The sequence below is a fragment of the Ferrimonas sp. SCSIO 43195 genome (assembly GCF_023716685.1).
In the GTDB taxonomy this organism is placed as follows: Bacteria; Pseudomonadota; Gammaproteobacteria; order Enterobacterales; family Shewanellaceae; genus Ferrimonas; species Ferrimonas kyonanensis.
In genome coordinates, this window is sequence record NZ_CP072679.1 from 740,778 (window position 1) to 797,723 (window position 56,946).

The 56,946-nt window shown below is 57.5% G+C and carries 51 protein-coding genes and 6 tRNA genes (2 of these 57 running past the window's edge); 19 read left to right on the plus strand and 38 right to left on the minus strand.

Annotated features, from left to right (window positions below; genetic code table 11):
- The 9 genes in view from mltB to leuS are tightly spaced (at most 36 nt apart) and all read right to left on the minus strand, a layout consistent with a single transcriptional unit that may run on beyond the window.
- On the minus strand, window positions 1-281 hold the 5' portion of the coding sequence (mltB, locus tag J8Z22_RS03535; RefSeq protein WP_028114131.1) for a lytic murein transglycosylase B. It extends 673 nt beyond the left edge of the window; only the first 281 of its 954 coding nucleotides appear in the window; its start codon is at window positions 279-281; its stop codon lies beyond the left edge, outside the window.
- 14 nt (window positions 282-295) lie between these two features.
- Window positions 296-1,402, minus strand: coding sequence for a rod shape-determining protein RodA (rodA, locus tag J8Z22_RS03540; protein ID WP_028114130.1), 1,107 nt, complete (start codon window positions 1,400-1,402; stop codon window positions 296-298).
- Window positions 1,395-3,272 carry a penicillin-binding protein 2 gene (gene mrdA / locus J8Z22_RS03545; protein ID WP_035416080.1) on the minus strand — a complete coding sequence of 626 codons (1,878 nt, stop codon included), beginning with the start codon at window positions 3,270-3,272 and terminating at the stop codon, window positions 1,395-1,397. The genes rodA and mrdA overlap by 8 nt, the downstream gene beginning before the upstream one ends.
- Window positions 3,272-3,739, minus strand: coding sequence for a 23S rRNA (pseudouridine(1915)-N(3))-methyltransferase RlmH (rlmH, locus tag J8Z22_RS03550; protein WP_028114129.1), 468 nt, complete (start codon window positions 3,737-3,739; stop codon window positions 3,272-3,274). Before rlmH ends, mrdA begins: the two co-directional genes overlap by 1 nt.
- Window positions 3,740-3,742: 3 nt before the next feature.
- Entirely contained in the window at window positions 3,743-4,078 is a 336-nt protein-coding gene (gene rsfS / locus J8Z22_RS03555) for a ribosome silencing factor (protein WP_028114128.1), read from the minus strand.
- 36 nt (window positions 4,079-4,114) lie between these two features.
- A complete protein-coding gene (nadD, locus tag J8Z22_RS03560) occupies window positions 4,115-4,780 on the minus strand; it encodes a nicotinate-nucleotide adenylyltransferase (RefSeq protein WP_028114127.1) in 666 nt (221 codons plus the stop codon).
- Window positions 4,777-5,793: a DNA polymerase III subunit delta gene (gene holA, locus J8Z22_RS03565; protein WP_252008787.1), complete on the minus strand. Its 1,017-nt coding sequence runs from the start codon at window positions 5,791-5,793 to the stop codon at window positions 4,777-4,779. The genes nadD and holA overlap by 4 nt, the downstream gene beginning before the upstream one ends.
- On the minus strand, window positions 5,794-6,282 hold the full coding sequence (lptE, locus tag J8Z22_RS03570; RefSeq protein WP_035416078.1) for an LPS assembly lipoprotein LptE: 489 nt from the start codon (window positions 6,280-6,282) through the stop codon (window positions 5,794-5,796). It abuts the gene before it with no gap.
- A gap of 10 nt (window positions 6,283-6,292) precedes the next feature.
- Window positions 6,293-8,872: a leucine--tRNA ligase gene (gene leuS / locus J8Z22_RS03575; protein ID WP_252010445.1), complete on the minus strand. Its 2,580-nt coding sequence runs from the start codon at window positions 8,870-8,872 to the stop codon at window positions 6,293-6,295.
- 329 nt (window positions 8,873-9,201) lie between these two features.
- Here leuS and J8Z22_RS03580 point away from each other — a divergent pair, with 329 nt between their 5' ends.
- The gene (locus J8Z22_RS03580) at window positions 9,202-9,705 is read left to right on the plus strand and encodes a zinc ribbon-containing protein (protein ID WP_028114123.1); all 504 of its coding nucleotides are present in this window, start codon (window positions 9,202-9,204) and stop codon (window positions 9,703-9,705) included.
- Here J8Z22_RS03580 and lnt read toward each other — a convergent pair.
- From lnt to J8Z22_RS03610, 6 genes are all read right to left on the minus strand, one after another.
- The gene (gene lnt, locus J8Z22_RS03585; RefSeq protein ID WP_371878099.1) at window positions 9,659-11,203 is read right to left on the minus strand and encodes an apolipoprotein N-acyltransferase; all 1,545 of its coding nucleotides are present in this window, start codon (window positions 11,201-11,203) and stop codon (window positions 9,659-9,661) included. The two genes, J8Z22_RS03580 and lnt, sit on opposite strands and share 47 nt — an antisense overlap.
- Window positions 11,203-12,087: a CNNM family magnesium/cobalt transport protein CorC gene (corC, locus tag J8Z22_RS03590; protein ID WP_028114122.1), complete on the minus strand. Its 885-nt coding sequence runs from the start codon at window positions 12,085-12,087 to the stop codon at window positions 11,203-11,205. Before corC ends, lnt begins: the two co-directional genes overlap by 1 nt.
- Window positions 12,088-12,120: 33 nt before the next feature.
- The gene (ybeY, locus tag J8Z22_RS03595) at window positions 12,121-12,579 is read right to left on the minus strand and encodes an rRNA maturation RNase YbeY (RefSeq protein ID WP_252008790.1); all 459 of its coding nucleotides are present in this window, start codon (window positions 12,577-12,579) and stop codon (window positions 12,121-12,123) included.
- Window positions 12,557-13,612 (minus strand): PhoH family protein, encoded by a 1,056-nt coding sequence (locus J8Z22_RS03600; protein ID WP_028114120.1) that lies wholly within the window; start codon window positions 13,610-13,612, stop codon window positions 12,557-12,559. Before J8Z22_RS03600 ends, ybeY begins: the two co-directional genes overlap by 23 nt.
- A gap of 12 nt (window positions 13,613-13,624) precedes the next feature.
- Window positions 13,625-15,055 (minus strand): tRNA (N6-isopentenyl adenosine(37)-C2)-methylthiotransferase MiaB, encoded by a 1,431-nt coding sequence (gene miaB, locus J8Z22_RS03605; protein ID WP_252008792.1) that lies wholly within the window; start codon window positions 15,053-15,055, stop codon window positions 13,625-13,627.
- 95 nt (window positions 15,056-15,150) lie between these two features.
- Window positions 15,151-15,453 carry a hypothetical protein gene (locus J8Z22_RS03610; RefSeq protein ID WP_252008793.1) on the minus strand — a complete coding sequence of 101 codons (303 nt, stop codon included), beginning with the start codon at window positions 15,451-15,453 and terminating at the stop codon, window positions 15,151-15,153.
- Window positions 15,454-15,644: 191 nt separating this feature from the next.
- Between J8Z22_RS03610 and J8Z22_RS03615 the strand changes: the two genes are divergently transcribed.
- Window positions 15,645-16,811, plus strand: a complete 1,167-nt coding sequence (locus tag J8Z22_RS03615) for an FAD-dependent monooxygenase (protein WP_252008795.1) — start codon at window positions 15,645-15,647, stop codon at window positions 16,809-16,811.
- Between the two features lies 1 nt (window position 16,812).
- Entirely contained in the window at window positions 16,813-18,879 is a 2,067-nt protein-coding gene (locus J8Z22_RS03620; RefSeq protein WP_252008797.1) for an FUSC family protein, read from the plus strand.
- Between the two features lie 864 nt (window positions 18,880-19,743).
- On the opposite strand, the gene J8Z22_RS03625 is transcribed toward J8Z22_RS03620, so the two are convergent.
- The 13 genes from J8Z22_RS03625 to lolB form a co-directional block, all read right to left on the minus strand.
- Window positions 19,744-19,818: transfer RNA gene (locus tag J8Z22_RS03625), tRNA-Gln, on the minus strand.
- A gap of 56 nt (window positions 19,819-19,874) precedes the next feature.
- A tRNA-Gln gene (locus J8Z22_RS03630) sits at window positions 19,875-19,949 on the minus strand.
- 10 nt (window positions 19,950-19,959) lie between these two features.
- Window positions 19,960-20,044, minus strand: a tRNA-Leu gene (locus J8Z22_RS03635).
- Between the two features lie 71 nt (window positions 20,045-20,115).
- A tRNA-Met gene (locus J8Z22_RS03640) sits at window positions 20,116-20,192 on the minus strand.
- Window positions 20,193-20,259: 67 nt separating this feature from the next.
- Window positions 20,260-20,334 (minus strand) — tRNA-Gln (locus J8Z22_RS03645).
- Window positions 20,335-20,415: 81 nt separating this feature from the next.
- A tRNA-Met gene (locus J8Z22_RS03650) sits at window positions 20,416-20,492 on the minus strand.
- Window positions 20,493-20,749: 257 nt separating this feature from the next.
- Window positions 20,750-21,841 (minus strand): redox-regulated ATPase YchF, encoded by a 1,092-nt coding sequence (ychF, locus tag J8Z22_RS03655; protein WP_028114115.1) that lies wholly within the window; start codon window positions 21,839-21,841, stop codon window positions 20,750-20,752.
- A gap of 25 nt (window positions 21,842-21,866) precedes the next feature.
- Entirely contained in the window at window positions 21,867-22,463 is a 597-nt protein-coding gene (pth, locus tag J8Z22_RS03660) for an aminoacyl-tRNA hydrolase (protein WP_028114114.1), read from the minus strand.
- Window positions 22,456-23,082 carry a 50S ribosomal protein L25/general stress protein Ctc gene (locus J8Z22_RS03665; protein ID WP_028114113.1) on the minus strand — a complete coding sequence of 209 codons (627 nt, stop codon included), beginning with the start codon at window positions 23,080-23,082 and terminating at the stop codon, window positions 22,456-22,458. Before J8Z22_RS03665 ends, pth begins: the two co-directional genes overlap by 8 nt.
- Window positions 23,083-23,373: 291 nt before the next feature.
- Window positions 23,374-25,113, minus strand: coding sequence for a bifunctional UDP-sugar hydrolase/5'-nucleotidase UshA (gene ushA / locus J8Z22_RS03670; protein ID WP_281171323.1), 1,740 nt, complete (start codon window positions 25,111-25,113; stop codon window positions 23,374-23,376).
- 307 nt (window positions 25,114-25,420) lie between these two features.
- Window positions 25,421-26,368: a ribose-phosphate pyrophosphokinase gene (locus J8Z22_RS03675; RefSeq protein ID WP_028114112.1), complete on the minus strand. Its 948-nt coding sequence runs from the start codon at window positions 26,366-26,368 to the stop codon at window positions 25,421-25,423.
- Window positions 26,369-26,430: 62 nt separating this feature from the next.
- Window positions 26,431-27,279 carry a 4-(cytidine 5'-diphospho)-2-C-methyl-D-erythritol kinase gene (gene ispE, locus J8Z22_RS03680; RefSeq protein WP_252008799.1) on the minus strand — a complete coding sequence of 283 codons (849 nt, stop codon included), beginning with the start codon at window positions 27,277-27,279 and terminating at the stop codon, window positions 26,431-26,433.
- A complete protein-coding gene (gene lolB, locus J8Z22_RS03685; RefSeq protein ID WP_084144518.1) occupies window positions 27,279-27,878 on the minus strand; it encodes a lipoprotein insertase outer membrane protein LolB in 600 nt (199 codons plus the stop codon). The genes ispE and lolB overlap by 1 nt, the downstream gene beginning before the upstream one ends.
- Before the next feature lie 144 nt (window positions 27,879-28,022).
- On the opposite strand from lolB, the gene hemA reads away from it, so the two are divergent.
- The 6 genes from hemA (at window position 28,023) to kdsA (ending at window position 33,868) form a co-directional block, all read left to right on the plus strand.
- Window positions 28,023-29,273 (plus strand): glutamyl-tRNA reductase, encoded by a 1,251-nt coding sequence (gene hemA / locus J8Z22_RS03690; RefSeq protein WP_028114109.1) that lies wholly within the window; start codon window positions 28,023-28,025, stop codon window positions 29,271-29,273.
- A gap of 29 nt (window positions 29,274-29,302) precedes the next feature.
- Window positions 29,303-30,382: a peptide chain release factor 1 gene (gene prfA, locus J8Z22_RS03695; protein WP_028114108.1), complete on the plus strand. Its 1,080-nt coding sequence runs from the start codon at window positions 29,303-29,305 to the stop codon at window positions 30,380-30,382.
- 1 nt (window position 30,383) lies between these two features.
- Window positions 30,384-31,220: a peptide chain release factor N(5)-glutamine methyltransferase gene (gene prmC, locus J8Z22_RS03700; RefSeq protein ID WP_252008801.1), complete on the plus strand. Its 837-nt coding sequence runs from the start codon at window positions 30,384-30,386 to the stop codon at window positions 31,218-31,220.
- An 11-nt stretch (window positions 31,221-31,231) separates the two neighbouring features.
- Entirely contained in the window at window positions 31,232-31,615 is a 384-nt protein-coding gene (locus J8Z22_RS03705; RefSeq protein WP_035416074.1) for a SirB2 family protein, read from the plus strand.
- A 121-nt stretch (window positions 31,616-31,736) separates the two neighbouring features.
- Complete coding sequence (locus tag J8Z22_RS03710) at window positions 31,737-32,984, plus strand: DUF819 domain-containing protein (RefSeq protein ID WP_028114105.1); 1,248 nt, start codon at window positions 31,737-31,739, stop codon at window positions 32,982-32,984.
- A gap of 32 nt (window positions 32,985-33,016) precedes the next feature.
- Window positions 33,017-33,868, plus strand: a complete 852-nt coding sequence (gene kdsA / locus J8Z22_RS03715; protein WP_252008857.1) for a 3-deoxy-8-phosphooctulonate synthase — start codon at window positions 33,017-33,019, stop codon at window positions 33,866-33,868.
- Between the two features lie 56 nt (window positions 33,869-33,924).
- On the opposite strand, the gene J8Z22_RS03720 is transcribed toward kdsA, so the two are convergent.
- A complete protein-coding gene (locus J8Z22_RS03720) occupies window positions 33,925-34,152 on the minus strand; it encodes a hypothetical protein (protein ID WP_028114103.1) in 228 nt (75 codons plus the stop codon).
- 146 nt (window positions 34,153-34,298) lie between these two features.
- Between J8Z22_RS03720 and J8Z22_RS03725 the strand changes: the two genes are divergently transcribed.
- Genes J8Z22_RS03725 through rlmM form a run of 4 tightly spaced genes read left to right on the plus strand, consistent with a single transcriptional unit; the run spans window position 34,299 to window position 37,292 of the window.
- The gene (locus tag J8Z22_RS03725; RefSeq protein ID WP_028114102.1) at window positions 34,299-35,216 is read left to right on the plus strand and encodes a transcriptional regulator GcvA; all 918 of its coding nucleotides are present in this window, start codon (window positions 34,299-34,301) and stop codon (window positions 35,214-35,216) included.
- Between the two features lie 8 nt (window positions 35,217-35,224).
- Window positions 35,225-35,848 (plus strand): alpha/beta fold hydrolase, encoded by a 624-nt coding sequence (locus J8Z22_RS03730; protein WP_035416072.1) that lies wholly within the window; start codon window positions 35,225-35,227, stop codon window positions 35,846-35,848.
- Between the two features lie 2 nt (window positions 35,849-35,850).
- Window positions 35,851-36,231 (plus strand): DUF423 domain-containing protein, encoded by a 381-nt coding sequence (locus J8Z22_RS03735; protein WP_252008860.1) that lies wholly within the window; start codon window positions 35,851-35,853, stop codon window positions 36,229-36,231.
- On the plus strand, window positions 36,228-37,292 hold the full coding sequence (gene rlmM, locus J8Z22_RS03740; RefSeq protein WP_252008863.1) for a 23S rRNA (cytidine(2498)-2'-O)-methyltransferase RlmM: 1,065 nt from the start codon (window positions 36,228-36,230) through the stop codon (window positions 37,290-37,292). Before J8Z22_RS03735 ends, rlmM begins: the two co-directional genes overlap by 4 nt.
- A 55-nt stretch (window positions 37,293-37,347) precedes the next feature.
- Here the strand turns inward: rlmM and J8Z22_RS03745 are convergent, their stop codons facing one another.
- On the minus strand, window positions 37,348-38,355 hold the full coding sequence (locus J8Z22_RS03745) for an isocitrate dehydrogenase (protein WP_028114098.1): 1,008 nt from the start codon (window positions 38,353-38,355) through the stop codon (window positions 37,348-37,350).
- A 217-nt stretch (window positions 38,356-38,572) separates the two neighbouring features.
- Here J8Z22_RS03745 and J8Z22_RS03750 point away from each other — a divergent pair, with 217 nt between their 5' ends.
- On the plus strand, window positions 38,573-41,335 hold the full coding sequence (locus J8Z22_RS03750; protein WP_252008866.1) for a prolyl oligopeptidase family serine peptidase: 2,763 nt from the start codon (window positions 38,573-38,575) through the stop codon (window positions 41,333-41,335).
- 57 nt (window positions 41,336-41,392) lie between these two features.
- On the opposite strand, the gene J8Z22_RS03755 is transcribed toward J8Z22_RS03750, so the two are convergent.
- The 5 genes from J8Z22_RS03755 to J8Z22_RS03775 form a co-directional block, all read right to left on the minus strand.
- Window positions 41,393-41,821 (minus strand): DUF3192 domain-containing protein, encoded by a 429-nt coding sequence (locus J8Z22_RS03755; RefSeq protein WP_051252824.1) that lies wholly within the window; start codon window positions 41,819-41,821, stop codon window positions 41,393-41,395.
- Between the two features lie 201 nt (window positions 41,822-42,022).
- Window positions 42,023-42,715, minus strand: a complete 693-nt coding sequence (locus tag J8Z22_RS03760) for an SDR family oxidoreductase (RefSeq protein WP_252008869.1) — start codon at window positions 42,713-42,715, stop codon at window positions 42,023-42,025.
- Between the two features lie 11 nt (window positions 42,716-42,726).
- Window positions 42,727-43,494 carry a flap endonuclease Xni gene (gene xni / locus J8Z22_RS03765; protein WP_252008875.1) on the minus strand — a complete coding sequence of 256 codons (768 nt, stop codon included), beginning with the start codon at window positions 43,492-43,494 and terminating at the stop codon, window positions 42,727-42,729.
- Window positions 43,469-44,842, minus strand: coding sequence for a nucleotide 5'-monophosphate nucleosidase PpnN (gene ppnN, locus J8Z22_RS03770; protein WP_028114093.1), 1,374 nt, complete (start codon window positions 44,840-44,842; stop codon window positions 43,469-43,471). The genes xni and ppnN overlap by 26 nt, the downstream gene beginning before the upstream one ends.
- Window positions 44,843-44,941: 99 nt before the next feature.
- Window positions 44,942-46,498, minus strand: coding sequence for a GGDEF domain-containing protein (locus tag J8Z22_RS03775; protein WP_028114092.1), 1,557 nt, complete (start codon window positions 46,496-46,498; stop codon window positions 44,942-44,944).
- 525 nt (window positions 46,499-47,023) lie between these two features.
- Between J8Z22_RS03775 and J8Z22_RS03780 the strand changes: the two genes are divergently transcribed.
- Window positions 47,024-48,799: a M61 family metallopeptidase gene (locus J8Z22_RS03780; RefSeq protein ID WP_252008878.1), complete on the plus strand. Its 1,776-nt coding sequence runs from the start codon at window positions 47,024-47,026 to the stop codon at window positions 48,797-48,799.
- Between the two features lie 63 nt (window positions 48,800-48,862).
- On the opposite strand, the gene rdgC is transcribed toward J8Z22_RS03780, so the two are convergent.
- The gene (gene rdgC / locus J8Z22_RS03785) at window positions 48,863-49,777 is read right to left on the minus strand and encodes a recombination-associated protein RdgC (RefSeq protein ID WP_028114090.1); all 915 of its coding nucleotides are present in this window, start codon (window positions 49,775-49,777) and stop codon (window positions 48,863-48,865) included.
- Window positions 49,778-50,003: 226 nt separating this feature from the next.
- Between rdgC and J8Z22_RS03790 the strand changes: the two genes are divergently transcribed.
- From J8Z22_RS03790 to J8Z22_RS03805, 4 genes are all read left to right on the plus strand, one after another.
- Window positions 50,004-50,930 (plus strand): porin, encoded by a 927-nt coding sequence (locus J8Z22_RS03790; protein WP_252008880.1) that lies wholly within the window; start codon window positions 50,004-50,006, stop codon window positions 50,928-50,930.
- Between the two features lie 145 nt (window positions 50,931-51,075).
- Window positions 51,076-51,765 (plus strand): phosphate regulon transcriptional regulator PhoB, encoded by a 690-nt coding sequence (gene phoB, locus J8Z22_RS03795; RefSeq protein ID WP_028114088.1) that lies wholly within the window; start codon window positions 51,076-51,078, stop codon window positions 51,763-51,765.
- A 100-nt stretch (window positions 51,766-51,865) separates the two neighbouring features.
- The gene (gene phoR, locus J8Z22_RS03800) at window positions 51,866-53,167 is read left to right on the plus strand and encodes a phosphate regulon sensor histidine kinase PhoR (RefSeq protein WP_252008884.1); all 1,302 of its coding nucleotides are present in this window, start codon (window positions 51,866-51,868) and stop codon (window positions 53,165-53,167) included.
- A 104-nt stretch (window positions 53,168-53,271) separates the two neighbouring features.
- Window positions 53,272-54,243: a PstS family phosphate ABC transporter substrate-binding protein gene (locus J8Z22_RS03805; RefSeq protein WP_028114086.1), complete on the plus strand. Its 972-nt coding sequence runs from the start codon at window positions 53,272-53,274 to the stop codon at window positions 54,241-54,243.
- A 99-nt stretch (window positions 54,244-54,342) separates the two neighbouring features.
- On the opposite strand, the gene J8Z22_RS03810 is transcribed toward J8Z22_RS03805, so the two are convergent.
- Together J8Z22_RS03810 and ppk1 are read right to left on the minus strand one after the other, a co-directional pair.
- Complete coding sequence (locus J8Z22_RS03810) at window positions 54,343-55,827, minus strand: Ppx/GppA phosphatase family protein (RefSeq protein ID WP_252008888.1); 1,485 nt, start codon at window positions 55,825-55,827, stop codon at window positions 54,343-54,345.
- Window positions 55,812-56,946, minus strand: partial view of a polyphosphate kinase 1 gene (ppk1, locus tag J8Z22_RS03815; RefSeq protein ID WP_252008891.1) — the 3' portion only. 965 nt of this gene lie beyond the right edge of the window; 1,135 of the gene's 2,100 nt are visible here — the last part of the coding sequence; its start codon lies off the right edge, out of view — the gene reads right to left on this strand; its stop codon occupies window positions 55,812-55,814. The genes J8Z22_RS03810 and ppk1 overlap by 16 nt, the downstream gene beginning before the upstream one ends.

Sequence of the window (56,946 nt, forward strand, 5' to 3'; positions counted from 1 at the left end):
CGGGCCAGAGTGTCCTGGTGAGTTTTCCAGAAGGCTAGGCCATCATCGAGTCGCTCCTGGGTCAGGAACAGCTGCCGGTATTGGTACCAGGGTTTGGCTTCCCAAGGGGTGGAGATGGCGGTTAATACCTCAGGGTCTTTTTCAGCCTGGGCCAGGGCCTGATTCAGGTAGTCGGGGCTGAGACCTTTAGCGGTCCAGTCCTCAACGAATTGCTGTTGTGGTGTGGTTGCGTGTGCGGCACTGCAGAGCAGCAGTGCCGGAATCAGGAGCCTTTTTGCCATCCTGGTCATCCATTTTAGCGGCCGATAAAGCGCCGGTGGGTGTGAATTGCCATCAGCATGCCAAATCCTGCCATCAATGTCAGCATTGAGGTGCCGCCATAGGAGACCAAGGGCAAAGGTACGCCCACCACGGGCAGGATGCCGGAAACCATGCCGATGTTTACAAATACATACACAAAAAACGTCAGCACGATGCTGCCGCCAAGCAGGCGGGCAAACGGCGTTTGTGCCCGTGAGGCGATGACCAGGCCTCGACCGACGATAAACAGATACAGTGCCAGCAGGATTAGGGCGCCGATCAGGCCGAACTCCTCGCCCAGCACGGCGAAGATGAAGTCAGTATGGCGCTCCGGCAGGAACTGAAGCTGAGACTGGGTGCCACCCAGCCAGCCTTTGCCGCTGAGGCCACCGGAGCCGATGGCGATTTTTGACTGAATGATGTGATAGCCGGCCCCCAGCGGGTCCTTTTCCGGATCCAGCAGGGTCATAACCCGAGTGCGCTGGTAGTCTTTCATCAGGTAGAACCAGAGTACCGGTAAAAAGGCCAGTACGCTGACGATGCACATCCCCACGACCGCCCAACTCATGCCGGACAGGAACAGCACAAAGACACCAGAGGCGGCCACCAGGATCGAGGTTCCCAGGTCCGGTTGTGATGCGATCAGCAGGGTCGGTAGCAGCAAAATGGCGGCACCACCAGCCAGGTAGCGTTTTTTGGGGGGCAGAGGATAGCGGCTGATGTACCAGGCCATGGTGATGGGAAAGGCCAGCTTCATCAGCTCCGACGGCTGGAATTCCATAAAGCCCAGGTTGAGCCAGCGCTGGGCACCTTTGTTGACCTCACCAAACAGATCGACTGCGATCAACAGGATGATACCGACAATGAAGATCGGCAGCGCCCAGCGGCGGAATACCTCCGGGTTGATCTGGGCCAGGGCGAACATCACCAGCAATGACAAACCGATTCGAATCAGCTGCTTCTCCAGCATAAAGGCGCTTTGGCCGCTGGCGGCGTACAGCACCATCAGGCCAAAGCCCATCAGCGCTAGAATGCCAAGTAGCAACGGCAGGTCGATGTGCAGCTTTAGCCAGATGTTGGGCCCTTTGCGTACTTTATTCATGATTACTGGCGGTCTTTATGCGGTCGGAATCGGAGTCTGCCGGGTCCAGGTAATGGTCCAGCAGGGCGCGGGCGATGGGGCCGGCGTTGGCGCCACCCCAACCGGCGTTCTCCAGCACCACCGTCAGGGCGATGGTGGGATTCTCTGCCGGGGCATAGCCGACGATCAGGGCGTTATCTCGCAGGTGCTCGGCGATCTTGTCTTTCTCATACTTGGCGTCTTCCGCCAGGCCGAATACCTGGGCGGTACCGGTTTTGATCGCGGCGGTGTATGAGGCGTCGGCAAACCGTTTGTTGGCGGTTTTGATCATCGCCTTATGAACGATGTCCCAGGCCTTGTCGTTGCTCAGTACCAGCGGAGGGCGCTCGGACAGGGGAATGGCGTCCATGTTGCCGTCGTTGCCCATGGATTTCAGCAGGTGAGGCGTGATGTGTTTGCCACGGTTGATCATCACCGTGACCGCTTCGGTGAGCTGCAGCGGGGTGGTGGTCCAATAGCCCTGGCCAATGCCCACCGAGATGGTGTCGCCGATGTACCAGGGCTCCTTGTAGCGCAGCCGCTTCCAGTCCCGAGAGGGCATGATCCCGGCCGACTCCTCCTTCAGGTCGATGCCGGAGTACTGGCCGAAGCCAAACTGCAGCATGTACTGACTGATGGTATCGATGCCCATGTTGTAGGCCAGATCGTAAAAGAAGGTGTCGTTGGACTTGATCAGAGCATCATAGACGTCCACCCAGCCATGACCCCAGCGCTTCCAGTTACGGTATTTGCGCTCGACGCCGGGGATTTGCCACCAGCCGGGATCCCAGATGCGGCTCTTTTCGGTGATCTTTTTCTCCTCCAGGCCCGCCAGTGCCAGCATCGGCTTGACGGTGGAGGCGGGGGCGTACTGTCCCTGAGTGGCGCGGTTGATCAGGGGGCGGGAGGTGTCGTTGAGCAGACCGCTGTAGGCTTTGCCGCTGATGCCATGGACAAACAGGTTGGGGTCATAGCTGGGGTTCGACACCATGGCCAGCACGCCGCCATCGCGGGGATCGATGGCCACCAAGGCGCCGCGATGGCCCGACATCAGTTGCTCTGCCTTTTGTTGCAGCGATAAGTCCAGGGTCAACTGCAGGTCTTTACCGGCCGACGGCGCGGTGGTGTTCAGAGTACGGACAATGCGGCCACGGCTGTTGACCTCCACTTCCTGCAAGCCCGGCTGGCCGTGCAGTTGTTCCTCATAGAAGCGCTCGATCCCCAGTTTGCCAATGTCTTTGGTGGCGGCATACATGGCCGATTTTCCCTCTTGATCCAAGCGGGTAACGTCGTTGTGGTTGATGCGAGCGACGTAACCCAGGGTATGGGTCAGGGTTTGCTTGTAAGGGTAGTAGCGCTTCAGGCCGGCGCTGATCTGAAAGCCGGGATAGCGGTGCTGATTGACGCTGAACTCCGCCACTTGTTCCTCGCTGAGTTGGCTGAGCAAGGTGGTGGGCTTAAAGCGTTTCTGGGCCTTAACTCGTTTCAGAAACTCCTGTTGTTCGGCTTCAGGGATCTGATACAGGTGGGCCAATGACTGCAGACTTTGGTTCAGGTTAGGAGCCTGTTCGGCAATCACTTCCAGGGAATAGACCGGCTGATTCTCCGCCAGCAGGGTGCCATGCCGATCAAAGATAAGGCCCCGGTTCGGGGCGATGGGAATAACCCGAATGCGGTTGTCGTTGGAGCGGGTCTGGTATTCGCTGTGGTCGACGACCTGAATGACATACAGGTTACTGAGCAGTACGCCGATGAGGGCGATTACCCCGACAAAGCACGCCACCGCCCGGCGTTTAAACAGGGCGGTTTCGGCGGCATTGTCGCGAATCTTGGTACGTTGATAAAAACGCATTACTCTCTGTGGTACGGGTGGTTGTTGTTGATGCTCCAGCCCCGATACAGGCTTTCCGCCATAATGACCCGAACCAGAGGGTGGGGCAAGGTCAGATTGGACAACGACCAGCTCTGTTCCGCCGCCTGTTTGCAGGCCGGGGCCAGCCCTTCCGGTCCGCCAATCAGAATCGCCACATCGCGACCATCCATCTGCCAGCGCTCCAGTTGTTGTGCCAGCATCGGGGTATCCCAGGGTTTGCCGGGAATGTCCAGGGTGACGATTCTGCACCCCTGACAGGCTGCCAGCATCGCGTCTCCCTCTTTTTCGAGGATACGGGCGATGTCGGCGTTCTTTCCGCGCTTGCCGGCAGGAATCTCGATCAGCTCCAGTGGCATGTCACGGGGAAAGCGGCGCTGATACTCGCTAAACCCGGTCTGCACCCAGGCTGGCATCTTGGTGCCAACGGCGATCAGCTTAATCTTCATGGATTACTTCTGATCCGGGTGTGCGGACCACAGCTTCTCCAGTTGGTAGAAGTCCCGGGTTTGCTCCTGCATGGCATGCAGAATCACGTCACCCAGATCCACCAGTACCCATTCGCCGGACTCTTTGCCTTCCACGCCCAGAGGGGCCAGGTCGATGCGCTTGGCTTCCAGGGCGACGTTTTCGGCAATGGCGCGTACGTGGGTCTTCGAGGTACCACTGCACACCACCATAAAATCGGCGATGGTGGATTTGTCACTGATGTCCAAAACCACCAGGTCCCGACACTTCAGCTCTTCCGCTTTCTCTACTACAAAGTCTTTCAGTTCAACAGGGGTCACTGCTGGCTCCAATTCGGTTTGACACAAAGCCAGACATTATACCCTGCTGCTTCCACCGACTCCATGGAAATAGAGGCGCTGGGCCCGAATAAAATCGATCACGGCAGCGGGCAATAGGCTGTCGACGGCCAGTCCTTGTTGCAGTTTGTGGCGAATCTCCGTGGATGAGACTGCGGGCGGTTGCAGAGTCGTTAGCACAACCTGACCCTGTAACTGGTCCCTAACCGACTGATTATTTTCGGTGATTCGCCCGGTTAACAGTGCTTTAGCGGCGGGGCTCAGATCCAGAGCGACGTCATGACGACGACAGACCACCAGGTGGGCCAGCTCCAGGATACGCTGGGGCCGGTGCCAGTGGGCAAAGTTGTTCAGGGAGTCCATGCCGATAATGAAACACAGCGCGGCGTCGGGGTGATCCTGTCGTAATGACTCCAGGGTGTCGACGGTGTAGGAGGGCTGGCGCCGGTGCAGTTCACGATCGTCTACGCTCAGTTGCGGGTGGGGGGCGCAAGCGAGTTTGACCATCTGCAGCCGCTGTTCGCTGCTGGCGCCGGTGGCGGCCTTATGGGGAGGCTGATGGTTGGGCAGTAGCCGTACTTCGTCCAGCTGCAGTTGCGTCAGGGCGTCGGTGGCCATGGTCAGGTGACCGTTGTGAATGGGGTCAAAGGTGCCGCCCAGCAGGCCGATCGCGGTCAGGCTCATCGCGCAGGAAACAGCGGGTAACGGGGGTTGAAGCCCAGACACAACTCGGCAAGGCCGCTCCAGGGGGCATCGCCGTCGCCTTTGATCTGTTGCTCCAGCTGGCCACAGATGGCCAGCAGTTGCCCCAGTCTTGGAAGCGGCAGCCGCTGCAGGCAGTTGCGGTACAGGGGCTGGCGCTTGGCCCAGATGCGTTGCTGTTTGAACAGTTCGTTGAGGTTGCTGCCCCGTTGCTGTCCTTGCTGCAGTTGACACAGCAACTGCAACTCGCGCACCAGTGCCCAGTTGATTAAGACCGGTGCGATCTCTTCCTGGCGTAACTGATTAAGCACCGTCAGCGCTTTATCGCTTTGACCCGCCAACAGGGCGTCGGTGAGTTGAAATACCGTATAGCGAGATTGATTGTGCAGCAGTCTGCCCAGGGCGTCAGCGCCGACGCTGCGATTTCCGGCCAACAGGGCCAACTGTGCCATGGCCTGATCGGCGGCCAGTAGGTTGCCCTCAAACAGGTCGGCAAATTGATGCAAGGCGTCGTGTTGCAGATTGACCCCATGATGGCGCAGGCGTTGTTGCAGCCATCTCAGGTAGTGCTGGCCTTCGGGCGTCAGTGCCTGAACGTACAGCCCGTGACTGTCCAGGGTTTTGAACCACTTACTGTTGGTTTGCTCCTTGGCCAGCTTGGGGCCGTGGAGCAGCAAAATGGTGTCCTGCAACTGACCGGCAAGCTCGGACAATACCGCACTGCCATCGGCGCCGGGCTTGCTGTTGGGCAACTCCAGTTCAATCAGGCGACGGCTGGAAAACAGCGACATCGACTGACACTCCTGGGCCAGATCGTTCCAGTTGAAGGGGGATTCCTGCACCAAAGACAGGCGTTCGTCGAAGCCGGCCTGGCGGGCGGCCTGGCGGATCTCATCGCGGGCTTCTTCCCGCAACAGAATGTCATCGCCAAAGACCATGAAAACGGCAGGCAGCTGAGCCAGGTGCTGGCTCAGCTGGCTGACAAAAATTCGCATCTACTGCACCTTAATGGTGGAGAGCGTACGGATAACCTGATCGGCGGCCTGGGCACGCATCTCCTGCAGCAGCAGGTCGAGCTCGCGGTTTTTGGCCAGCGCGGTGCGGGGGTCATCCAGGTAGTCACGACGAATTTCAACATCAAAACTCTGTGGAGGCTGATCCTCGAGGGTGACGCTGAATCGCACTGAGTAGATCAGTTCGTATTCGGCCACTTGTCCCGAGGGAAACAGCGACAGGGTCGAGCGCTCGAGGTTGTCGTTGCCGAGCCACAGGCGGGGTGCGGTCTGCTCCTGAACGATGCCGATATTGGACAGACGTAACCGCTCTTTGACCAGGCGATGCAATTCACCATAATCGTCGGAGCTTTCCAGACGCAGGCTTCGCAGCTCCGTCGGGATCAGGTAGTCACTTTTCAGATGGAAGCCACAACCGGCACTGACCAGAATGGTCAGTGCCAGCAGAGCGGTCAGAAAGGATCTGAGCACCCCGTTCTCCTTAGTTTGCTACGATATTGAGCAGCTTACCCGGTACGTAAATCACTTTACGAAGGGTCTTGCCGTCGGTGAACTTGCTGACATTGTCGTCGCCCAGGGCCAGTTGCTGAACCTGTTCCTGCTCGGCGTCGGCGGCAACCGTAATACGGGCGCGGACCTTACCGTTCACCTGCACCACGATCAGCTTCTCCTCTTCGACCATGGCACTGGCGTCGGCTTGTGGCCAAGGCTGGGTATCGATGTCCCCATCCTGGCCCAGGGCGTTCCACAGGTGGAAGCCGATATGCGGGGTGATGGGCGACAGCATTTTCACCACGGCCAGCAGGGCTTCTTGCATCAGGGCGCGATCCTGGTCGTCCTGTTTCGGTGCCTTATACAGCTTGTTCATCAACTCCATCACCGCGGCAATGGCGGTGTTGAAGGTTTGGCGGCGACCAATGTCATCGCCGACCTTGGCGATGGTCTTGTGAACGTCACGGCGCAGTGCTTTCTGATCCGGGGTCAGTGCTGCGGTATCCAGTTGCGGTGCTGCGCCCTGGCTGGTGTGCTCGAAGGCCAGTTTCCACAGTCGCTTCAGGAAGCGGTTGGCGCCTTCAACGCCGGACTCCTGCCATTCCAGAGTCATTTCCGGTGGGGCGGCAAACATCATGAACAGGCGCACGGTGTCGGCACCGTACTTGTCCACCATCTCCTGTGGGTCGATGCCGTTGTTTTTGGACTTGGACATCTTGGTCATGCCGGAGTGGACCAGTTCGCGGCCCTCTTTATCGGTGGCTTTGATGACCCGGCCTTTGTCATCCTTTTCCAGGATGGCATCGGCGGGAGATACCCAGACCCGCTGGCCGTTGCTGCCGGTGTAGTAGAAGGCATCAGCCAGTACCATTCCCTGACACAGCAAGCGCTTGGCTGGCTCATCGCTGTCGACCAGGCCGGCGTCACGCAGCAACTTGTGGAAGAAGCGGAAGTACAGCAGGTGCATGGTCGCATGTTCGATGCCACCAATGTACTGATCCACCGGCAGCCAGTAGTTGGCTTTGGCCGGATTCAGCATGGCGTCGTCGGTGCCGACGCTGGTGTAACGGGCGTAGTACCAGGAGGACTCCATAAAGGTGTCAAAGGTATCGGTTTCGCGGGTGGCGGCCTGACCACCAACGGTGGTTTGCTGCCAGGCTTTGTCCGCTTTTATCGGGCTGGTCACGCCGTCCATGACCACGTCTTCCGGCAGAATCACCGGCAGGTCCGCGGCGTCTACCGGCACGGACTCGCCGTTCTCCAGTGTGGCCATCGGGATAGGCGCACCCCAGTAACGCTGACGGGAAACGCCCCAGTCGCGCAGACGGAAGTTGACGGTCTTTTCGCCGCGACCCAGGCTTTCCAGCTTGGCGGCGATGGCGTTCAGGGCGGCGTCGAACTCCAGGCCGTCAAACTCACCGGAGTTGAACAGAATGCCTTTGTCGGTGTAGGCCTGCTCGCTGATGTCCAGGTCGGCATCGGCGGGCTTAATTACCCCTTTGATCTCCAGGCCGTATTTGGTGGCGAACTCATAGTCACGCTGGTCATGGGCGGGTACGGCCATGACGGCACCGGTGCCGTAGTCCATCAGCACGAAGTTGGCGACATACACCGGCACCTTGTTGCCGTTGAGGGGATGAATGGCGTACAGGCCGGTGGCCATGCCTTTCTTCTCCATGGTGGCCAGCTCGGCTTCGGCAACCTTGGTGTTCTTGCACTCGTCGATGAAGGCGGCCAGTTCCGGGTTGTTGGCGGCCGCGATCGCTGCCAGAGGGTGGCCGGCGGCAATACCGACGTAGGTGACGCCCATGACGGTGTCCGGACGGGTGGTGTAGATGGTGAACTGCTGGTCCATGCCATCGACATCGAACGTCATCTCGACGCCTTCGGAGCGGCCAATCCAGTTGCGCTGCATGGTTTTCACCATCTCAGGCCAGCCGTCGAGGCCTTCCAGGTCGGACAGCAGTTGGTCGGCGTAATCGGTGGTCTTAATAAACCACTGTGGAATCTCTTTCTGAATTACCGGCGTATCACAACGCCAGCAGCAACCGTCGATCACCTGCTCGTTGGCCAGTACGGTCTGGTCGTTGTCACACCAGTTGACCGAGCTGGTCTTCTTGTACACCAGGCCTTTTTTGTACAGCTCGGTGAAGAACCACTGCTCCCAGCGGTAGTAATCCGGCTTACAGGTGGCCAGTTCACGGCTCCAGTCGAAGCCAAAGCCGAGAATGTTCAGCTGCTGCTTCATGTAGTCGATGTTTTCGTAGGTCCAAGGAGCCGGGGCCGCCTTGTTCTTTACCGCGGCATTTTCAGCTGGCAGGCCAAAGGCATCCCACCCGAAAGGCTGCATGACGTTTTTGCCCTGCATCCGCTGGTAGCGGGAGATCACGTCACCGATGGTGTAGTTGCGCACGTGGCCCATGTGCAGGCGACCACTTGGGTAGGGGAACATCGACAGGCAATAGAATTTTTCTTTGCCCGGTTGTTCGACGGCGGTGAAGGTTTGGTTTTCGGCCCAGTGACGTTGCACATTGGGTTCGATATCGCTTGGGTTGTATTGCTCTTGCATCGACACGACAGGATCCACGAATGATTTTTTGATTTCGAGCCAAGTATGGCTCATAAAGATCTGCATAGAATAACGCAGGAGCGGCCTAATACCAATCGTCGCAGTGGCCGAATTCTAACTGGTGGCTGTCCATGCACAACCGCACGGAGTAAGCCGAGCTGATGCACCGGCTCGAAGGGCGATACGCTGGCCATGGTCGCCCGGGTTGCGGCCGGGGTTATCCGTAATTGGAAAAATGTGATATACCAAAGATATCAAAGGTCTGTGTACGAGCTGTAAGACCCGAACCTGAATTTCTCTATCGGATGTGGACTGCTGCGGAGGTGGCTATGCGTCAAGAACAAGGGCAATTGATTGAGCGGTATGAGTCTCTACTTAAGGAGATGGAGCGTCGGTATCAGCAAGATCCGGATCTGACCCTGGGGCAACTCAGCCAGGTGCTGGCGGACAGCAGTGCCTACCTGCAGTTGAAGCAGAGATTGTCGGAGCCGGAACTGGCGATGGTGGAGCAGTTTTTACGTCGCGATCTGGGCGAGTTTGCCCTTCATGCCGCCGATGAGGTGGAACAACCGGACAGTCTGTTTACTCTGGGGCTGGAAAACAGCTTGTGGCAATGGTTGGTGGAGATTACCGACAAGAGCCAGTTGGAGTGGCATGAACTGGGCCAGGACCTCAAGCACCACGGCACCTACGAGAGTGGTGAAGTGGTGGGGTTGGGAATCCTGGTGTGCGACAAGTGTGGCCATGAGATGACCTTTAACCACCCGGACCTGCTACCGGCCTGTCCTAAGTGCGATCATCAGCTGTTCTCCCGTAAGATGCTCGCGCCCTGAGTCGCCAGGCGGCGGCCATCAGCAGCAGAGTCAGTGCCAGCAGGTAAGCCAACTGCTGGCCAAAGCGGCTGAACAGCGTCGTGCCCGTCGTCAGGGCGACCGTCCCCTGCAATACACCCTCTTTAAACTGAGGCAACTGAGCCTGCATCTTGCCGGTTTCATCGACGATGGCGGTGACGCCATTGTTGGTGACTCTGAGCAATGGCTTGCCCAGCTCCATGGAGCGCATGCGGGCGATCTCCATGTGCTGCAGAGGCCCGACCGAGTGCCCGAACCAGGCGTCGTTTGACACGGTTAACAGCAGGTCGGTGTTGTCGGTGATGTTGGCCCGCAGTAGCTCGGGGAAGGCGATTTCATAGCAGATGGCCGGAGCCAGATTGACGCCGCCGGCATTGAGGTTGGTTTGCACCGCATCACCGCGGTTAAACGAAGACATGGGCAGATTGAACAGTGGTGCGATGGGGCGAAGCAGGTCTTCCATGGGCACAAATTCGCCGATGGGCAGCAGGTGGCTCTTGTGGTAACGGTTGCTGTCGGTGGGCTGATAGCGATGCGGACTCAGATCGTCCCCCAATACCAGCAGCGAGTTGTAAAACTGTCGAGTGGCGGTATTGGCACTGATGATGCCGGTGATGACGTGGGTCTGGCGAAAGGCGGCGGCGTGATCAAAGCTGTTAAGAAAATCGTCCACCATGACTTCCGGGGCCGGCACCGCCGCCTCGGGCCAGACCACCAGGTCGGCATCCATGTAGGGACGGCTGAGATCTTGATATTTCAGCAGTGTCGGCCACAATTGGTCCGGCTCCCATTTCAGACTCTGAGGGATGTTTCCCTGCACCAGGGCGACGCTGATCTCATCGCCGGAACGACTGGTGGTGTTCAGGCCGGGTAGAGTGGCTAGCGCCACAGCCGTCAGGATTGGCGGCAGTAGCGCCCACCACTGACGGCGCAGCAACGCCAGTAAGCTGGCGGCCACTAAGGCGATTACCAGTCCCAAGCCCAGGGCGCCGAAGGAGCTGGCCAGCGGTGCCAGCGGGCCGTCGACCTGGCTGTACCCCAGCCACAGCCAGGGGAAGCCGGTCAGTACTTTGCCGCGCAGCCATTCCCCCACCAGCCACAGCGCCGGAAATGCCAGAACCCGGCCGCCGTCGGCGTTCGGCCACCAACGGTTGAGCAGACCCAGAGTCAGGGCGGGATAGAGGGCCAGATAGGCCGCTAGCAGGGCCATCAGCAACAATGACACCGGCAGTGGCAGGCCGCCAAAACTGTCGATGCTGACGTGGACCCAGGCGATGCCGTGGGCAAACTGACCGAAACCGAAGCACCAGCCGAGCAGGGTAGCCTGGCGGGGAGAGCGCTGTTCCGTTAGCCACAGTAACCCCATTAACGCCGGCAGTAATACCAGGCTGTATTCATAGGGAGCAAAGGCAAAAGGGGTGAGGGCGCCACACAGCAGCGCCAGCATCATTTGAATCGGAACAGACAAACGGGTCTCCATCAGGCCGCGGATTCGCCCTGAACTACCTGGTTGTCGACGGTTCGAACCTGCAACTGCAGCAGCCGTCGGGTGTCGGCATTCACCACTTTGAATTCAAAGCCATCGAGAATGACTTTTTCACCGCGAACCGGCAGGTGGTTGAACGCGTGGCTAACGATGCCGCCGATGGTATCGAATTCGTCATCGGAAAACTCGCAGCCAAAGTGGTCATTGAACTCTTCCACCGGCGTCAGTGCGGCCACCGACCACACCTGCTTACCCACTTTTCGAATATTGAGCGGATTGGCTTCGTCGATATCAAACTCATCGCCGATGTCGCCGACGATCTCTTCGAGAATGTCTTCGATGGTGACCAGCCCGGAGACGCCGCCGTACTCGTCGACGACGATGGCCATGTGATAGCGCTTCTGGCGGAACTCTTTTAGCAGGACATCGACCCGCTTGCTTTCAGGCACCACCACCGCAGCGCGAATCACTTGTTCCAGTTGTACTGGCTCATTCTGGTCGGTGAAGCCGAAGGTCAGCAGATCCTTGGCCAGCAAGATCCCTTCGATGTGGTCTTTGTCCTTGTCGACTACCGGGAACCGGGAGTGACCGGATTCGATGATGGTGGACAGGAAGCCGTCGACGGGTTGGTTTTTCTCGATGGCAATGATCTGCGAGCGAGGGATCATGACGTCCCTGACCCGTAAATCGGACACCTCCAACACGCCTTTAATCATGTCTTTGGTGTCTTCGTCGATGAGGTCGCGTTCTTCAGCGTCCTGAATCACATCAACCAAGTCTTTGCGGTTTTGTGGCTCACCACCAAACAGCTGTGAAATGCGATCCAGCCAGCTCTTTTTAGGAGAGCCTTGACTCGACGGAGGGTTATCTTCGCTCATAGTGTCCTAGTTTGTGTATAAAAATTGAGGGGACTACAGTTCACGGTATGGATCGGCAATACCCAGACCCGCCAGTATTTGACGCTCCAGTGCCTCCATTTGTTCCGCTTCTTCGTCCTCAATATGATCATAACCTATCAGATGCAGGCATCCGTGTACAACCATGTGCGCCCAATGGTCGGAGCTGGTCTTTTGTTGCTCTTTTGCTTCTTTTTCAACAACTTCAGCACAAATAACCAAGTCGCCGATCAGGTCGGTTGGGATCATCGGTGGTGCTTCAAACGGGAAAGACAGCACATTGGTGGGTTTGTCTTTACCGCGATAATCGCGATTCAATTCCTGGCTTTCGTCGCTACTGACCAGGCGAATGCTCAGTTCGGCAATTTCCCGCTGTTGCAGAGCCGCCTCAGCCCACAGTTGAAACTGTGCTTCTGTCGGCAGTTCAAAGCCATCTACCGCAGGCTGCAGATCAAGAATCAGTTCCATCGGCATTGGCCTCCTCACGTTTGCGGGCTTTTTCCTGTTCGATCTTTTGTCGCTGCTGAATCTGATCGTGTTTTTCGTAGGCGTCAACGATGCGTGCCACCACCGGGTGGCGGACCACGTCGCCACTCTGGAAGAAGTTGAAGTTGATGGACTCGACGTCCCGCAGCACTTCGATGGCATGGCGCAGGCCGGATTTGACGTTGCGCGGCAGATCCACCTGAGTGATGTCGCCGGTGATCACCGCCCGGCTGTTAAAGCCGATTCGGGTCAGAAACATCTTCATCTGTTCGGTAGTGGTGTTCTGGCTTTCATCGAGGATCACGAACGCATCGTTGAGGGTACGACCGCGCATGTAGGCCAGCGGTGCCACTTCGATGACATTGCGCTCGATCAGGCGTTCGACCCGTTCGAAGCCCAGCATTTCAAACAAGGCGTCGTACAGTGGCCGCAGGTAGGGGTCCACCTTCTGGGCCAGATCGCCAGGCAAAAAGCCCAGCTTTTCGCCGGCTTCGACCGCCGGACGGGTCAGCAGGATGCGCCGAACCTCCTGGCGCTCCAGGGCGTCCACCGCCGCCGCCACCGCCAGGTAGGTTTTACCGGTACCGGCGGGACCCACACCGAAGGTGATGTCATTGGTGATGATGTTGCGAATGTATTGGGCCTGGTTTGGATTACGGGGCTTAAGGATGCCCCGCTTGGTCTTAAAGAAGACCTCCTTACCCATGGCGCTGTCGTCCTGCTCGGCTTCCAGGGAGACGAACTCCTGAATGGCCAGATGGACCTGATCCGGTTCAAGATCCGGCATTGTCCCTTTAACCGGGGCCGTTTCCACGTACAGATCTTTAAGCAGGCCGATGGTGCCAAGCACAAACTGCAGTTGGCCAACAACCTGGAACTGATTGTTCCGATAGCTGATTTCAACACCAAGACGGCGTTCAATCTGCTTCAGGTTGTCGTCAAAGGGGCCACAGAGGGCAGCCAGTCGACCGCTGTCGGCTGGCTCCAGGTATACATCATGGGTGACTAATTTGTTGCTCAAGCCGGTCTCCGATTACGGCTGGAAAGTGGCAACGCCCAACTCATCCGGTTCGCCGGCGGGGCGCTTGGCAAGAATCTCAGCGGGACGCAGCGCACGGCGCAGATCCATCTGATCTTCTGTTCTGACCACTATACCACGTAATGAGTTTGGCATGACTTCGGTGATCTCGACATCCACAAAGCTGCCAATCATCTCCGGGGCGCCTTCGAAGTTCACGGTTCGGCTGTTTTCGGTTTTTCCCCGAAGCTCCATCACGTTCTTCTTGGAGGTGCCTTCCACCAGGATGCGTTGTACCGACCCCAGCATGCGACGGCTGTATTGCATTGCCTGCTGATTGATGCGCTCCTGCAGAATGTACAGACGTTGCTTCTTGGTGTCGTCACTGACGTCATCGGGCAGATCCGCCGCCGGGGTTCCCGGGCGCGGGCTGTAGATGAAGGAGAAGCTCTGGTCGAAGTTGATCTCCTGGATCAGGTTCATGGTCTGCTGGAAGTCGTCATCGGATTCGTTGGGGAAGCCGACGATGAAATCGGAGCTGACATGAATCTCCGGACGCACCTTACGCAGGCGGCGGATGATCGATTTGAACTCCAGCGCCGTGTGGTTGCGCTTCATATGGGTCAGGATGCGGTCGGAGCCACTTTGCACCGGCAGGTGCAGGAAGTCGACCAGCTCCGGCACGTCGGCGTAGGCATCGATGATGTCCTGGGTAAACTCAACCGGGTGGCTGGTGGTGTAGCGCAGGCGGTCGATGCCGTCGATGGACGCCACGTAGCGCAACAGGTCGGCAAAACTGCAGATCTCGCCGTCGTGTTGTTCGCCGCGATAGGCGTTGACGTTCTGACCCAGCAGGTTGATCTCCCGTACCCCTTGCTCAGCCAGCTGGGCAATTTCGTACAGGATGTCGCCCAGGGGCCGGCTGACCTCTTCGCCTCGAGTGTAGGGCACCACACAGAAGCTGCAGTACTTGTTGCAGCCTTCCATGATGGACACAAAGGCGGTGGCGCCTTCGGCCCGGGGCTCCGGCAGGCGGTCGAACTTCTCAATCTCGGGGAAGGAGATGTCCACCACGCCGTGTTCACCCTGTTGAATGCGACCGATCATCTCCGGCAGGCGATGCAGAGTCTGCGGGCCAAAGACGATGTCGACAAAGGGGGCGCGCTCGCGAATGGCGTCGCCTTCCTGGGAAGCAACACAACCACCGACGCCGATTACCAGCTCAGGGTTTGCCTCTTTCAGAGGTCTCCAGCGCCCGAGTTGGTGAAACACCTTCTCCTGTGCCTTTTCGCGGATGGAACAGGTGTTCAGCAGGAGGACATCGGCCTCGGCTGCGTCTTCGGTCAGGGAGTAGTTGCCAAAGGATTCCAGCAGACCCGCCATCTTGTCGGAGTCGTACTCGTTCATCTGACAGCCCCAGGTTTTAATGTGCAGTTTTTTGCTCATCAAAGAGTGCCGCTCGTGTTGCCTAAAGAAAAAATAGCGGGCTATTCTAAACCCGAAACGCGGCTGTGGCTAGTTGATGTACAGGCAAACTCCCATCATAACGCGGTATTACGGCTTTTCTGGCGGTCACTCTGGCTGCTGGCCCGTGAGATAACCGTTTCATCAGATTGAGCAAACTGGCGTTGTTGCTGCTCAACTTGTTGCTCCAGAGCTTCGTTGGACTGACGCAAAATGTCCTGACGCAAGTCGGCGGCAATCTCCAACTGTGTATGAGTCACCATGGGCAGCTTGGGGGCGTAGACGTTGAGGGCGTAGTCCACTCGAGTGACGGACTCGGTGGCTGCGAAGGCGGCGGTCGGGGCCAGCAGGGTAATCAACAGGGCAGCGGCAACGTTCATGGTACACCTCTTTTGTTTTTGGTGATGACTTAACCAGTGGATGAGCTAAGTCTAGGTGGCTTTGAGCGTTCGCCAGCGGGGCTGTGTAAGCGAGTGTGTGAAAAGCGGCTCAAACACATATTCGGTTACAGCCGGTAAGATTTGGTCATGATATTATTGGCCTAATTCAGTTTCTGATTCGGGGAAGAAAGATGCGGCAAGTGGATATTCTGATCGCCGGTGGGGGCATGGTCGGTGCGGCCAGTGCCCTGGCGCTGGCGAACCTGGGATTGACGGTATTGGTGTTTGAAGCCCAGGCCCCTGAGGAGTTTGATGAAGCCCAGCCCCTGGATCTGCGGGTCAGTGCCATCAGCCAAGCGTCCGAACGCTTGCTGAGAGAGCTCGATGGCTGGCAGGGGGTGGAGTCGATGCGCAGCGCGCCTTACCGCACCCTCGAGACCTGGGAATGGCAAGGGGCCAATATCGTGTTTGACGCTGCTGAACTGCAGTTGTCACACCTGGGGCACATCGTTGAGAACCGAATCTTACAGCTGTCGCTGTGGCAGACGCTGCGGCGCCATCCGCGCATCGAACTGATGACCGGCGCCCGGCCCCAACGCTACTGGCAGGATCAGCAGGGCGCGTACGCCGAGCTCGATGGTCAGTTTTATCAGGGACGACTGCTGCTGGGGTGCGATGGCGCTCAGTCTCAGGTGCGTCAGCAGGCAGGCATTGGGGTCAGCGGCTGGCAATATCGGCAGCACTGTCTGGCCATCAATATTCGTACCGAGGCGCCACAGCAAAGCGGCACTTGGCAGGAGTTTACTCCTAGCGGCCCCAGGGCATTGTTGCCCTTGTCCGGCCGGCATGCCTCCCTGGTCTGGTATGACTCACCACAGCGTATTGCGTCGTTGAAGCGGTTGCCATTGCCGGAGCTGAAGCGGGCGATAGTCGCAGCCTTTCCCGAGCGGTTGGGGGAGTTTGAGATTGAGCGTTTTGCCAGTTTCCCTCTGACCCGCCAACACGCCAAACAGTATTACAAAGATCGGGTGGTGCTGCTTGGGGATGCGGCTCACACCATTAATCCCCTGGCGGGGCAGGGCGTCAACCTGGGCTTTAAGGATGTGGCCATGCTGGCGGAAGTGCTGGCGGATGCCCTGCAACGGGGCGAGTCACTGCACAGCAGCAAGGTACTGGGCCGGTATCAGCGGTTCCGACGTCCGGATAACCTGGCGATGCAATCTGCCATGGATGCCTTTTACTTGATGTTCAGCAATGATCACATGCCACTGAAGGTGCTGCGCAACCTGGGGCTGACCTTGGCTCAGAATTCGGGCCCCATCAAAAATCAGGTTATGAAATACGCGATGGGTCTCTAGCGTGAGCAGTGCCATTCGTCGTTGGTGGTTCAATGGCCACGTCAACCTGGCGTTGCGGGTCAGCCTGGCTATGGCCGCCTGGTTGGCGATGGCCTGGTGTCTGGATTGGTTTCAACTTGGTTTATTGTCATTGCTGGCGATTCCGGCGGTGTTTATCTCCGGCATCGACCAACCCAGTGCTCACTGGGTGCATCGGCTGAGCTGGTCGATTCCGTTGCTTGGGGGCTCGGCGCTGGTGTTTGGCTGCATCGGCTTGTATTGGCCCGTGGGCCTGATTCCAGCGCTGTTTGTGGGGGGCGTGCTGTTTGGCTCCCTGGCGGCCTGGGATGAATTGTCCGGAAGATTGGGGTTGGCGGCGCTGGTGCTGGCGGCCATGGCCCAGGTGCCGGTGGGTATTGAGCCGCCGTGGCTGTTTGCCCTGGCGGTAATGATTAACTGCGTGTGGGTGGTGCTGTTCTCCGACCTGTGGTTCCGGCTGCAGGGCGATTATCCACTGCGCCAGGCGCTGGCCCTGAGTTACCGGCGGCTGGCGGTGATTCTGGCCAGTCGGGTGAAGTGGATTGAAGACCCTATGCTGGGGGAGCGATTTGATCTGCCGTTGGCGGAGCAGTTGGCACTGGTGCGCCGATATGTGGGGGTGTCCAAATCCAGAAATCGACTCAATCCCGAGCTGCATCAGGCGTTTATGGCGGCAGTCGATCTGCAGGAAAGGCTGCAGGCGATTCCCAACCCAGAGCTTAGCCGGCAGCTGTTTAACGTCGAAGATGTGCTGCCCAGCTACCGGTTGTGGGTGGCGGTAACCAGCAAGCGTCTGCGACACATCGCCGATGGCCTGATGACGCTGCAGCCGCTGCAGGCCGACGAGCGTCTGGAGGCGGCCGAAGCGGCGTTGGTGGCAGCCTTGAAGCCGCTGCAGCAACACCAGTTCAGCCAGCTAGCGCCCTACTTCATTTCCAATGTTCAGCGCATCAGTCGACTGGCGCAGCGGGTAGCGCCGCTGTACCAACGGAAAATGTTTGCTCCGGATGATCGGCCGGATTATTGGCGCCAGTGGCGGCTTCATTTTCGTTGGCGGTCGCCGGTGTTTCGCGGCGCGGTGCGCCAGGGAATCTTGTTGGCCGTAACCATGGCTATCGTGCAGTGGTGGCAATGGGATAAGGGCTATTGGGCCCTGCTCAGCGTGCTGCTGGTAGTGCGAGGTGGCATTGTGGATACCCGTCGCCGGGCCTGGCAACGGATTTGGGGCACACTGGTGGGGCTGGCGGTGGCGGCGCTGCTGATTGTGGCCGGCATCTCCGGTAATGCGGCGTTGTTGCTGGGGTTACTGCTGGTGCCGCCGACCCTGTCGTTGATTCCGGTGCATCACGGCTACTCCTGCACGCTGGGGACCGTCATCCTGATCATGGTGTTTGAGTACATCGGTGCCCAGGGGATGGCGGTGATGCCTCTGAGGTTATTGGAAACCGTGATGGGCTGTTCGCTGGTGTTGCTGGGGTATCGCTATCTGTGGCCGCAGTGGCAGGGTGGTCGTCAGGCCCAACTGCGGCAGCAAGCCGTGGGGCAACTCAATGGGTATTTGAAACTGGTGCTGGATGCCTTCAGTGGCCGAGACGTGACCCCGGTGTCCCTGGCCCGGGCTCGGCGCTTTACCTATGAACTGGGGGTGGCTCTGACCAGCAGCTTTGAGCAGATGCAGCAGGAGCCCAATTACAGTCGTCACCGTGACAGTGCCGAGTTGATTCGAATCTACAAGCAGACTCAATCGCACCTGAATGCACTGGCGCCTGCTGCGCGTCGAGGCCGGCACCTGCCTGCCGAACACTCTGCCTTGGTCAGACAAACACTCCTGGATGCCTCTGAGGCGGTATTAGGCGCGTTTTCCGGTAAGGGCGGAGACTGGTCTTCGGAGCTGGAAGCGAACCGGCAGGCGATGTACCGGCTGACTCAGGACAGTGAGGCCGATCGAGGCTCGTTCATTTTGTATCAACTGAATCTCATCGGTGAGCGTTACCAGCAGTTGTATGCCATTGCCGGTGCGCCGGCTCCGGATAAACCGTCGCGGCGGTGACACAGCCAGGGTCAGCGATGCTGGCCCTTTCTTATTCCGGCCTCGTTGATACGGCTATCAGCATTAAAGGCCAGCCAGCTCTCAAGTATGAATCCAGGCAGAACGTGTCGTGAAACAAAAACCAGTACAAGGCGGATGGTTTGAAAGATGGCTGGGCAGTAGATGGTGTTGGCCTTGGCGCCAACGCTCTCTTCATCGGGATGATATTGGATAGGGGAGGGGCGTTGACGCCCTTCGATTTGGACGTAGAACCACTATGCCTGCAACCGATCTCCTTGATTGGTAGCCGTCATCCTCGGCCAACCTGCCACCACCAAAGGTCAATACGCCCTTGGATTCGCGAACCTGGGGTAGATGCCGTGAATCAAAAAACCAGCACAAGGCTGGTTCTTTGAAAGATGGCTGGGCTACCGGGTTTGGACCTGGGAGCGGACGCCGGGATCAAAAAAAACCAGCACAAGGCTGGTTCTTTGAAAGATGGCTGGGCAGTAGGCCGTGTTGGCCTTTGGTGATGTCCTTTGCGCCAACGCTTTCTTAATCGGGGTGACATTGGATAATTGGGGGGGGGGGCGTTGACGCCCTTCGGGGCCGGACTGACGGCTACCACTCTGCGTCCTTCGATTTGGACGTAGAACCACTATGCCTGCAACCGAACTCCTTGATTGGTAGCCGTCACCCTCGGCCAAATTTCCTCCCCCAAAGGTCAACACGCCCTTGGATTCGAACCTGGGAGCGGACGCCGGGATCAAAAAAACCAGCACAAGGCTGGTTCTTTGAAAGATGGCTGGGCTACCAGGATTCGCGAACCTGGGAGCAGACGCCGGGATCAAAAAAGCCTGCTCGAAAGCAGGCTTTTTCTTTATATGGCTGGGCTACCAGGATTCGAACCTGGGAATGGCGGGATCAAAACCCGCTGCCTTACCGCTTGGCGATAGCCCAACAAATTGTCGTTGCCGTTGGCAACAGCCTCGTTTTACCACGAAGCCTCTTTAAAATGGCTGGGCTACCAGGATTCGAACCTGGGAATGGCGGGATCAAAACCCGCTGCCTTACCGCTTGGCGATAGCCCAACAAATTAAATGGTGCGGGAGGAGAGACTTGAACTCTCACACCTTGCGATACTAGAACCTAAATCTAGCGCGTCTACCAATTCCGCCACTCCCGCACAGGAGTTGTTTGCCGATGAAGACCTGATGGTAGAACCCAAAGGTCGATGTGTCTTCATCATTGCAATAATGGTAGCTACGGCGGGACTTGAACCTGCGACCCCAGCATTATGAGTGCTGTGCTCTAACCAGCTGAGCTACGTAGCCACTAAAAGTGGTTTGAAACCGAAGTTTCTGTGAATGTCGCACTTTTTGAGTGCAGCATTCAAAAATATGGCTGGGCTACCAGGATTCGAACCTGGGAATGGCGGGATCAAAACCCGCTGCCTTACCGCTTGGCGATAGCCCAACAGAGCAACAAAACGTCTTTCTTTAACAAACGTGGTTTCTATGGCGCATTGCTGCGCTGAATACCACCTTAAAAAAAGGATGGTAGCTACGGCGGGACTTGAACCTGCGACCCCAGCATTATGAGTGCTGTGCTCTAACCAGCTGAGCTACGTAGCCATCGTTTTGTTTTCTCTCCCCGTCTTGGGAAGCGGGGCGTATTATGCGTAGAACCGAAGATTGGGTCAACCGCTTTTTTTCAGGGAATTCTTGTTTGGTGAGTCGTTCGGCTGCAAATTGAACGATTCGATTCCCCTGTGGCCAGCCGGTGACGGTTGCCTGACCAATGGCGGCGGTAAAGACGCTGAAAATTGTAGACGAGTTTCGTTCGAGCGGGCAAAAAATACCCCGGCATTAAGCCGGGGTGAGAGAGTCGATTAGACGTTGAAGCGGAAGTGAATCACGTCGCCGTCTTTGACGACGTAATCTTTGCCTTCCAGTCGCCATTTGCCGGCATCTTTGGCGCCGGACTCACCTTGATTGGCAATGTAGTCGTCGTAACCGATCACCTCGGCACGAATAAAGCCTTTTTCGAAATCGGTGTGAATCTTACCGGCAGATTGCGGTGCGGTGGCGCCCACGGGGATGGTCCAGGCACGAACCTCTTTGACACCGGCGGTGAAGTAAGTTTGCAGTGTCAGCAGGCTGTAGCCGCCACGAATCACTCGGTTCAGGCCGGGCTCTTCGATGCCCAGGTCGGCCATGAACTCGTCTCGCTCGTCGTCGTCCAGCTCGGCAATCTCGGCTTCGATTTCGGCGCAAACCGGCACGACGATGGCGTTTTCGCTGGCAGCAATCTCCCGAACCTTGTCCAGGTAAGGGTTGTTTTCAAAGCCATCGTCATTGACGTTGGCGATGTACATGGTGGGCTTCAGAGTCAGCAGGCCCATGTAGTCGATGGCCTTGGCTTCGTTCTCGTCCAGCTCCACCGAGCGAGCCATGCCGCCCTCTTCCAGTACCGGCTGCAGTTTTTCCAGCACGGTAATTTCAAATTTGGCGTCTTTGTCGCCGCCTTTGGCGCGCTTGCCCAAGCGCAGCAGGGCACGTTCTACCGCTTCCAGGTCCGCCAGGGCCAGTTCGGTGTTGATCACTTCGATGTCGTCGGCGGGATTCACGCCGCCGGCAACGTGAACGATGTTGTCGTTTTCAAAGCAGCGCACCACATGGCCGATGGCATCGGTCTCACGGATGTTGGCCAGGAACTTGTTGCCCAATCCTTCACCGGAGGCGGCGCCTTTTACCAGTCCGGCAATGTCCACAAACTCCATGGTAGTTGGCAGGATCCGCTCTGGATTAACGATGGCAGCCAGGGCGTCCAGGCGCTCATCTGGCACCGGAACCACACCGGTGTTTGGCTCGATGGTGCAGAACGGAAAGTTGGCTGCTTCGATGCCCGCTTTGGTCAGTGCATTGAAAAGGGTGGACTTGCCTACGTTAGGCAGGCCGACGATACCGCATTTAAAACCCATGGTAAGAAAACCTTTCTGTTAACGCTCAGGCCGGCTCGGCCTTGAAAGTGTGGAGACGATTCATTGCTTTGGTGATGCCGTCTTTCAGCAGAACATCGATGCAGCGTGAGGCTTCATCGATGGCGTCATCCATGGCGCGTTGCTCATTTTCCTGAGCCTTGCCCAGGACGTAACCGCTCACCCGGTTTCTGTCCCCCGGATGGCCGATGCCGATCCGAAGGCGATAGAATTCTTTGTTGTTGCCCAATTTGCTGATGGTGTCCTTGAGGCCGTTATGGCCGCCATGGCCGCCGCCTTTCTTAAAGCGGGCCACCCCGGGAGGCAAGTCCAATTCGTCGTGGACCACCAGAATCTGCTCCGGCTCCAGGCCGTAGAAATTGGCCATGGCAGCAATGGCTTTGCCGGACAGATTCATAAAGGTGGTGGGCACCAGCAGGCGCAGATCACTGCCGCCCTGCTGAATTCGGCCGGTGAGGCCGAAAAACTTACTTTCGCTTTTGAGGGACACATTGTGCATGCGTGCCAGCTCTTCCACCAGCCAGGCACCCGCATTGTGGCGGGTACGGCTGTACTCGGGGCCGGGATTCGCCAGGCCCACAATCAGTCGGATGGTGTTACTCACTGTCTTCTTGACTCTCGCCTTGTTCGTCGCTGTCCTCTTCACCACCCCGTGGTGGTTGAATGGTGACAACGGATACGTTGTGGTCTTCACCTTTCGCCAGGGTGACCGACTCGACACCGGCAGGCAGTGTTATGTCGCTCAGGTGAAGGGTGTCACCGGTGCCCAGGTGCTGCGTGTCGATCTCGATGTACTCGGGCAGATCGGCAGGCAGGCTGCGCAGTTCTAGTTCGGTCAGATGGTGACTGACGCTTCCGCCGGCTTTAACACCAGCGGCGATCTCTTCATTTATGAAGTGGATCGGTACCATGGCGGTGATCGGCTCGTTGCGGTTAATACGCATCAAGTCGATGTGCATCACCTTCGGTTTGTAGGGGTGACGCTGCAGTGCCTTAACGATCACCGGTACGCTTTTGCCATCCAGCTTCAGGTTGATGACCTGGCTGTAAAACGATTCCTGCTCTTGCGCTTTCATCAGCTGGTTATGGGGCAGCGTAATGGAAACGTTCTCTTCTTTACCGCCGTAGACAATGCCCGGGACTTCGCCCTGATGGCGTAAGCGACGGCTGGCTCCGGTGCCATGATGAGCGCGCAGTTGTGCATCTAACGTTAATTCAGACATGGTTCTCTCCTTGAGGATCTGCCGCTTCGCGGCAAGATGAATGACTATATCCTTTAGTCAAAGGCAGCGCAGTTTACCACTTTGCGGGCAAACTTCTCAATTCGGGGTTTGCCGGGATGGCTTGGAGCAGCTGCAGCCTGCTTTCAGGTTCGGGGAAAGTCGGTAGGCATGGAATAAAAAAAACCGAGCTCTGAAGTGCAGAGCTCGGATTGGATTGTGACCAATTCCCCGGCGGATTAGGCTAGGCCGGAAGGGCGTCCTAGCCTGGTGGTCGCCGGGCAGGCCGAATGGTTATTCCGCAGGGGCTGCGCCACAACCGCCGGTGTAACCGCCGTCGTTGTTGATGTACTCAACTTCGCCTTGAGGCTCGTAGTCGACCCAGCTCAGCGGGGAGTTGGTTTGGATATAGCTTTTCAGAATATCGGCGTCCACCAGACCGGTGTTGATCACGTCGATCTTAGGATAACCGTCACCGCCAGCAGCACTGAAGTTTGGAATGGAGAAGGTGTACTCTTTGCTGGCATCGAAGTCTTCACCGTTGATCTTGTCGATCTCTACCGTCTTCTCACCGCAGTTTACCGTCATCTCGATGTTGCTGAAGTGAGCGTAGCCGCCGTTCTTACCGGCACCTTCGATGGTGGCCAGTGATGCTAGGTAGGAGGTCAGTTCGCTGCCCTTCATGGCGCCCCGAGCGACCACGTTGCCAAACGGCTGAACGGTCAGCACGTGACGGTAACTGATGTCACCGGCTGCGATGTCGGCGCGGATACCGCCGCCATTCATGATGCCAAAATCAGCAGTGATTTGTGGGTGGGTGCGCTGGGCGGAGATCAGCAGTTGACCGATGGCTGCCTGGCGGGCGCGAACCACGTTACGGTCGCCGCCAACAAAGGTTTGATCGGTAGAGCCGATAACGACGTCCAGTTTCGCTTGCCCCTCTTCCTGGTAAGGTCTCAGAGTTTCTTTCACGAAGGCGTCAGGCTTGATCTCTTCTTCGACACGAATGATGTTGCCTTGGTCGTCTTTGGCCGGGCTGTAACCGTCATATACTGCCAGGTTTACTGGAACCAGTTTGTAGCTGGCCAGGTGCAGTTTGTCACCGTAGTACTCAAAGTCAGCACGGCCGACGTACTTGCCCCACTCGTGGGCTTGCATGATCCAGGTGCCGTTCTGTTGATCTGGCTTACAGTCGCTGCCAGGGGCAAAGTCGGCGTCGTAGCTGTTGCCGTCGGCGCTCATGCATACTGGGTTCTGAGAGTGACCGCCGATCACGGCTGCCAATTGACCCTCTTGCATGGCGCGGGCCAGGGCAACATCACCCGGAGCGTTAGACGCGTGGTCGCCGTTGGCGTAGTGGCCCATGTGGGTGGTGGCGAACACCAGATCGGCGCTCTTGTTCGCTTCAATCTCGGCAATGACTTTCTTCAGCTCGTCTTGAGGCTTAGTGAAGGTCAGTTCGGAGATGAACTCTGGGTTACCAATCTTAACGGTATCTTCGGTGGTCAGACCGACAACGGCGATACGCAGCTCACCCAGAGTAAAGATTTTGTACGGTTGGAAGTAGCGGGTGCCGTCGGCCTTGTAGATGTTGGCTGCCAGCATCGGGAAGTCAGCCCAATCGCGCTGATTTTCAAGAACGTCCAGAGGGTTATCAAATTCGTGGTTGCCCACGGCCATGGCATCGTAACCGATCATGTTCATGCCGATGAAATCGGGCTTGGCGTCCTGCAGGTCGGACTCAGGCACACCGGTGTTGATGTCGCCGCCGGACAGCAGCAGGGAGTAACCGCCATCTCTTTCCACTTCGTCACGGATCTGGTCAACCAGGGTCTTACGGGCTGCCATGCCGTATTCGCCGTAGCCATTTTCCCAGAAGCGACCGTGGTTATCGTTGGTATGCAGAATTGTAAATTTGGTGCAGTTGTCGGCACCGCAGACTTCCGGTGCTGGTGTGTTGTTGTCGTCGTCGGAACAGGCAGTCAGTGCAGCGAGCAGCGAGACCGCAATTAAGGATTTTTGAAGTTTCATCATACTGGATACTCGTTGATTTATTTTATAGATTTTGAGCCGACCTTGGCTGGTGGGAAGGTATCACTAAAGGGGGGGCGGTTCAGGTGATCCAGATCACACTGGCGAGAATTCAGAAACGCTAAAGTAACATTAATAAAATGTGAAAAAACTTCATTGCGGTAAGTGAGGTGAATTCATTTTCGACTGGGTTGAATAACTACCCGCGACAAGCGGTAATTGAATCATATTTTCGTGCTTTTAATAAAAAAGGCGTTCTTTTCAGAACGCCTTTTTGTTCAGCCTACCTTCGCCTTTCAGAGGCGATGGATTAGTGCTCGAACATCGCAGAGATGGACTCTTCGTTGCTGACCCGGCGAATCGCTTCGGCCATGACCGAAGACATGGTCAGTTGGCTGACCTTGCCGGTGGCTTTCATGGCATCGCTTAGAGGCACGGTGTCGGTTACGATCACTTCGTCAATTACGGACTCGGCGATGTTTTTCGGCGCGTTGCCGGAGAACACCGGATGAGTCGCGTAGGCGAAGACGCGGCGGGCGCCCCGCTCTTTCAGCGCTTCGGCGGCTTTACACAGAGTGCCACCGGTATCGATCATGTCATCGACGATGATGCAGTCGCGATCCTGAACGTCACCAATGATGTGCATCACCTGAGACACGTTGGCACGGGGGCGACGCTTGTCGATGATGGCCAGATCGCTGTCGTCCAGCAGTTTGGCAACGGCGCGGGCACGAACAACACCACCGATATCCGGGGATACCACTACCGGGTTGTCCAGGGCTTTGGCGCGCATGTCTTCCAGCAGAACCGGGCTGCCGAACACGTTGTCTACCGGTACATCGAAGAACCCTTGAATCTGCTCAGCGTGCAGATCACAGGTCAGAACTCGGTCTACACCAACACTGGACAGGAAGTCGGCAACCACTTTGGCGGTGATTGGCACACGGGCGGAGCGCACACGGCGATCCTGACGGGCGTAGCCGAAGTAGGGGATTACGGCAGTAATACGACCAGCAGAGGCACGGCGCAGGGCGTCTACCATAACCACCAGTTCCATCAGGTTGTCGTTGGTTGGGGCACAGGTAGATTGAATGATAAAGACATCGGCTCCACGAACGTTCTCGTTGATCTGAACGCTGATTTCGCCATCGGAGAAGCGACCTACGTCGGCATCACCCAGGGAGCAATACAGACGGTTGGCGATACGGCTGGCCAGTTCCGGTGTGGCGTTGCCGGCAAAAAGCTTGATGTCGGGCACAGTATTAACCTCAGGCTAGGCTTATTTTAATTTGTTTGGGAGGCGCGCAGCGCTACTCCAGTTTAGGGCTGCAAAGCTCGATCGAGCAGGGGTGAACGATTGCAGCCTCGAGCAACGAATCCTCGCCACTCATCGGGCAGATCGGCGAGCGCAACCAAGGCTTCTTCCTGAGAGGAAAAAGTACCAAAAATGCAACTACCGGTGCCGGTCATTTGAGACGGCGCGTATTGTATCAACCAGCCCAAGGCGTTTGCAACTTGGCCGTAACGTTGAATGACGGCGCCAACGCAATCGTTGTGCCATTGACTGGGTCTGAGTTCCGGCTGAGCCAGCTTGGGGCTATTACGAGTCAGCTCCGGAGCCTGGAAGATCTCGGCGGTGGACACGGCCACATTGGGCGCCACTACCAGATACCAGGGCTGAGCGATCTCCACCGGCCGCAGAATCTCCCCTACGCCATCGGCGACGGCGGCCAGACCCCGGACAAACACCGGCACATCGGCGCCCAGGCTCAGTCCCAGTTCGGCCAGTTGATCTTCACCGAGGTTCAACTGCCATAATCGGTTCAGGGCCACCAGGGTCGTTGCCGCGTTGGAGGAGCCGCCACCCAGGCCTCCGCCCATGGGCAGCACCTTCTCCAGTTCGATGTCGACGCCCAGGGAGCAGTCGCAGTGACTCTGCAGCAGGCGCGCGGCCCGGACGATGAGGTTGTCGTCGTTGGCGACACCGTCGATGGCCGGGCTCAGGGTAATGTCGGCGTCCTGTCGAACGGTGAAGTGCAGCTGATCGCAGTGGTCGACGAATTGAAACAACGACTGCAACTCGTGATAACCGTCCTGACGGCGGCCGTTGATATGCAAAAACAGGTTCAGTTTGGCGGGGGCGGGCCAGTTACGGCTGGATGTTGGCATTACCTAGGGGACTCCGGTTGCCAGTCAGAAAGGGCCAATTTTAACCGTTTGTTACCTTGGCGCAAGCTGACCATTCTGGGGATTCGGTAGCCGTCGATCTGCTGCCAGCCCTGGTAGCTCATCTGCCACTGGGCTTCGCCGGGGGCCAGCGACAGGGTTACGGTGGCCGGCCAGCCCTGTTCATCCATGGTGACCAGGGCCCCTTCCGGGGTGTGCTGGCCGAGAATCCAGCCGGACAATTCGGTCAGAGGGACCGACCAGCCGGTGAGGCGGGCGATCAATTCGCTGGCGCTGCTGCCGGTGTAGGTCTGGTCATCGAAGGTGACGGTGGCGCCTTGGGCATCGGCATTCAGTAACAACAGGGTTGAGCCAAACAGGTTGGTCAGTCTAAGATCGTCCTGTTTATTGTGGTGCTGCCAGTGCAAGTTCACAGACAGACGCTCATCAGGCTGTATAATGGCGAGCTTACCTTTGAGTTGCCAACTGGTTAATTCTGAAGGGGAAGCTGAGTCTTTCGAGGCGTGAGGCGCCACTGCGCAGCCTGACAACCACAGTAAAATGAATAGAATAGAATAAAGTTGAGTTTGGCCTTTAAGCATAAATTACCTGTTTTGTGCACTGCACCACAATCAGCAACATAACCATTGTTTAGAGTCTTCAACCTGTTTTCAGGTTGCGTGTTTGCGCATAGAATTGCCCAAGTCTCGACCCAAGTTCAATTTTCGGGGTGAAGCTGGAGAGCCATGACGTTAGTAGCAATTGGGATCAATCACAAGACCGCCAGTGTTTCTTTGCGGGAGAAACTGGCTTTTGGACCGGATATCCTTGCCGATGCGCTGAACAGCGTCGCCAAGGTAACCCCTACCGGTGAGGCCGTGATCCTGTCCACCTGTAACCGTACTGAACTCTATGTGAACCGTGCTGAAAGTGAAGCTCTGGTTCAGTGGCTGGTTGAGTACCACAATCTGCCGGAGCAGGAGGTTCGTGAAAGTCTGTACCTGCATGAGAATCAGGCGGCGGTCAAACACCTGTTGCGGGTGTCTGCCGGGCTGGACTCTCTGGTGCTGGGTGAACCCCAGATCCTGGGACAGATTAAGCAGGCCTTTGGCAATGCCCAGCAGCATGGCACCGTATCCCATACCCTGGATCGCATGTTCCAACACACCTTTAAGGTGGCGAAAAAGATTCGTACCGAAACGGAGATTGGCTCGTCGGCGGTCTCGGTGGCCTTTGCGGCCGTTAACCTGGCCAAGCACATTTTTGACAACCTGGGTGATTCCAATGTGTTGCTGGTGGGGGCAGGGGAAACCATCGAGTTGGTGGCCCGTCACCTGAGAGAAGCCGGTGTGACCAAGATGACCGTGGCTAACCGTACCGTCAGCCGTGCCGAAGGCATGGCCGAGGAGTTTGGGGCCAAGGTGGTGACTCTGCCGCAGATCCCAGAGTGCCTGCCTGATGCGGACATTGTGATCTCCTCCACCGCCTCGCCGCTGCCGATCCTCGGTAAAGGGATGGTGGAAAATGCCCTCAAGGCCCGTCGTCAGCAACCGATGTTGCTGGTGGACATCGCGGTGCCACGGGACATTGAAGCCGAAGTGGGTGAGTTGGAAAACGCCTACCTGTATACCGTCGATGATCTTCAGGGCATCGTGCAGAAGAACATGGAGTCTCGTCTGGAGGCCGCCGAACAGGCTGAGCAGATTGCCTCGGAGCAATCCGCCGAGTTCATGGACTGGCTGCGCAGTCTCGACACCATCGATACCCTGAAGCAGTACCGTGACCAGAGTCTGGCGACCAAGCAGGAGATGCTTGAAAAGGCGATGGCTAAGCTGCAATCCGGTGCCAATGCCGAGTCGGTATTGAACGAATTGGCCAACAAACTGACCAACCGTCTTATCCACGCTCCGACCCAGGCGCTGTCTCAGGCGGCCCGTGCCGGTGATCTGAATTCAATAGACCTCTTGCGTAAGGCCCTCGCCATCAACGACAATTAGCCCCAGCGTTTTTTGTCTAAGATGAAATCATGAAGCCTTCCGTATATGCAAAACTAGAGGGCTTGCTCGAACGTTATGAAGAAGTTCAGGCGTTAATGAGCGAGCCCGATGTGATCTCCGATCAAGATCGATTCCGATCCCTGTCAAAAGAATACTCCCAGCTGGAAGAGGTCGTAAAAGCGTTTCGCCGCTATCAGCAAGCCGGAGAAGATATCGACACCGCCCGCGAGATGCTCAGCGATCCCGACATGAAGGAGATGGCCGAGGAGGAGCTGAAAGAGGCTCAGACCGTGGTGGCGGAACTCGAGGATGAGCTGCAGATTCTGCTGTTGCCCCGGGACCCCAAAGACGATCACAACGCCTTTATCGAGATTCGAGCCGGTGCCGGCGGCGATGAAGCGGCGATTTTTGCCGGTGATCTGTTCCGTATGTACAGTCGTTTTGCCGAAACCAAAGGCTGGCGCATCGAACTGATGTCAGCCACCGACGGGGAGCATGGCGGCTTCTCCAAGGTGATTGCCAAGTTGTCCGGCGACGGTGCCTACGGGGTGATGAAGTTTGAAAGTGGCGGTCACCGGGTTCAGCGGGTGCCGGCCACCGAATCTCAGGGGCGGATTCACACCTCCGCCTGTACCGTGATCGTGATGCCTGAACTGCCGGAAGCGGAGATCATCGAGATTAATCCGGCGGATCTGAAAGTGGATACTTTCCGCGCTTCTGGTGCTGGTGGTCAGCACGTCAACAAAACCGATTCTGCCATCCGCATTACTCACCTGCCCACCGGGGTGGTGGTGGAGTGCCAGGATGAGCGCTCGCAACACAAAAACCGGGCCCGGGCGATGGCGATTCTGTCGGCCCGCCTGCAGGCGGCCGAAGATGAAAAGCGTCGCGCCGAGGAGCAAAGTTCCCGTCGCAACCTGATGGCTTCCGGGGATCGTTCCGAGCGAATTCGTACCTACAACTATCCTCAGGGGCGAGTGTCTGATCATCGCATCAACCTGACCCTGTATCGCCTGGCGGAGGTGATGGAAGGGGACTTGGATGCGTTGTCGCAACCGATTCTTCACGAATACCAGGCCGACATGCTGGCCGCCCTGGCGGAAGACTAAGATGCGTATCGATGCGGGGCTGGCGGCTGCTTATGACCGCCTGGAGGGCGTCAGTGACACGCCGCAGTTGGATGCTCAACTGCTGTTGTGTCACCTGCTGCAAAAACCGCGCAGTTTTCTGTATACCTGGCCGGACAAAACGCTGACCGACGCGCAGTGGCGTCAGTTTGAGGCACTGCTCCAGCGGCGTTCCACCGGAGAGCCGGTGGCGCACCTGATCGGTGTGCGTGAGTTCTGGTCCCTGCCCTTGGCCGTCAATCCCAGCACCCTGATCCCCAGACCGGATACCGAATCGCTGGTGGAGTATGTGTTGTCGTTGCCACTGGCCGACGAGGCCAAAGTGGTGGATTTGGGCACCGGAACCGGCGCCATTGCGTTGGCGCTGGCATCGGAACGGCCTAAGTGGCAGTTGCATGCGGTGGACCGCATGGCGGACGCGGTGGCCTTGGCCCGCCATAACCGAGATGCCCTCGGTTTAACGGTGGAGATCGCGCAAAGCAATTGGTACGACGCCCTGCAGGGACAGCAGTTCGATGTGATTGTGTCTAACCCCCCTTATATTGAGCCGGATGACCCTCATCTGAGCCAAGGGGATGTGCGTTTTGAACCCCTGTCGGCCTTGGTGGCGGCAGAGGATGGATTGGCCGACATTATTCACATTGTTGAAAATGGTCGTCTTTTCCTCAATGATGGCGGCACGGTGATCCTGGAACACGGGTATCGCCAAGGTCAGGCAGTACGAGAGATTTTCACCCGTTTTGGGTACCAAGAGGTTGGCACCGGCCAGGATTTGGCCGGTCGCGATCGTTACAGTTTTGGCCGTTGGAACGCGGCCTGAAAGGAGAATTAATGGACATTCTTTACCCGGGAGTCAAACACTTCCACATGCTGACCATTCTGCTCAGCGTCAGCCTGCTGACGGTGCGCTTTTTCTGGAGCATGACCGGTTCAGGCATGCTGCAGCGCAAGTGGGTGAAGATCACTCCCCACGCGGTGGATACGCTGCTATTGCTGTCCGGGGCCAGCCTCTGTTTCCTGATTCAGCAGTTTCCCGGTAGCAGCCCGTGGCTGACCGAAAAGCTGCTGAGCCTGGTGGCGTACATCCTGCTGGGTGTTTTTGCCATGAAGAGCCAGGGTAAGTTGCTTAAAGTTCTCGCTTTTCTCGGCGCGTTGGGCTGGCTGGGGATGATCGCCAAGGTGGCGATGAGCAAGACCCCGATCCTGATGAGTTAACTGGAGACACAACCTGAAAGGCACAAACGCCCTTTGGGGCCAGGGACACACGATGGCGCCGATGGCGCCATCGCAATAAAAGAAGCCGGCTGAGACTGGCGATAATAACAAAGAGGAAGTTATGCAACAGGTTATGTTTACCAACCCGGCCACGGTGCTGGGTATTTTGATGTTGGTGCTGGGGGCGGTGTTCTACACCCACCAGAGCCACCACCCGTTTTGGCGCAAGTTCTATTCCGTGGTTCCGGCGCTGTTGCTGTGTTATTTCATCCCGTCGCTGCTCAACAGCTTCGAGGTGATCGACGGCTCGGACAACACCTTGTACTACGTGGCGTCGCGCTACCTGCTGCCAGCCAGTTTGGTGCTGCTGACCCTGAAGCTGGACTTGCGTGCCATTGCCCGATTGGGTCCCAAGGCGATCATCATGTTCTTCACCGGCACCCTGGGCATCGTTATCGGTGCGCCCATCGCTCTGCTGGTGACCTCGGCGATGTTCCCGGATCTGCTGGGCGGCCATGGCCCGGATGCCGTTTGGCGTGGCATGACCACGGTGGCCGGAAGTTGGATTGGCGGTGGCGCCAACCAGACCGCCATGAAAGAGATCTACGGCGTCGGTGACACCATCTTCTCGGCGATGATCGCCGTCGACGTGATTGTCGCCAACCTGTGGATGGCGGTGCTGTTGTTTATGGCCGGGCGGGCCAAGCGCATCGATGCCGCCAACGGTGCCGATGCCACTGCCATCGAGGCTCTGAAACAGAAGATGTCTCATTGGGAGGCGAATCACGCCCGCATTCCCCACCTGAATGACCTGATGTTTTTCTGTGCCATCGCCTTCGGGGTCACCGGGCTGGCGCATTTTGGTGCCGATGTGCTGGCGCCCTATTTTGCCGATAATTATCCGGAGCTGCAGCGTTACAGCCTGCACTCCAAGTTTTTCTGGTTGATCGTGATCGCCACCACCGTCGGCATTGCTCTGTCCATGACCCGGGCGGCCAAGCTGGAGGAGGCGGGGGCGTCGAAAATCGGGTCGGCCTTTATCTATGTGTTGGTGGCCACCATCGGCATGCACATGGACATTCGGGCCATCATTGAGTCGCCGGTTTACTTCCTGTTAGGTGGCGTCTGGATGCTGGTGCACGCCAGCCTGATGCTATTGATGGCGAAGTTGATTAAGGCGCCGCTGTTTTACATGGCCGTGGGCAGCCAGGCCAACGTCGGCGGCGCCGCCAGCGCGCCGGTCGTGGCCAGTGCCTTCCACCCCAGTCTGGCGCCGGTGGGCGTGCTACTGGCGGTTCTGGGCTACGCTGTGGGAACGTACATGGCGTGGTTCTGTGGTCAGATACTGCAAACATTGGCAGTGGGGTAAGCCCTCTGCCCGGACAAGTGAAGAGAGTAGCTATGCAACATCGCACTATTGAAGTCGGAAAGATTGAGGTCGCCAACGACAAGCCCTTTGTGCTGTTTGGTGGCATGAACGTGCTGGAGTCCCGGGACATGGCCATGCAGGTCGCCGAGCACTACGTGGAAGTGACCAGCAAGCTGGGCATCCCCTATGTGTTTAAGGCCTCGTTTGATAAGGCCAACCGCAGCTCCATTCACTCCTATCGCGGTCCGGGCATGGAGCAGGGGCTGAAAATCTTCGAGGAGATCAAAGCCCAGTTTCAGGTGCCGGTGATCACCGATGTTCATGAAATTGAACAGTGTCAGCCGGTGGCTGAAGTGGCTGACGTCATTCAATTGCCAGCATTCTTGGCTCGTCAGACCGATCTGGTCAAGGCGATGGCCGATACCGGTGCCATCATCAATGTGAAAAAGCCGCAGTTCCTGAGCCCGGGGCAGATGAAGAACATCGTGGAGAAGTTCAACGAGTGCGGCAATGACAAGCTGATTCTGTGCGAACGCGGCAGCAACTTTGGCTACGATAACCTGGTGGTGGACATGCTGGGGTTCCGCACCATGAAGGAGTGCAGCGGTGGTTTGCCGGTGATCTTCGATGTGACGCACTCACTGCAGTGCCGGGATCCTCTGGGGGCGGCTTCTGGTGGACGTCGTCATCAGACCGTGGAGTTGGCCAAAGCGGGCCTGGCTACCGGGCTGGCGGGGTTGTTCCTGGAAGCGCATCCGGATCCGGACTCGGCCAAGTGCGATGGCCCGAGTGCCTTACCGCTGGCGGTATTGGAACCCTTCCTGGCGCAGATGAAGGCATTGGATGACCTGATCAAGCATCAGCCGGATCTGGCCATCTCCTAACTGAGTGTCGCTCCTGCCGTCGTCGACGGCAGGACTTCTTCCTTGCGACGCCCGAGTTACTCGGTAATGGTGCTGTTTGGAGCCGGCTGAGTCGCCAGTTCCAGTGTCTCTCCTACATCCATGCTGGCTTGCTGACGCTGCATCTCTTGCATCTGTTGGTCCAGTCGCAACTCGATCTGCTGATGAATCTCAGCCACATCAAACTCGACGGCTTCAGGTTGTGCCAGTGGGTTGTGCATGGCAACGGCGACGACGGTTGGGATTAGCAGGCTTAAAGTAGTCATGTTCGGCCTCATTGTATGCCTAGGAAGAAGGTCTAAAGTCTGTTCGTTTTCGGGGTGAAAAATAGCCTTTCGGGATAGTGATAACAAACGATTTAATATAATATTCGGTATTAGAAAATCTTATCCTTTTACCCCGAGGAAACCCTATGTCCCGCCGTCTGCCTCCCCTCAACGCGGTTAAGGCATTTGAAGCCGCTGCCCGCAACCTGAGCTTTACTCGGGCTGCAGAAGAGTTATTTGTGACCCAGGCCGCAATCAGCCACCAGATTAAGGCGCTGGAGGAGTTTCTTGGATTAAAACTTTTCAGGCGCCGCAACCGCTCTTTGTTGCTGACGGAAGAGGGCCAGAGCTATTTTCTGGATATTAAGGATCTGTTTACTCAACTCAGTGATGCCACCGAGCGACTGCTGGCCCGAAGCGCCACCGGTTCGTTGACGGTGTCGCTGTCACCCAGCTTTGCCATTCAGTGGTTGGTGCCGCGTCTGGCCCGTTTTTCTGAACTTCACCCCGAGGTCGATGTGCGCATCAAAGCGGTGGATATGGATGAGGGATCCTTGTCTGACGACGTGGACATCGCCATCTATTACGGCCGGGGTAAGTGGCCTGGCCTGAGGGCAGATAAACTGCGGGCGGAGAGCATGGTACCGGTGTGTTCCCCCAAACTGTTGTCCGGTCCCAAGCCGCTGCGGGAGATCGCGGATCTGAATCAGCATACGCTGCTGCACGACATGTCCCGTCGCGATTGGAAGGCGTGGATGAAGCAAGCGGGGGTGGAGTTGACCAACGTAAACCAGGGACCGATCTTCAGCCATTCATCTCTGGTGCTGCAGGCCGCCATTCACGGCCACGGGGTGGCACTGGGGTACTCGGTGTTGGCTCGGCCGGAGATTGAAGCCGGCCGCCTGGTGTGTCCGTTTAACCAGGTGCTGACCAGTAAGAATGCTTACTACCTGGTGTGCCAGGAGGGGCAGTCAGACCTAGGTAAAATCAGTGCGTTTCGGGAGTGGATGGTGGAAACCTTCCGACAAGAGACTCAGGCAGACCCGATTCCCGCTCCGGAGTAAGAGGCACTATGATGATACGTCAAGACGGCAACCCCGATGCCCGCCACTACCTGTTGCTGGCTCATGGCAGTGGTGCCGGCATGGACCACCCCTTTATGGCGACCCTGGCTGAAGCGGTGGCGGGAGAGGACCTGTGCGTGATTCGTTATGAATTTCCCTATATGCAGACCATTCGGGCTACGCAAAAGCGCCGTCCTCCTGATAGAATGCCGCGCCTGCTGGAGGCGCTCGATGAGTGGGTGGCCCGTTACCGCCAGCCAGGGCGAGTGCTGGTGCTGGGGGGCAAGTCTCTCGGAGGTCGGGTGTCGGCCCAGTGGGCACTGGAGAACCCCATCGATGCCGTAGTGGCGCTGGGTTACCCGTTCCATCCGGTAGGCAAACCGGATCGCTGGCGGCTGGAGCCGGTGCAGCAGGCGCGGGTGCCGATGCTGATTTTGCAAGGAGAGCGGGATCCTTTCGGAAACCGTCAGGAGTTGTCCGAAGTGACGCTGTCGCCGACGGTGCGACTGAACTACCTGACCGATGGCGACCATGGCCTAAAGCCGAGAAAAGCCAGCGGAGTGACCGAGGCAGAGAATTTGAGCCGGGCGGCGCAGGCCTGCCGGCAGTTTATTTTGACGTTAGAGGCATAGAGATGCGGAAAATATTGATGGCGTGTGCCACCTTGGGCGGGTTGATCGCGACCGGACTCGGCGCCTACGGCGCCCACGGACTGGCAAAAGTGGCACCGCCGCACCTGGTGGAGAGCTTTAATACCGCGGTGATGTATCAGTTCTTCCACTGCCTGGCGCTGATGGCCATCGTCGTGTGGATGGGGCAGAACGCCTCGCGGTTGCTGGGCTGGGCTGGTGCGCTGATGATCGCCGGTATGCTGGGTTTTAGCGGCAGCATCTATTCACTGGTGCTGCTGGGCACCAAGGGCATCGGCATGATCACCCCGATGGGTGGCCTGCTGATGATGCTGGGTTGGTTGTTGTTGTTCATTGCCGTGTGGCGATGGGAGAAAGTGAAATGAATACGGTGTTACTGCATTGCCGTCCCGGCTTTGAAAAGGAGTGCGCGGCGGAGATTCAGGACAGTGCCGCCACCCTGGAGGTGTTTGGCTTTTCCCGCCTGGACGCCAACAGCGGCTTTGTGCTGTTCGAGTGTTACCAGGCCGGCGACGCCGAGCGGCTGATCAATGAGCTGGACTTCAGCCGGCTGATCTTTGCCCGCAGCTGGTTCTGCGTGGCGGGTCAGCTTAACGACATGCCGGTGGGCGATCGGGTTGGTGCGGTGCTGGCGCATGCCAAGAGCCTGCCTAAAGCGGGCCTGCTGTGGGTGGAATCTGCCGACGGCGATGCCTATCGCCAGGTGCTGCCGTTTTGTAAGAAGCTGGCGGTTCCCATGCGTCAGGCACTGCGTAAGCAGGGGCTGCTGACGGCCAAGGAGAAAGACAAGATGCCGCGCATCCACCTCTTTCTCACCGACAACCAGAATGGCTACGTCGGCTACAGCCGCTCAGACAACGGCTCACCGTTCTTTATGGGCATTCCGCGCCTGAAGTTCCCCAGTGAGGCGCCAAGCCGCTCGACCCTGAAGCTGGATGAAGCCTTCAATGTGTTTCTGGACGAAGAGGAAGCCGAAGAGCGCTTGTGTGGCGGTCTCTATGGCGTCGATCTTGGCGCCTGCCCCGGAGGCTGGACCTATCAGTTGGTGCGTCGTGGCATGTTCGTCTATTCGGTGGACAACGGCGCTATGGCCGACAGCCTGATGGAGACCGGTCAGGTGACCCACCTGGCGGAGGATGGCTTCAAGTACGTGCCGGAAGACCCGCGCATTCACTGGATGGTTTGTGATATGGCCGATAAGCCTCATCGCGTTGCCGCTCGAATGGCGACCTGGATCATCGAGGGCTGGTGCAAAGAGACGGTGTTTAACCTCAAGTTGCCGATGAAGCAGCGTTACCAGGCGGTGGCCGAGTGTTTCGACGAAATGACAACGATGCTGCGCAAAGCCGGGGTTCGCTATGGCTTGCAGGCCAAGCACCTGTACCACGATCGGGAAGAGATTACCGTGCACCTGTATCGCCTGTGATGGAGCGATGAATAAAAAAGGGGCCGTATGGCCCCTTTTTTGATCGGCAAGCGAGTTACAGGCGTGCCAGAATGGCGTCGGTAAACTCGTTGGTACCGGACTCGCCGCCAAGATCGCGGGTGACGTGGTCGCCTTCGGCGATGGTGTCACGCACGGCATTGCGGATGCGAGCAGCCTTGTCGGACATGCCCAGATACTCCAGCATCTGAATCGCACCCAGCAGCAGCGCGGTAGGGTTGGCCAGGTTCTGGCCGGCGATGTCCGGGGCGCTGCCATGCACCGCTTCAAAGATGGCGGCGTCTTTACCGATGTTGGCGCCTGGGGCCATGCCCAGTCCGCCCACCAGTCCGGCGCAGAGATCCGACAGGATGTCACCAAACAGGTTGGTGGTGACAATCACGTCGAACTGGCTGGGATCCATTACCAGCTTCATGCAGGTGGCGTCGACGATCATCTCTTCGGACTGAATGTCCGGGTAGCGCTCACCCACTTCACGGGCCACTTTCAGGAACAGGCCTGAGGTGGATTTCATGATGTTGGCTTTGTGAACCGCGGTGACCTTCTTACGCCCCTCTTTGCGGGCCAGTTCGTAGGCAAAGGTGGCGATGCGCTCGGCCCCTTCGCGGGTGATGATGCTCATCGCTTCGGCAGTTTCGCCGTCATTGGTGACCCGCTGGCCGGCGCCGGAGTACATCCCTTCGGTGTTCTCACGGATGGTAATGATGTCGATGTCATCGTAGCGGGCCTGGGTGCCCTTCAGGGACAGCACTGGCCGTACGTTGGCATACAGGTTGAATTTCTTACGCAGAGTCACGTTGATGGAGGTGAAGCCTTCGCCAATTGGCGTGGTCAGCGGCCCCTTCAGAGTAACGCGGTTCTTCTCAATCAGGTTGAGGGTTTTCTGCGGCAGCAACTCGCCGTGCTTTTCCAGGGCGGTCAGCCCGGCATCGGCAAATTCGTAGTTGAAGTCACAGCCGGCCTTATCCAGGACCTTGAGAGTGGCTTCAATGATATCGGGACCGATCCCATCTCCTGGGATTACCGTGATATTACGTTGAGACATGGATACATCCTTCCACAATGTCTGATTCCAAACCCTTGTGGTTTGCGTGCTGTCATTGGCAAGGCAAGGGATTCGGACTTAATGAGCCAGCCCCTCTATTTTGTGACAGAGACCGGGGGCTTTGTTAGCATAGTCGGGCGCCATCTTACCTTTTTTAACGCTGTGGTTACAGCTAGCGAAAGGTCGAAAGGAAGAATAATTCTATAAGGAGTCCCCCTTGAGGTTCTGGCATCCCCTAGCCGCCCTGACGTGGTTGGCCACCGCCACCGTCGTGGCTGCGCCCTTGTCCCTGCAACAAATAATGAATTTTCAGTCCCTTAAAGATCCGGTGATCGCCGACAATGGTCAATGGGTGGCCTTTGTGGCTCAACCGGATCGCGGCGAGCCCGAGGGTCGGGTTCGCAGCCTCGACGGGGCTATGTGGACGGTGGAGCGCGGCAGCGATCCCCTGCTTAGTGCCGATGGGGCTTTTGCCCTGTTTGAGCGCAAGGCGCCGCTGTGGGAGCGGGAAAACCTTGGCAAGAAAAAGGCTGCCAAACTGGCGGTAGACCGCGTTTTGCTGAACACCAAAACCGGTGAGCAGCGAGTGTTTGAGGCGGTGACCAAGGCCGATTTCAGCAGTGACGGTCGCTACCTGGTGCTGCAGTTTAAAGCCGATGACAGCGACGACGAGGCCAAGGAGCAGCAGAGCAACGAGCAGCAGTCCGAGCAGCAGGAGCCGGCCATTGAGACCGACAAGCTGGGCACTCGGGCCCTGCTGCTGGATCTGAGTCAGGGCAGTGAATTGTCTTTGGCCGATGTCAGCCATTTTGCCCTGGCCCGCGAGGCCAATGTGTTGGTGTACAGCACCAGCCATGGCGACGGTATCGCCAACGGCGTGGTGCGCCGACAACTGGACAGCGGCAGCGATACCGTACTGTGGCAGCGACAGGACTGGGGTGCCGCCAGCCTGAGTATCGATGAAGCCGGTCAGCACGTGGCCATGACCGTTGCCTACCTGAAGGCGGAACAAAGCCATCAGTTGCCCCATGAGCTGTGGCTGGCCAGTGGCGCCAAGCCAGGCAACCGGGTGGCGATGCCAGAGGATGGCATGCTGATTACCGAGCACAGCAAACTGCACTTTAGCCGTGACGGTCAGCGACTGTTTGTCGGGCGCCAACTGCCGCTGCCTGAAGAGGGAGTGATTCAGGCGCTGCGCGATACTGGATCGTTGACCGATGTCGATACCCTGTTGTCTCGGGCCACTCTGAACGTCTGGCACGGCGACGATCCTCGTATCAAGCCCAACGAGATGAAAGAGTACGCCAAGGCGCGTAAGCACAACTACGTCGGCGTGCTGCATCTGAAGGAGCAGCGCTTTGTGCAACTGGCGGATGCCGACCTGCCGGACGTTGAGGTGGCAGACAACGGCGGTTACCTGCTGGCCAGCAGCGATCGCCCCTACCTGAAGATGATCTCCTGGGCCGGCTTCTACCGCGACTGGTACCTGGTGAACCTGCACACCGGTGAGCGCCGGATGTTGATCACCCAGGCTGGCAGTGACGATGAGCCGACCCTGGCTCCGGATGACAGCGCGGTGGCCTGGTATGTCCGGGGTCGCTTGTATTGGCACGACATCGCCAGTGGCAACAGCCAACTGCTCAGTGGCGGGCCGAAAGCCGGTTTTGCCGATGAGGATCATGACTACCCGTCGCCGGCACCGGGTTACGGCTTTGGCCCCTGGCTCAGTGACGGCAATGGGGTACTGGTGTACGACAAGTTCGACATCTGGCGTCTGGATGACGCGCGCCTGAGCCAGCTGACCTCAGGGCGACAGCAGCAATGGCAGTACCGGGCCATTGACACCGACCCCCGTGCTTACAGCCAGGATATGGCCACGCCGCTGCTGGTACATGGCTACAACGACTTCGATAAGCGGGAAGGGGTGTACCGGCTCAACCTGACCTCCGGCGCGTTGCAAGCCGCCCAGCAGGGGGAGTACAAGATCAGTTTTGTGGCCAAGGCACAAGACAGCGATACCCTGTTGTTCAGCAAGCAGCGCTACGACCTGTACCCGGATCTGCTGGCGACCGACAGCAAGGTGAGCCGCTTAACGGCAGTCAGTGAGTTGGGCAAGCAACTGGATGAGCTGTCCTGGGGGCAGGCACAGTTGGTGCATTGGCGTTCCAACGACAACCAGCCGTTGTCCGGGGTGGTGATTACCCCGCCGGGGTACCAGGGCGACAAACCGCTGCCGACGCTGGTGTACTTTTACCGCTTCATGAGTCAGCGCCTGAATAACTTTCCGCAGATGGCACTGAATCACAGGCCGAATTTCGCTCAGTACGTTAATGACGGCTACGCCATTTTCCTGCCGGACATTCGCTTTGAAATCGGTCATCCGGGCCAGTCGTCGCTGTCGTCGATGTTGCCAGGAGTGCAGAAGATCATCGATCTCGGTATCGCCAAGGCCGACGCCATCGGCATTCAGGGGCACTCCTGGGCCGGTTATCAGGATGCCTATCTGATCACTCAGACCGATCTGTTTGCCGCCGCCGTCTCCGGGGCGCCGGTGAGCAACATGACCAGTGCTTACGGCGGCATTCGATTGGGCAGTGGTCTGACTCGCCAGTTCCAGTACGAGTCGGGCCAGTCGCGCATCGGCAAGACCCTGATGGAAGCGCCGCACCTGTACATCGAGAACAGCCCGCTGTTCCATGTGGACCGCATCAATACGCCTCTGGTGATCATGTTTGGCGATGAAGATGATGCGGTGCCGTACTCCCAGGGCGTGGAGTTGTACATGGCCATGCGCCGGGCCAGCAAGCCGGTGGTGATGCTGCAGTATGAAGGGGAGCCTCATCATCTCAAGCAGTACCCCAACAAGCTGGATTACAGCATCAAGATGAAGCAGTTTTTTGACCACTACCTCAAGGGGGCGCCTGCCCCGGCCTGGTGGTCAGATGGGGTGCCCTATCTGAAGGCCAATGCCGCCGACTAGGCACCGAGACAGGCAATAAAAAAGCGCCCAACAGGGCGCTTTTTGTTGCCAGTCACCTCAGTGGCTGGCGGTGGTCTGAAGCCGGTCTGCGTTCTGGTAACGGGCCACCGCCTGTTCACCGATCCCCACCAGTTCGTTGGCCACAAACAGCAGCGGGGTGCATTCGTCCGGGGTGGTTTCGCCGTCGCTGCTGACGTGATGGGTGCGGTAGCGAATCAGCTGAACCTGAGTGCCATTGACGATCTGGGCGTCATTGAAGTTTGGGGCGCCCAACTGCTGCAGCACCTCTTGTTTGCTGGTGCCCAGGGACAGGGTGGCGATGACCTGTTGATTCAGTTGCTGACGATCTTCCCAGTCCATGGCGTTGGCGTCTTCCGGGCTGGGTTCGTACAGGGCGATCAGCAGACCGGCAAAGATCAGGTAGCCTCCGACGATCAGGCCGATGACTTTAAACATGTTAGTGGACTTGGGACGACGGGCTTGCATGTTCACTTCCTTGAACGCGATGGGTGTCTGGAATCGGGCCGCGACAATGCGCCCCGCGCCAAGAGTATTACTTTAAACCCGAAGTGACTGCAATTCCAGCTCAGGATGTAAGGGGATATGGCGGTCATCGGTCGCCGAGGTGGCAGTACCGGGCCGGCGTGTTGCGGCCCGATTAACATCGGCAGGCCAGTGACGACGGGCTTACCAGGGCAACTCGACGCCGTCATAGTTGATGAACTTGCCGCTGTCGATCAGCGTCAGTTGCTCCAGCACATGGCGCATGCCCCGTACCGAGACCTCGGGGGTGATCAGGGCGTTGCTGCCGCCCATGGCCGTTTGCACCCAGCCGGGGTGAAACAGCACTACGCTGGTGCCCTGAGGCTGCAGATCGATGGCCAGGCTCTTGCCGACGGCATTCAGGGCCGCTTTGGAGGCGCGATAGACGTAACTGCCGCCGCTGCCGTTGTCGGTGATGGACCCCATCTTGGAGGACAGCAAGGCCACCTTGGCGTCGGCGCCGAGGTGAGGACGCAGGGCCTGAACCAACAGCATCGGTGCGGTTACGTTGATCTTCATCACCTGGTCGAAATGATCCGCCTGGTATTCACCCAGAGGCAATCCCTTGGGACCATAGACGCCGGCATTGCAGATTAGCCGATCAAGCTTGCGCTCGCCCAGGTAGGCGCACAGGGACTCAAATTGGGCCGGTTCGCCCAGCTCCAGCGCCACCAGCTCCAGCTGATTCGGGTGGGCCAGTGCCAGTTGCTGCAGTGCCTCGGCCTGCTCAGGCTGACGGCAGCAGGCGATGACGGTATCACCATGGGCCAGAGATTGACGGCAAAACTCCAGGCCAATGCCGCGATTGGCACCGGTGATCAACGTTAAGGTGGTCATGGAAGGGGTCCTCATGTTGTGGGGGCCGAAACCCGAAATTGTGAGAGGCTGGCGGACAGCGATAACTGAGTGCGCAGCTTGGCCAACTTGTAGCTTAGCTGAGCCTGTTCATGGCCATCAATCAGCTTTTGTCCCAGCTTGCCTTCGATGGTGCCTTCGGTAAACAACGCCTGGATGGGGTGCTGGCTGAGCAGTTTGTGAGCGGTTTTAGCGCCGATGCCGGCAATACCGGGGATGCCGTTACCGCTGTCGCCGGCCAGGGACCAGTACTCCAGCATGCGCTCCGGTGGCATCTGGAAGCGGTCGAGAAAATAGTCCCGGTCCAGCCAGCACTGATCGAAGTGGTGCCACTGACTGACGTTATCGGAATGCAGTTGCACGAAGCCTTTGTCGGTGGACGCCAGTATGACCCGACCGCCGCGGCGTTCAATCTTGTGACACAGGGTGGCCATGACGTCATCGGCCTCGATGCCATCGCAGGCCAGGGAGCGGATGCCCAGCTTGGCCAGGTTGGCTTTGAGGTCGGGCAGGGTGGCGGCCAGAGGTTCGGGCATCGGCGAACGGTGCGCCTTGTAGTCTGGGTAGAGGCTCTGGCGCCATAGGTGGCTGTTGTCGCCGTCCCACACCATGACCACGTGGGTGGCCTGATGTTGGCGCACCATCTTCTGACAGGCGGCCTGGGTGCGTTGATACAGGGCATCGGTGTCGCCGTCGGGGACGGCGGCATAGATGCGCCTGATCAGGTTAAGGGCGTCAATGAGCAGAGCTGTGGCGGGCATTGCGAATCTCGTAACAGGGTTTGTAGGTACCATCGAGTTTCATTCTACCCTGACTGACAAAGGCTGCGAGTAATTTGTCCATCTTTTTCATGAACCTAGGATCACCCTGAAGTTGGAACGGACCCCGTTGCCGAATCTGGGTAATCCCTTCCGGTTTGACGTTACCGGCGACAATGCCGGAGAACGCTCGGCGCAGATCCGCCGCCAACAGCGCATTGTTGACCTGTGGCACCAGCTTAAGGTTGGCCATGGCGTCGTGATCCGGCTGAAACGGTAACTGAAATTCCGGCTCGATCTTCAGCGACCAGTTGTAGGAATAGGAGTCGCCCATGTCACGGCGGTACTGTTTGATCACCGCCATCTGCCGCTTCAGGTGCTGAGCGACCTCCACCGGATCATCGATGATGATGCGGTAGTGTTGCTGGGCGTCCTCGCCCAGGGTGGTACCGATGAAGCGGTCGATCTCCTCGAAATAGTCGGCACTCTCTTTGGGGCCGGTAAGAATCAGCGGCAGCGGGTGATCGTGGTTGTCACGGTTGAGTTTAATGCCGATGAGGTACAGTAACTCCTCCATGGTGCCGACGCCGCCGGGAAAGATGATGATGCCGTGGCCCAGACGCACAAAGGCCTCCAGCCGCTTTTCGATGTCCGGCAGGATGATCAGCTCATTGACGATCTGGTTCGGGGGCTCGGCGGCAATGATCGACGGTTCGGTCAGGCCGACAAAGCGGCCGTGGTCGATGCGCTGCTTGGCATGGGCAATGGCGGCGCCCTTCATCGGCCCCTCCATGGCGCCCGGGCCGCATCCGGTACAGATGTTCAGATCCCGCAGTCCCAGCTCGTACCCGACCTCGCGGGTGTATTGGAATTCGGTGCGGTTGATGCTGTGACCGCCCCAGCAGACAATCATGTTGGGCTCCGATACCAGGGGCAGGGCTTTGGCATTGCGGAGGGTTTCAAACACCACGTTGGTGATGTGGTAGGAGTTGGTCAGGTTGATGTGCTTGAGGCTATCGAGCTTGTCGCCGATGTAGAGGATGTCCCTCAATACCGCAAACAGGTGCTCCTGAATGCCGCGAATGATTTCGCCGTCGACGAAGGCCTGAATTGGCGGGTTGTTGAGTTCCAGTTTGATGCCCCGCTCGCGGCGGAGAATGCGGATGCGAAAATCATGGAACATCTGGAACAGCTGTGTGCTGTCGTCACTGTGAATGCCGGACGCCAGCACCGCCAGTGAGCAATTGCGGTAGAGCTGGTGAAGGTCTGAGGCAGCGCTTTCCTGCAACCGCTCCACTTCCAGCTGAGACAGCTGCACCAGGCTTCCTCGAGGGCTGATCTGTACCTGCATAGGCACCTCCTTCATTTTTCTTATCAGGGCAGCCCATTAAAAAAGGCCACCCACTGAGGATAGCCTTTATTTTTCAATGTTGTATCTAACTATTTCGAGTTAGTCGTCCAGTTCCACCTTGTCTCTGCCCTGACGTTTGGCCCGGTACAGGGCGGCATCGGCACGTTCAAAGGTCTCCTGAATGGTCTCGTTGGCAGCCACTTTTGCTGCGCCGATGGAGACGGTGATGGACAGGCGCTCATCGCGGAATTTAAATGGAATCGCTTTGATTCGCTCGCGAATTCGGTTGAGCACTTGCTGCACCTGCTCTTTATCCAGGCCCGGCAACAGCACCACAAATTCTTCGCCGCCATAGCGGGCGACGAACTCCTCCTTGCGCAGAGAGTTCTTCAGGGCCATGGACACCACCTGCAGGGTTTTATCGCCGGTAGAGTGACCAAAGTTATCGTTGATGCTTTTGAAGCGATCGATGTCGGCCACCGTGACCCACAGATCGTGACCATAGCGCTTAAACTGGCGGTAGGAGCGCTTCAGTTGTTCATCCAATGCTGCCCGGTTGGGGAGTTGCGTCAGGGCGTCTACCTGATTGAGGCGTTGCTGCTCAATCAGTTTGTCTTTGTAGCTGGCGGCTTCGCTGGCCAAGGCGGTGATTTCAGCCTGCATCTTCTGCATGCTTTGCTTCATCGCCATGAATTCCTGCTGATCCTGATTGTCTCTTTTGCTCAGTTGCTGGCGAATGAAGGCCAGCTCATTGATCACTTGCGCCTTGAGGGCTGCCAGCTCTTCGGCTGCGGCCACCTTCTCACTGAATTGGCCTACGTGGCTGTTCAGCTTTTGATTAAACAGCTTGTTGGATTTGTAGCTGTTGCTGGAGGCTTGCCAGTTTTCGTTCATCGCCTGGCGCACCACCGACAGCGAGTCGGTCAGGGCGGAGAGAAACTGCTGCGAGGCACTCTTCTCTTTGGCCATCTCCCCCACCAGGATGTTCAGTACCTGGCTGTAGGCTTCCAGCAGTTGATCCACCTGAACGTCGCCGCTGAGCATCGCCTTGATGGCGTTGATCACCTCGCCGTGCTGGCCGGGAAACTCGATCTCCGCCAGTAACTGTGACAGCTCATGGGCCAATTGACGGTGCTTGGGGGTGGTGGGAATCCGGTCTTCTTTGGCCAGCCGCTCCTGCAGCAACTGCTCATAGTATTTTACCAGCTTCTCGACCCGGGGGATGATCTCCCACACCGTGTGGATCGGTTTCTGGATATCCAGTTGGTAGTATTTGAGTTCCCGCTTTAACTTATCGGGAATGCCGCTAAGGCTGGAGAGTTGGCGAGCCAGTTGCTGCATCGCCTGCTGGTTGTGCTCAATGTCACGTTGGGTGTTTTGATACTGAGTTTGCAGGGCGCGACTGAGCTCGCCCATTTCTGGCAGGGCGGTGTCCAGGTTATTGGTGTCGGACAGCAGGTGACGGATTTTGGCCAGACGGTTGTCCAGCTCCAGGTTCTGTCCTTTGCAGCACAGGCCCAGACGCATAGAAAATTGAATCAGTCCCTGAAGCTGTTTTGCACGTACGTCCTCGAGCTCCTGATGCTCATTTCGTACTTTATCTAGCTTTTTCTGCATATGCTCCAGCTGAGATTTGGCGTCAGTGACCATATTCATTTACGTTGCTACCTTCAATCCGGCGAGCCCTAGTTACTTCTTCAGTCTCAATTGTTATTTGGGCTGTTACACGTATCGTAACTTCTTTGGTTATAAGTGCAAGCGCCCAATGGGTAAAGGGATTCTTTATTTCTACATTGTGAGTTTAAGTATTCTTAATGAACGCACTTAACTGCGAGCATTTCCCTGTTAAGCCCGCAGCAAGGCTGATTATTCACTGGATATGACAACATTTTCGTACTCATGTTCCAATTTTTGTCGATTTTGGTGGCGGGTGGCGAATGGTCGCCGCTGCGGGCCACCGCCGTAGTCGTCACTGACTTTATCCATTTAGCACAATTGCCGCTTGCCTTTTAATATAAATAAAAAAGTTCGCAAAATACTCGTGGCTGTTTTTTGACCGCTGTCCAAATTGGTTTAATTATTCACAACGTTTATCCATGTCACCGCCGAGATTAACTCTGTTGCCGGAATTGTTATACTTGAGGGCTGTTCAGGAGAGCGATAACGATAACAAGGACACCTATGCACAAGCTCATTGTACTCATACTGGGATTGCTGATGCTGCCAGCCTCAACGCTGGCGGCGTCGGTGAACTACCGTCTGGCCATCACTCAGCCTCAGCACCACCTGGCCGAGGTGGAGGTGCAGTTTCCCCAGACCGACCACGATACCCTGATGATCAAGATGCCCAACTGGCGCAGCGGCCGTTATCAGTTGTTGCCTCTGGCCGACGGTGTACGCCGGCTGCAGGTGACCGATGCCCAGGGCCAGCCTCTCGAATGGCAGAAGGTGGCCAGGGGCAGCTGGCGGGTCGCCCTGACCGCCCCGACCCGGGTGACAGTGCGCTACCAGCTGTATGCCAATGAACTGGGAGACCGCTCCCGCCATATCGATGACAGCCACGGCTTCCTGGATGCGTCCGGGGTATTTATGTATAGCCCCGAGTTTCGAGACCAGCCGCTGCGGGTTGAGCTGAGTGTGCCCGAGGCGTGGCGCAGTGTCTCCGGCATGGACAGCCCGGCCCCTCACCAGTTTGTGGCCGATAACTACGACGTGCTGGTGGACAGCCCAATCGAAACTGGCGTGCATCAGTCGGTCTCTTTTGCGCTTGATGGTCGTGACTATCAGGTGTTGTTTTGGGGTGAGGGCAACTACGACGTTGACGCCATCGTCGAGGACTTGCGGCGACTGGTGGCCGAGGGGGCGGCGCTGTGGGGCGGCTACCCTTATGAGCGTTACGTGTTTATGATTCACGCCACCAGTGGTGCCCGCGGCGCCACCGAACACCTGAACTCGACGGTGATCCAGCGCACCCGCAACAGTTTCAGGAAGCGGGAACAGTATCTGCCGTTTATCGCCACCGCCTCCCACGAATTTGTGCACACCTGGAACGTCAAAGCTTATCGGCCGGCGGGGCTGACGCCCTATGATTACCAGCAGGAGAACTACACCCGGCTGTTGTGGCTGGCGGAGGGCTCCACCAGCTATTTTCAGAACCAGTTGCTGCTCAGGGCCGGGGTGATCACCGTCGAGGAGTTCTTGCAGGATGTTGCCCGTCGCATCGAACGCAGTGAAGCAACGCCGGGACGGCAGTGGCAGAGTGTGGCGGAGGCCAGTTTCAACGAGTGGATTGCCACTGGTGGGGATTACGCCCGTAACCACAGCGTCAATATCTATTCGGAAGGCTACCTGGCTTCCTGGGCCCTGGATCTGGCCATCATCGATCGCACCGGCGCCGATAAGAGTTATCGGGATCTGCACCGCTACTTGTATCAGAACCATCGCCTGCCTGACGGGTTTACCGAGCAGGACGTTAAAGATGGCTTACGTTTGCTGACCGGCACTAGCTTTGAGTCCTGGTGGCAGCAGGCCATCGACAGCCCCAATGTACTGGATTTTGATGCCATGCTGGCTCAGGTGGGGTTGCAACGAAAGGGCTCGGACCAAGACGAGGTGGCGGAGCTGGGTCTTAAGGTTAACGAAGATCAGGGGTTGGCGACCGTGACCCACGTGCGCCGAGATGGTCCCGCTTGGCAGGCGGGCCTGACCACCGAGGATCGGGTGGTCGCCATCAACGGCATGAGGGTGCCTGCGTCCCAGTGGCAGGATCGGTTGGCAGAGCTGCCGCTGGATGTGCCGGTGTCGCTGACGCTGTTTCGTCGTGACCGGTTAATGACGCTGTCCCTGACGCCTGAGCGACGGCACCCGGGCAAACTGGTGTTGGAAGCACAAGCCGACGTCAGTCCTGCCCAGAAGGCGGCGTTTCGTGCCTGGGCCGGCATCGACTGGCCCTATTAGCCGGCCTCTCCACCAACAAAAAGGGCAAGCCGATGGCTTGCCCTTATTCGCGAGTGGAGTGAATCAGCTGTCCTGCTGCTCCTGTCCGCCGAGGGCGGCAAACAGGTCAGGTAGGAATCCGGTCAGTTCACCGCACATCAGCGCAAAGTCGGCATCCAGACGGGCAGCCAGCTCCTCTTTTTCAAACTCGCTGTTCTGGTCGCGAATCTCTTCACTGAACTTCAGGCGCTTAACCGACAGGTCACTTTGCAGTACCAGCGACAGCACATCCCGGTACTCCAGTGCCACCTTAGTCACTTCCATTCCTTGCTGGATGTGAGCGGCCACCTCGTCACTGTCCAGGGCCAACTGTTTCAGGGCCACGCTGCCGCCATCTTCCAGCGGGCTTTTCAGTGTCGCCTCGTCCAGCAGGGTGAAACCTTCGCCGACGTGGTTCTTGGTGACCCACTCGGTCATCTTCTCTTCCGGCAGGGCGGTCATGCTGACCGGAGCGATGGGCAATGAGCCGATGGCTTTGCGCAGCAGGCTCAGCAGCTCTTCCGCCTTGTTGTGGCTGGTGGCTTCGACCACCACCAACTGCAGTGGCGCCAGCACCAGGGCGCGGGTGCGGCTCTTGCGGCTGAAAGCCCGCGGCAGCAGGGTATGAACGATCTCATCCTTGATGCCGTCTTTCTCTTTCTTGGTGACCTTGCGGCCCTGTTCGTCTTCGATGAGGCTGACTTTCTGCTCCATCTCCTCGCGAATCACCGATGCCGGCAACATCTTTTCTTCTTTCTCGATGGCCAGAAGCAGGTTGCCCTGAGCAGAATGCACCAGGCTTTCCCCGACCTTGCCCAGAGGTTTAACGAAGCCCAGTTTGCTGATGTCCTGGCTGCCCGCCGGCGTGAAGATGAAGGGCTCCAACTGCTTTTCCAGCGCGTCGGCATCCCACTCCACCGGCTTGGTGAGACGGTAGAGAAGCAAATTTTTAAACCACATGGTGTTGTCCTGTTTCAGGCGGGTTGGATGGCTGGGCAGTGTATTGAGTTCTGATTCGAGTGGCAACCCAAAGCCGGGTTCCCGACGGAGTCGATTGCGCGAGTTTGCCGCGAACCCCATTCGCTAAAACGTTAAATGCTGTTAAAACACGCAATAAAACTGTCACATCTCGCTGGCACACTGCGGCCAATTAAAAAGTAAATCCTACCTTTAAAGGAAACCTGAGATGAACCTGATTAAACCCTCTGTCGTTGCCGTCGTGATCGCGGCTGTTCTGCCAATGACCGCAGCTGCCGCTGATCCTGTGACCGTTTACGGTAAGCTGAACGTCTCTGTCGATGCGTTCGATGTCGATGGTGACAGCAGCACCGGCGTTCATTCCAACGCCTCTCGCCTGGGAGTCAAGGGGGCGTTTGAACTGAGCGCCGATCTGGAAGCGTTCTACACCATCGAGTATGAAGTCAACACCAGCGCCGATGATAAGGACAACTTTGAAGCCCGCAACCAGTTTGTCGGCCTGCGCGGGGCCTTCGGTGAGGTTGCTGTGGGCCGCAATGACACCATGCTGAAGCAGTCTCAGGGCAAGGTGGATCTGTTCGGTGACCTGCAGGGCGACATCAAGAACCTGTTCAAGGGTGAAAACCGCATGGAGCAGACGGTGACTTACCTGTCGCCCACGTTTGCCGGGATTAAGTTTGGTGCCACCTACGTTGCCGAAGAATCCGGTAGCCAGAAGAACGATGATGATGGTTTCTCCGTCGCCGCCATGTACGGCGATGCCAAGCTGAAGAAGTCGGCCATCTACGCCTCCGTTGCCTACGACACCGACGTCAAGGGCTTCGACAGCATTTTGCGGGCCACGGTTCAGGGTAAGATCGGTGACTTGAAGCTGGGCGCCATGTACCAGGATCAGGAAGAAGCGGGTAAAGACAGCATGGATGGCTTTATGGTCAGCGCCGGCTACCAGTTGTCAGCGGTAATCCTGAAGGCTCAGTACCAGGACATGGACACCAAGGGGGAAGCGATCTCCGCCGGGGTCGACTACAAACTGGGTAAGCCAACCAAGCTGTTTGCTTACTACACCCAGCGCGACCTGGAGTCGTCCAGCAGTGCGGATGACTACTTCGGCATCGGTCTTGAGCACAAGTTCTAACGATGACGCCGGTAGCAGTGTAACGCACTAAAAAGGGGCCTTAAGGCCCCTTTTTTATTGAATCTGGCTGTCACATGGTCATATTTCTGTCATATGATTGACCCATAATCACCTCAGTTTTTTCAGAGGAAGGACAGTGAAGGAAATGACTGCCCGCATCTTAATTGTTGAAGATGAATCTGCCATTCGTGACATGCTGACCTTTGTGTTAGACCAACATGGCTTTCAGACTGTCAGTGCCGAGGATTTTGAACAGGGAGTTCAGAAACTGGCCGAACCCTACCCGGATCTGGTGTTGCTGGACTGGATGTTGCCTGGCGGCAGCGGAATCCAGCTGGCCAAACAGATACGCGGTCAGGATCACACCCGCCAGATTCCCATCATCATGCTGACCGCTCGCGGTGAAGAGGAGGATCGGGTTCGTGGCCTGGAAGTGGGGGCCGACGACTACATCACCAAACCCTTTTCTCCCAAGGAGTTGGTAGCTCGAATCAAGGCGGTGCTCAGGCGCAGCGCACCCACCCGGCTGGAAGAGGTGATCGAGGTGCGGGGGCTGAAGCTGGATCCGGTCAGCCACCGGGTCAGCGTCGATGAAAGCCTGCTGGATATGGGGCCGACCGAGTTCCGGTTATTGCACTTCTTTATGACTCACCCTGAGCGGGTCTACAGCCGTGAACAGCTGCTGGACAACGTCTGGGGAACCAACGTCTACGTGGAAGATCGCACCGTCGATGTGCACATTCGACGCCTGCGCAAGGCGATACAGCTTAATGGTCACGACAGTCTGATTCAGACCGTCCGTGGCGCCGGCTACCGGTTCTCTACCAAGGTGTAACCGGTCTCGCAGAGATTGACCCATTGCGACGGTAGCGCTAGCTTCGAGGCAATGGGTTTTTTCGTTTCAGGACGCGTCACTCAACAAGGCTATCGACTGAATGTTTGAAGAGTATTCTGGCTACCGACTTGCCGGCCGTCTGGCTATCTGGTTCTCATTGTGGGGCCTGCTGGGACTGCTGCTGGATCAGCTCACCCTGCTGCTGCTGATTGGTACCTGGGTATTGCTGGGCTACCACTATCGCCACCTGTCGCGACTGGCGCACTGGTTGTGGAAAGATCGCCGCCTGACGCCGCCTCATGGCAGCGGCAGCTGGGAGCCGATTTTCAATGGCATCTATCGCTTGCAGGGTAAAAACCGCCGCCGTCGTTCGCAGCTGGCGCGGCTGTTGTCCCGTTTCCGTGAGGGGGCGGAAGCCCTTCCCGATGCGGCGGTGGTGATGGGGCACGAGGGGCAGATCGCCTGGTGCAACAAACTGGCGGAGCTGCACCTGGGCATCCACTGGCCTCAGGATGCGGGTCAGCGCATCGACAACCTGATCCGTTATCCGGCATTTTCTACCTACCTGCACAGCAACCACTATGACGACCCCATCGAGATGGCCTCGTCGGCGTCCGAGTCCAGGCTGCTGGAGATTCGGATTATGGCCTACGGCGATAATCAGAAACTGTTGCTGGCCCGGGATGTCACCCGGCTGCGGCAACTGGAGGCGATGCGCAGGGACTTCGTTGCCAATGTCTCCCATGAACTGAAGACCCCGTTGACCGTGCTGCAGGGCTACTTAGAGATGATGGCCATGTCGCCGGCCATGGACGCCAAGCAGGTGTCGGCGATGACCGATCAGACTCAGAGAATGAAGAGCCTGGTGGACCAGTTATTGACGCTGTCCAAGATTGAGGTTTCCACCCAGGTGGATCCGGAGCACCGCATCGACATGACCGAGGTCCTCAACCAAGTCCATGGCGAGGCGCAGGCGCTCTCTGCCGGTAAGCATCAGCTGGTGTTGAATATTGAGCCTGGGCTACACATGTACGGAGATGAGCTGCAGATTCGAAGTGCCTGTGCCAACCTGGTTCAGAACGCCGTGCATTATTCACCGGCGGGCACCGAGGTTCGCATCAGCTGGCAACGTGTGGGGGACGTGGGGCGGTTTGAAGTTCAGGACTGCGGTGACGGCATCGCCCTGGAGCACATCCCCCGACTGACGGAGCGGTTCTACCGAGTCGATCGTGCTCGCTCCCGCCAGACCGGTGGCAGTGGCCTCGGGCTTGCTATTGTTAAACATGCCCTCAATCACCACAACAGTCAGCTGGATATTCGTAGCACCGTGGGCAAGGGCAGTACCTTTGGGTTTTCCATTCCTGCCAACCTGATTGTGGTTCAGCAGACTGAACAGGCATGAGTGTCATCTATGGGTCATGTCGCAGTCACATAAGTGTCATCTTTGCGGTCAATACTGGCAGCCGTCAACGAAACCTGATTACGAAAAATACTGGAGTAATCCAAATGAAAATCAAACAACTTGCTAGTGCACTGGGCTTTGCCGCTGCAACCCTTTTCGCTTCTGCTACCTCAGCTGCCATCGACCCGGCTCTGGCAACTTACCAAAAGACCAGTGGTGTCTCTGGTAATTTTTCCTCTGTTGGTTCCGATACTCTGGCTAACATGATGACCCTGTGGGCGGAAGAGTTTAAGCGCCTGTATCCAAACGTGAATCCACAGATTCAGGCGGCCGGTTCCTCTACTGCGCCGCCGGCACTGACTGAAGGCACCTCTCAGTTTGGTCCCATGAGCCGCAAGATGAAGCCTAACGAAGAGGAAGCGTTCGTTAAGCGCTTCGGTTATAAGCCGACACCGGTACGGGTGGCCATTGACGCCCTGGCGGTGTTTGTCCATAAGGACAACCCGATTGACGGTTTGACCATCAAGCAGGTCGACGGCATCTTCTCTTCCACCCGTAAGTGTGGCGGCAGCGATGTTACCCGTTGGGGTGACCTGGGTCTGAGTGCCAGCTGGTCAGGCAAAGACGTGCAGCTGTACGGCCGTAACTCAGTTTCCGGTACTTACGGTTACTTTAAGAAAAAAGCCCTGTGTAAAGGGGACTTCAAGGCCAGCGTTAACGAGCAGCCAGGTTCTGCCTCGGTGGTACAGTCGGTGTCCACCAGCCTCAATGCCATCGGTTACTCCGGTATCGGCTATAAGACTGCCGGTGTGAAAGCGGTACCCCTGTCCAAGAAGGGCGGCAAGTTCATCGATGCGACCACAGCCAACGCCGCCAACGGCACTTACCCGCTGAGCCGTTACCTGTACGTGTACGTGAACAAGCACCCCAATAAAGACCTGGATCCGATGACTCAGGAGTTTCTGAAGTTTGTACTGTCCAAGCAGGGCCAGACCATTGTTGACAAAGATGGTTATGTGCCACTGCCTAAGGTGGTGATTGCTAAAGACATGGCTAAGCTGGGTATCAACCTGTAAGCCACTGCGCTAGCGAATGAAAAACCCGCCACTCGGCGGGTTTTTTGTGTCTGTGGCTGGCGCGGTTGCGGCGATGACCCAGGGCTCAGGAAGCCAGTCTCATTGCCACTGTAACTGCCAGCCCAACTCTTTCAGATGCAGTTGCTCCTGCTCCAGATCCGCCACCAGCAGGTCGTCGCCCGACAGTTGTTCGCTGAAGGTCAGAGTCAGGGTGTTATCTTGCTGCTGCAATTGTGGCAGGGTGATGTGATGACGTCGGCCCAGATGGAGCATGATCGACAGCCTCAGGGCGATCAGCAGTGGCCAAAGCTGGCTGTTGTTGAGCATCTGCAGCTGCGGAGACTGGCAACCGCTGAGCTTTTTTCGCTGCCAGCGGACCAGGAAAGCCAGCAGTTGCTGCTCTTCGGTGTTAAAGCCAGACAGGTTGGCATTGCTGAGAATGTACTCGCCGTGTTTATGGATGCCGCGGTAGTTTACCTGCAGGCCGATTTCATGCACGGCGGCGGCGTAATCCAGCCACAGGGCCAGCCGTTTTTTGTTGTTGCTGAATTGTCGGTACAACTGCTGGGCGCTGGCCTGAATCCGAACGCTGTGATGAGTATCCAGTTGGTAACGCTGCTGCAGGGATTGGATGGTCCTGGCCTGAATGTTCAGATGAACATCCTGGTTTGCCAGTTCACTCAATACCCCTTCCCGTAAGGCAAACTCGCTGAACTGCATCTGTTCAATATCAAGCTGCCTGAAACAGGCAATCAGGATGGCCAAGCCGGACGGCAGCACTTTTCGCCGCAGCTCCGCCAGTTGTTCGAACGGCAGTTGATCGACGTGATCGTGTTCGCCAATGGTGCGTGCCAGTTGCAGCAGTGCTTTTAGGCTGATGGGGGCGCTGAGGTCGCCGTCATTGAGCAGCAAGGCGATGGCCTTAATGGTGCCGGAACAGCCGATGGCAGCCTCAAACCCGGTATGAAGGTACCGTTGCTGCAGCAACTCCAGTTGCTGCTCGGCCGCCAGAATGGCTTTTTTCATCCGCTTTGAGGACAGCTTGCCTTCGCCGAAGAAGCGAGATTGAAAGCTGACGCAGCCCATGGACAGGCTTTCCAGCTGGACCGGGGTGTGGCCCTGGCCAATGACCAGTTCGGTGCTGCCTCCGCCGATGTCAATGACCAGCGTCGGGGTGGCGATGATCTGGTTTTGGCTGACGCCCTGATAGATCAGGCGTGCCTCTTCCCGACCCGGGATTACCTCGATAGGGTGATCCAAGATGGCACGGGCCTGCTCGATAAACTGGTAGCGGTTGGGCGCCTGGCGCAGGGCATAGGTGGCGACAATGCGAATCTGGTCGAAGTGCATCTCGCTGAGTCGCTGACTGAACTGCTTCAGGCATTCCAGGCCGCGTTCCATGGCTTCGGGGCTGAGGTTACCGCTGTCATCGGTATTTTCCGCCAGCTGTACCCGCTGTTTGAGACGGTGCATCGGTTGAATGTCACCGGCAATCACCCGGGCGATGCCGAGGTGAAAGCTGTTTGAGCCGAGATCGATGGCCGCCAGGATGCGGCCGTTGCCACTGTCTATTTTCTGTTCCATAGGCTGGGAGTCTTAAGAGTCAGTCTTTTTTCATAGTCGAAAAGGTAATCATAGATGGCAATCTGAGATCGGATTTTTTTACGGTTGCCGCGTTTCACATAGTGGTTTTGCTGCGCCTTATCCAGGATGCGTGCCTTGGTGGTGTCTTTGAACTGCAGGTTGAGAATATCGATAATCTGTTGTTTCAGTTGCGGCTGATAGATGGGGCAACCCACCTCAATGCGTTTGTCGATGTTGCGGGTCATCCAGTCGGCGCTGGAGAGGAACACCTTGGGGTCGCCGCTGTTATTGAACACCATGATGCGAGGGTGTTCGAGGAAGCGATCCACCACCGAGATGGCGGTAATATTCTCCGACACCCCTTTGATGCCTGGCTGCAGTGAGCACATGCCGCGAATGATCAGTCGGATTTTGACGCCATTGCGAGAGGCGTCATACAGGCGTTTGATCAGCCCCTTGTCTGCTAGGTTATTGATTTTAAGCGTAATACCTGAGGGCTTGCCCGCCAGCTGATTCTGAATTTCACGATCAATCAGGCTGTACAGCTTGCGACGGGCGTCATTCGGCGACACCAGCAGGTGATTGAACTTGAACTTCTTGTAGCTGTGTTCAATGAACTCAAACACGTTGTCCACCTCGCTGCAAATCTCCTCATGACAGGTGAACAGGGCAAAATCGGTATAGATCTTAGCCGTCTTTTCGTGGAAGTTGCCGGTGCCGATGTGGGCGTAGTGCTTGAGTTGCCCCTGTTCCAGTCGTTTGATCAGGATAAGCTTGGAGTGAATTTTCAGGGTCGGGATGCCAAAGTTGATGCGTACGCCGTGATCGGTCAGGAACTTGGCCCACTCGATGTTGGCCTCTTCGTCGAAGCGCGCTTGCAGTTCCACCACCACTGAGACCTCTTTGCCGTTTTTTACCGCCTCGATCAACGAATGGACGATCTGGGAGTGCTTGGCCACCCGGTAGATGTTGATCTTGATGGATCGCACCGCCGGATCGAAGGCGGCCTGGCGCAGCATTTCGGTCACATGGTTAAAGGTATGGTAGGGGTAATAAAGCAGGATGTCGCCGGCGCGAATCGCCTCGAAGGTGTTGGCATACTCACTGAACTGGCGACTG

Bases quoted from the DNA above. Each gene is read 5' to 3' on its own strand.
- rodA (WP_028114130.1), bottom strand. From the start codon at position 1,402: ATGAATAAAGTACGCAAAGGGCCCAACATCTGGCTAAAGCTGCACATC.
- mrdA (WP_035416080.1), bottom strand. From the start codon at position 3,272: ATGCGTTTTTATCAACGTACCAAGATTCGCGACAATGCCGCCGAAACC.
- rlmH (WP_028114129.1), bottom strand. From the start codon at position 3,739: ATGAAGATTAAGCTGATCGCCGTTGGCACCAAGATGCCAGCCTGGGTG.
- nadD (WP_028114127.1), bottom strand. From the start codon at position 4,780: ATGAGCCTGACCGCGATCGGCCTGCTGGGCGGCACCTTTGACCCCATT.
- holA (WP_252008787.1), bottom strand. From the start codon at position 5,793: ATGCGAATTTTTGTCAGCCAGCTGAGCCAGCACCTGGCTCAGCTGCCT.
- leuS (WP_252010445.1), bottom strand. From the start codon at position 8,872: ATGCAAGAGCAATACAACCCAAGCGATATCGAACCCAATGTGCAACGT.
- J8Z22_RS03580 (WP_028114123.1), top strand. From the start codon at position 9,202: ATGCGTCAAGAACAAGGGCAATTGATTGAGCGGTATGAGTCTCTACTT.
- lnt (WP_371878099.1), bottom strand. From the start codon at position 11,203: ATGGAGACCCGTTTGTCTGTTCCGATTCAAATGATGCTGGCGCTGCTG.
- corC (WP_028114122.1), bottom strand. From the start codon at position 12,087: ATGAGCGAAGATAACCCTCCGTCGAGTCAAGGCTCTCCTAAAAAGAGC.
- ybeY (WP_252008790.1), bottom strand. From the start codon at position 12,579: ATGCCGATGGAACTGATTCTTGATCTGCAGCCTGCGGTAGATGGCTTT.
- miaB (WP_252008792.1), bottom strand. From the start codon at position 15,055: ATGAGCAAAAAACTGCACATTAAAACCTGGGGCTGTCAGATGAACGAG.
- J8Z22_RS03610 (WP_252008793.1), bottom strand. From the start codon at position 15,453: ATGAACGTTGCCGCTGCCCTGTTGATTACCCTGCTGGCCCCGACCGCC.
- J8Z22_RS03615 (WP_252008795.1), top strand. From the start codon at position 15,645: ATGCGGCAAGTGGATATTCTGATCGCCGGTGGGGGCATGGTCGGTGCG.
- ychF (WP_028114115.1), bottom strand. From the start codon at position 21,841: ATGGGTTTTAAATGCGGTATCGTCGGCCTGCCTAACGTAGGCAAGTCC.
- J8Z22_RS03665 (WP_028114113.1), bottom strand. From the start codon at position 23,082: ATGTCTGAATTAACGTTAGATGCACAACTGCGCGCTCATCATGGCACC.
- ushA (WP_281171323.1), bottom strand. From the start codon at position 25,113: ATGATGAAACTTCAAAAATCCTTAATTGCGGTCTCGCTGCTCGCTGCA.
- ispE (WP_252008799.1), bottom strand. From the start codon at position 27,279: ATGCCAACATCCAGCCGTAACTGGCCCGCCCCCGCCAAACTGAACCTG.
- lolB (WP_084144518.1), bottom strand. From the start codon at position 27,878: ATGCTTAAAGGCCAAACTCAACTTTATTCTATTCTATTCATTTTACTG.
- hemA (WP_028114109.1), top strand. From the start codon at position 28,023: ATGACGTTAGTAGCAATTGGGATCAATCACAAGACCGCCAGTGTTTCT.
- prfA (WP_028114108.1), top strand. From the start codon at position 29,303: ATGAAGCCTTCCGTATATGCAAAACTAGAGGGCTTGCTCGAACGTTAT.
- prmC (WP_252008801.1), top strand. From the start codon at position 30,384: ATGCGTATCGATGCGGGGCTGGCGGCTGCTTATGACCGCCTGGAGGGC.
- J8Z22_RS03705 (WP_035416074.1), top strand. From the start codon at position 31,232: ATGGACATTCTTTACCCGGGAGTCAAACACTTCCACATGCTGACCATT.
- J8Z22_RS03710 (WP_028114105.1), top strand. From the start codon at position 31,737: ATGCAACAGGTTATGTTTACCAACCCGGCCACGGTGCTGGGTATTTTG.
- kdsA (WP_252008857.1), top strand. From the start codon at position 33,017: ATGCAACATCGCACTATTGAAGTCGGAAAGATTGAGGTCGCCAACGAC.
- J8Z22_RS03720 (WP_028114103.1), bottom strand. From the start codon at position 34,152: ATGACTACTTTAAGCCTGCTAATCCCAACCGTCGTCGCCGTTGCCATG.
- J8Z22_RS03725 (WP_028114102.1), top strand. From the start codon at position 34,299: ATGTCCCGCCGTCTGCCTCCCCTCAACGCGGTTAAGGCATTTGAAGCC.
- J8Z22_RS03730 (WP_035416072.1), top strand. From the start codon at position 35,225: ATGATGATACGTCAAGACGGCAACCCCGATGCCCGCCACTACCTGTTG.
- J8Z22_RS03735 (WP_252008860.1), top strand. From the start codon at position 35,851: ATGCGGAAAATATTGATGGCGTGTGCCACCTTGGGCGGGTTGATCGCG.
- rlmM (WP_252008863.1), top strand. From the start codon at position 36,228: ATGAATACGGTGTTACTGCATTGCCGTCCCGGCTTTGAAAAGGAGTGC.
- J8Z22_RS03745 (WP_028114098.1), bottom strand. From the start codon at position 38,355: ATGTCTCAACGTAATATCACGGTAATCCCAGGAGATGGGATCGGTCCC.
- J8Z22_RS03755 (WP_051252824.1), bottom strand. From the start codon at position 41,821: ATGCAAGCCCGTCGTCCCAAGTCCACTAACATGTTTAAAGTCATCGGC.
- J8Z22_RS03760 (WP_252008869.1), bottom strand. From the start codon at position 42,715: ATGACCACCTTAACGTTGATCACCGGTGCCAATCGCGGCATTGGCCTG.
- xni (WP_252008875.1), bottom strand. From the start codon at position 43,494: ATGCCCGCCACAGCTCTGCTCATTGACGCCCTTAACCTGATCAGGCGC.
- ppnN (WP_028114093.1), bottom strand. From the start codon at position 44,842: ATGCAGGTACAGATCAGCCCTCGAGGAAGCCTGGTGCAGCTGTCTCAG.
- J8Z22_RS03775 (WP_028114092.1), bottom strand. From the start codon at position 46,498: ATGAATATGGTCACTGACGCCAAATCTCAGCTGGAGCATATGCAGAAA.
- J8Z22_RS03780 (WP_252008878.1), top strand. From the start codon at position 47,024: ATGCACAAGCTCATTGTACTCATACTGGGATTGCTGATGCTGCCAGCC.
- rdgC (WP_028114090.1), bottom strand. From the start codon at position 49,777: ATGTGGTTTAAAAATTTGCTTCTCTACCGTCTCACCAAGCCGGTGGAG.
- J8Z22_RS03790 (WP_252008880.1), top strand. From the start codon at position 50,004: ATGAACCTGATTAAACCCTCTGTCGTTGCCGTCGTGATCGCGGCTGTT.
- phoB (WP_028114088.1), top strand. From the start codon at position 51,076: ATGACTGCCCGCATCTTAATTGTTGAAGATGAATCTGCCATTCGTGAC.
- phoR (WP_252008884.1), top strand. From the start codon at position 51,866: ATGTTTGAAGAGTATTCTGGCTACCGACTTGCCGGCCGTCTGGCTATC.
- J8Z22_RS03805 (WP_028114086.1), top strand. From the start codon at position 53,272: ATGAAAATCAAACAACTTGCTAGTGCACTGGGCTTTGCCGCTGCAACC.
- J8Z22_RS03810 (WP_252008888.1), bottom strand. From the start codon at position 55,827: ATGGAACAGAAAATAGACAGTGGCAACGGCCGCATCCTGGCGGCCATC.